Here is a 55,541-nt window from a genome sequence, read left to right as displayed (position 1 = left end):
GGGCGTTACCGTGCCCGCATGCAGAAGAACACTCCGTCACGGAACACGATCCGACTGACGCGCCGGGGCCGACTCGCCCTCGTCGCGACCGGGGCCGTCGTGGCCGGCACCGCCGTGGCGGTGCCCCTGCTGACCCTGGGCGACGACGGCGATCCCCGCCCCACCACCCTGGTGATCCCGAAGGGCCACCGGGCGAGCCAGGTGTACGCGGCTGTCGACAAGGCCCTCCGACTGCCCGCGGGGAGTGCGAAGAAGTCCCTCGCGAAGGCAGCCCTCAAACTGCCGAGCGATGCCGAGGGGAACCCGGAGGGCTATCTCTTCCCGGCGGCCTATCCGCTGAAGGAGGGGACGACACCGGAACAACTGCTGTCGCTGATGGTCGACACCGCCAACAAGAAGTTCAACGGCGCCCCGATCGCCGCCGGTGCGCAGCGCAACGCGATGAACGTCTACCAGGCCGTCACCATCGCGAGCATCGTCCAGGCGGAGGCGTCCACCAAGGCCGACATGGGCAAGGTGGCCCGGGTGATCTTCAACCGGCTGGAGCGTGGGATGCCGCTGCAGATGGACTCGACGGTCAACTACGCCCTGGGCCGTTCGGCACCGCGTACCACCGAGGCGGACACCAAGGCCGACAGCCCCTACAACTCGTATACGCGTATGGGACTGCCGCCCACCCCGATCGGCAACCCCGGCGAGGAGGCGATGCGGGCGGCGATCACCCCGACGCCGGGCGACTGGCTGTACTTCGTCACGGTCACACCGGGCGACACCCGCTTCACCGCCGACTACAAGCAACACCAGGGCGATGTCGCCGAGTTCAACGCGCGGCAGAAGAAGGAGAAGGCGAAGGAGGCGGGGGACGGGGAGGTGAAGGCGGACGAGCGGCCCGAGAAGTGAGCCTACCGGCACCGTCACCGGCCCCACCGTCCGGGAGCGGCGTCAGGCCGCGACGCGTTCCTCCGCCAGCAGGCGCCCGATGTCCCGTACGGCCGCCCGCCCGGCGCGGTTGGCCCCGACGGTACTGGCCGAGGGGCCGTAGCCGACGAGGTGGACGCGGGGATCGGCGACCGCCCGGGTGCCCTCGACGCGGATGCCGCCGCCCGGCTCCCGCAGTCGCAGCGGAGCGAGGTGGTCGATGGCGGGACGGAACCCGGTGGCCCACAGGATGACGTCGGCCGCCACTCGCCGCCTCTCCGTCCACTCCACTCCCTCCGGCGTGATCCGGTCGAACATCGGCTGCCGGTCCAGGACGCCGTCGGCGAGACCCCGGCGGATCGCGTCGTTCAGCGGCAGTCCCGTCACCGAGACGACGCTGCGCGGCGGCAGCCCCTGCCGCACCCGCTCCTCGACCAGTGCCACGGCCGCCCGTCCCGCCTCCTCGTCGAAGGGGCCCTCGTGGAAGACCGGGGGCCGCCGGGTCACCCAGGTGGTGGCCGCCGCGTGGGGGGCGATCTCCAGCAGGTGCTGGGTGGCCGAGGCGCCTCCCCCCACCACGACCACCCGCTGACCGGCGAACGCCTCGGGGCCCGGGTACTGAGCGGTGTGCAACTGCCGTCCCAGGAAGGTCTCCTGGCCTTCGTAGCGCGGCCAGAACGGCCGGTTCCAGGTGCCGGTGGCGTTGATCAGCGTCCGTGTCGACCAGGCGCCCGCCGAGGTCTCCACGAGCAGCCGCCCGCCGGTCCCCTCCCGCACCGCCCGGACCTGCACCGGTCGCCGTACCCGCAGGTCGAACGTCCGCTCGTAGCGGTCGAAGTACTCCGTGATGACCTCGGAGGACGGACGGGCCGGATCGGCGTCCGTGAGTTCCATGCCGGGCAGCGAGTGCATCCCGTGCACCTTGCCGTACGTGAGTGAGGGCCAGCGGTACCGCCAGGCGCCGCCGGGGCCGGGGTTGTGGTCGAGCACCACGAAGTCGCGGTCCGGCTCGAACCCGGTGCGCCGCAGGTGATAGGCGCTGGACAGTCCCGCCTGCCCGGCGCCTATGACGACTGCCTGGACCTCGGCCACCTCGACCTCGCTCATGTAGTTCATATTTCTACTAACGCCGCTAGGGGGACACATCTTCCCGCGAGCCGTTGCCGCCACTCGGAGGCCTCCTTCTTCGAAGACCCCCGGGCCATGGGCCAGGATGGAAACCATGTCAGATGCCTTCACCACCCGGATCCTGAACGTCGCCACCGGCTCCGCGGAGCGGGTCGCCGACATCACCGGCGACTGCGAGTCCTTCCTGCGGGAGGTGGCGGCCGGCCGCGACGGACTGCTCAACCTCTTCGTGCCGCACGCCACCGCCGGCATCGCCCTCATCGAGACCGGCGCCGGCAGCGACGACGACCTCCTGGCCGCCCTGCACACCCTGCTGCCGGCCGACGACCGCTGGCAGCACCGCCACGGCAGCCCCGGCCACGGCCGCGACCACGTCCTGCCCGCCCTCGTCCCGCCGCACGCCACCCTGCCCGTGCTGGGCGGTCGGCTGGAGCTGGGCACCTGGCAGTCCGTGTGCCTGGTCGACACCAACCGCGACAACCCCGACCGCCGAATCCGGCTGAGTTTCCTCGGCGGCCGGTAGGCGCCGAGGGTCCGGCAGGCCGGTGACCGACGGAGCGGGCCCTACGCAGAATCGGCACCGCCCGATTCGACGAACCGGGCCGGATGCGCCGGCGCCCAGCGGGCGCCCGCTTCGTTGTCGGCGGCGGGTACGGCGCCGGGGACGCCCTCGTGGACCACCAGGACGGCGGTGCCACCGTCGTCGGTGTCGGTGAGTGTGGTGGACATGGTCATCGTCCCGCGCAGCGCGGGGTCCTCGGTCTCGAACTCGAGCATCTCCACCACTCGCTCACCCGGCACGAGCCTCGCGAAGTGGCCGTGGTAGGTGTCGGTGCGCTCGGCGGACCTGCCCGGCGCGTCCGGTGCGTCGTACGTGAGCGAGACCCGGAACCGGCCGCCCTCGCGCGCATCGAACTCGTGCACCTCGCCCCGCACACCCGGCGGCACCCGCCACCGCGCGATCGCCTCCGCGCTCACCAGCGCCCGGTGGACCACCGGGCGGGGCGCGTTCACCAGACGGGAGACCCGCGTCGTGTACATGGCCCCATCGTGCCGTCGAGGTGCCCGGACGCCATCACGTCCGACGGCACCGTTCCCGGTCGGTCACTGCTCGCCGCGGACGACGGTGACGGGACAGTCGGCGTGGTAGAGCAGGGCCTGGCTCACCGAGCCCAGCAGCATCCCGGTGAAGCCGCCGTGCCCCCGGGCCCCGGTCACCAGCAACTGGGCCTCCCTGCTGGCGTCCAGCAGTGCGTGGCGCACCCGGGACCGCTCCACGAGCAGTTCCACGGACACCTCCGGATGAGCGGCCCGCCAAGGAGCCAGGGCCTCCTCCAACCGGTGCCGGTGCTTCTCGCGGAGTTGGTCCAGGTCCACCACCACGTTCAGCGGGGCGCCAGGACCCTCGTAGGGTGTCGGCTCGTTCAAGGTGTTCCACACGTGCAGGGCGACCAGCCGGGCCCCGCGCAGCGACGCCTCGGCGAAGGCGAATCCGGCCGCCGCCGCACCGGCCGCCGAGCCGTCCGCGGCGAGGAGCACGGGCCCCCGCGGATCGGGGCGTCCCCGAACCGCCATGACCGGGCAGTGCCCGTGGGCGGCCAACTGCACGACCGTCGAGCCCAGCAGCAGGTCCCCGAACCCGCCGCGGCCCCGTCCGCCGAGCACTGCCAGTACCGCGTGGCGCGACTCGCTCCGCAGCACCGTCAGGGCGCCCCCGGACACCACGGTCCTGGTCACCTCCAGACCCGGCGCCAGGTCGGCGGCCCGCCGTTCCGCCTGCGCCAGGGCGCCGCGGATCATCGGGTCCAGGCCGGAGTGACGACTGAAGGCGTGCACGATCCGCAGCTGTGCGCCGCGCAGCTGGGCTTCACGGGCCGCGACGTCCGCCGCGGCGAGACTGGACGGCGATCCGTCCACTCCGACGATCACCGTGTCATCCACTGCTCACTCCCGTCCGGGCCGGGCCCCCGACGCGGGCGCGTCCCGGTCACGCCCGTGAATACCCGAGTACCCGCGGGCAGGGGGACCGTACCGGCCCGGAGCCCGGCGGCCCGGAAGCCTCGGAAGGGGGAGCGGGCTACGCGTCCCCCTCTCCCTTCTCTCCCCTCTCTCCCCTCTCTCCCTTTTCTCCGCTGTCGCCGCGGACGACGGCCACCGGGCAGTGGGCGTGGTGCAGCATCGCCTGGCTGACCGAGCCGAGCAGCAGCCCGGTGAACCCGCCCCGCCCCCGGGCCCCGACCACCAGCAACCGCGCCGTACGGCTCGCTTCGATGAGTGCTTCGCGGGTGCCGCCGTGCACGAGCTCGTGCCGGACCTTCACACCGGGGTACCGCTCCTGGTGCCCGGCCAGTGCCTCGGACAGCAGACGCTCCTCGCCGGCCCGCAGATCGCCGGACTCGCTCGCGTAGGGGGCCTTCTCGTCCTGCGGGGCCGGGGCCGGCGCGTTCCAGGTGGTCCAGGAGTGCAGCGCGACCAGTTCGGCGCCGCGCAGGGACGCCTCGGCGAAGGCGAAGTCGATCGCCTTCGCGCCCGCCGGGGAACCGTCGACTCCGACCACGACCGGCCCGTCCGCCGCCCCCGGCTCACGCACGACCAGGACCGGGCACCGCCCGTGAGCCGCCAGGTGCACCGCCGTCGACCCCACCAGGAGCCCGACGAAACCCCCCATCCCGCGGGATCCGATGACCACGAGTTCCGCGGAGGCGGACTGCGCCTCCAGCACGGTCAGCGGTTCTCCCGTCACCACGGTGTGCGAGACGTCCACGTCCGGTGCCACCGACCTGGCGTGCTCCACCGCCTCGGCCACCAGCCGATCGGCCACGGCCTGCAGACCGCCCCCGGGCGGACCCAGCGGCGAAGGGCCCAGCGGCACATGCATGGCGGGCCAGAGGAACGCGTGCACCACCCGCAGCTCGGCCTTACGCCGCTGGGCCTCCTCGGCCGCAGCACCCACCGCGGCCAGGCTCGAGGCCGATCCATCGACTCCCACAACGACCAGACGACTCATGACGCCTCCCCAATCGGTATGCCACCACCATGATCCCATTGTGGAACCCCGTGGCCATGGGCCCAACGGGCCACACCTCCGGAGGATCAGGGCCCTCCGGAGGTCCGCCCTCGTGAGGGTCGAGTCCGTCGGGATCGTTTGTCCATCCGTGACACCACCCACCCTCTCGACGACATGGCGGGATGACACCATGTCCCCCACGGGGGCTGACCGTCAGCGGGATGGCGGGACCCCGCCCAGAACGACGGATGACCAGAAGAAACCGGGAAGGGGACGGGCTGTGCCTGCTCCACGGATGAGCACCACGCCACTGCCGGGCATCGGCGTGAAGTACGACCTCACCACGCGTGAGCGCCAGCACCTTTCCGTGATCGCGCACCGGGACGGCGCACGTACGGTCAACATCTACCGATCCGACGACCCGGACGCCTGCGCCCAGTCGCTGCGGCTGAACGTCGCCGAGTCGGCCGCCCTGATCGACGCGCTGATGCCCGCCCACCACAGCTCGAACCTGCTGCACACGACCGATCTGGGCCTGGTCGCGGAGCGCATCGAGCTGTCCGCCGCCTCCCACTGGAACGGCAGGGTGCTGGGCGAGACCAGGATGCGCACCGACACCGGAGCCTCGATCGTGGCCGTGCTGCGGCGGGCCGAGGCGATCCCGTCCCCGACACCGGACTTCCGGCTTGCGGGCGGTGACACACTCATCGTCATCGGCACCCGCGAGGGCATCGAGACCGCCGCCGAGATCCTCGGACGGGAGTGAGCGCGCGCGCTCCTCCGTGAGCTTCCGTCACCGCGCTGACGAAGGCGGCCACCGGCTGGCGGGCCGCTCGACGGGCAGGGCGACTCCAGGCCGTGCCGCCGGTGCGCGGCAAGCGCGGCCGGCCCGGCTCAGCGGGCCCGCAGTCCCGTGCGGTCGTCGCGGAGCGGTGTGGAGGTCAGACCCGCCAGCCCGACGCCGACGAGCGTGACGGCACAGGCGACGAGTACGACTGCGGCACCTTCGAGATCGACGAATGTGCCGAGCACATTGTTCATGAGCAACAAGGCCAGGCTCTGGACGAGCACGAGAACCGCCTGGACGCGGGACAGGTGGCTTTCCGGTGCTGCTGCCAGGACCAACGGCGCGATGTGCGCGGAGAAGACTCCGTTGCCGACACCGATGACCGAGCCGGCGGCCACCGCCCCCGCCGTGCCCGGTGCCAACGCCAGGGCGATTACCCCCGCACCGGCCAGCACGAGCGCGCTCGCCGACAGCAGACCGGGCCGTCCCAGCGGACCGCGCTTCACCACCACCAGGGTGATCGCCACCATGCCCACGCCCTGCGCTCCGATCACGAGCCCCGCGGCCCCCGCGCCCCATTCCCGCTCACGGGCGAGCAGGGGGACCAGGAGCGACAGCACGGGCAACAGGAAGCCGGCCGCGAAACCGGTGAGGCAAAGACCCGGACGCAGCACCGGATGGGCGAAGGCCACGCGCACGCCGTCAACGGCCTCCTTGAGCAGACTGGTTGCTCCGGGGGACCGCGTTGCTTCATACCGCGGGCGGACGATCGCCAGGACGATCAGCGTGAAGGCGAAGGTGACGGCGTTGAACACGGCCGCGCCCGCGAGCCCGGCAAGACCCACCAGGACGCCGCCCAGAGGCCCGCCACCCATGTTGATCACCTGGCCGCCGGCCTGTCGCAGAGACAACGCCCGCGGTAACTGTGCCTCGGCCACCAGCCGACGAGGCATGGACCCCGAGGCGGGCAGATAGAAGGCATCGACGACACCGACCGCAATGCCCGTCGCGATGAGCAACCAGGGCGGAGCTCCCAGGTGATAGGCGAGGACTGCCAGACCGAGCGAGAAGACCAGCATCGCCGCATCACCGGCGATCAGAACGCGACGCGTGCTGACCCGGTCGCTCACCGCGCCCCCGAGGAGAAGGAGCAGAACGCGGGGAAGCGTGATCGCGCTCAGAACCAAGCCCGCGACGCCCCCGCCGTACGCGCCGGCGGCCCAGCCGAGAGCAAAGTAGAAGACCACGTTGCCCACGAGCGAGACCAGGATCCCGACGAGCCACCACAGGTAGGACCGAGGCAGCCGCTCCCGGACCTGCGGGTGCCGCCCGTCACCTTGCGCGGACGGGACGCCACGAGTTGCCCCGGGAGACTCCGCGGTCTCATCGCCGGTCGGCATCAGAACCCCCGACCAATGCCGTACCGGCCTCGGGACGAACGGTCCCAGCCACGCCTCACCCACCCATGTCGAGCCATCAGTTCATTCCGTCAGGGGTTCTCAGCGCCGTAGCACCTTGGCGCTACGGCGCGAGCCCGGTCCCCGCGGCTCAGGCCTGGCTGTCCAGCCGGACCGGCATCAGCAGCGAGAAGGTGTCCTCGTCGTCGGGCCGGCGGATCGCGAGCGGTGCCGTGGAGGCGCCGAACTCCAGGACCAGCCGGTCGCGGGCCCCGGCGTCGAGGGCGTGCAGCAGGAACTCGCGGTTGACGGCGACGCGGTCCTGGCCGTCGTCACCGTCATCGCAGAGGAGCACCGTGCCGTCGTCGGCCACCCCGAGCACGCTGACGTCATAGGGCACCCCGTCCTGCTCGCGCACCTCGCCGGTACGGACGGGACCCGCCTCCACCGCCTCCCGGAAGGCCGCCACGTCGACGAGGGCCCGACGCCCGGCCGACAGGTGGACCAGGCGCCGGTAGTCCGGGAACTCGTGGTCGAGGCACCGGCCGGCCACCTGACGGCCGCTCTCGGTCTCCAGCGTCACCCGGCCACCGTCCACAAAGAGCCGGACGGGTTCGGTGCCGCCGGCCAGCGCCCGCATCGCGTCGACGAGCGGCAGGGGCACGATCACCTGCACCCGGGGCCCGCCGTGCCCGGTGACCGCGGCCTGCGCGACGGCCAGCCGGTACCGGTCGGTCGCCACGAGGCGCAGGGCGTCGCCCTCGATGTCAAACAGGACCCCGCCGAGCATCGGCAGCTCGGGGTCCGTACCGGCGGCGAAACGGACCGCGTCCAACGCGGCGGCCAGCTCGGGCGAGACAAGGGCCGGGCGGGCCGAGGAGGTACGGAGCGAGGTCATGGGTTTCTCCCTGTCGTCGAGTAGGGCTCGGAGCGTGGAGAACTCACCGCGGGCATCGGACAACCCCTGTTCCAGCCGGCGCAGGTGCGCCTCCAGGAGCTGCCGTACGAGATCGGTGTCCGCGCCGGCCCAGCCGGCCAGCACCAGTCGGATGTCGGCCAGCGGCATCCCGGCCCGGCGCAACCGCGCCAGCAGCCTGGCCTCGTCCGACTGCTCGGGTGCGTACCAGCGGTAGCCGCTGACCGGGTCCACCCAGTCGGGGACCAGCACCCCCGCACGGTCGTAGAACCGCAGGGCGCTCACGCTCAGGCCGCTGTCCCGGGCCATCTCACCAATGCTGCGCATCTCGCTCTCCACACCCGAGACCCTGCCGCCTCGACAAGGTCGAGGGTCAACCGGTGGCATGACCAGGGCTCGTCCGCGTCACCTGAAGTGACGCGGACGAGCCCCTTGTCGCGATCAGGAACTTCAGTGCGCTACACGGCCATGAGCGCCACGAATGCAGCCCACTCGTTCCGGTCGACCCGCAGCACGGGCCCGTCGCCCACGGCCTTCGAGTCCCGTACGTACACGGCGTCCGAGCCGGCAGCCACCTCTACGCAGTCGCCGCCGCTCGTTCCGCTGTAGCTGCTCTTGAACCAGGCGAGTTGACTGGACTGCTCGATGCCCTGATCGGTGCTCATAGCTCCCCTGCCATGCGCTCGATGAGACGGGAGGACTCCTCGGTGTTGAGGGCCTGTGTGCGCAGCATTCCATACCGCAGCCAGAACTCGCTGACCTCGTTCCGGTCGGACCTGACGCTTACGACGTCCTGTGCCTCGATGTAGACGAACTGCTTGCGGTCGGTCGACTCGATCACCACCATCGGCCCGTTGAGTCCGCTGTGGGCACCGCGGATCGTGGGCATGATCTGGAGTTCGACGTTGCGCATCTTCGAGCACATCAGCAGATGCTCCAACTGTCCTTGCATGACGGCAGCGCTGCGCACCACTCGCAGGATCGCTGCCTCTTCCACGACGAACACAAAGACCATGGCCGGGCTCTTGCGGCTCAGCAGCGCCTGACGCGCAAGGCGGGCCGCCACCCTTTGCTCGACGATCTCATCGGGCAGAGGCGGAAAGTGCGCTTCAAGCAGCGCCTGTGCGTATGCCTCGGTCTGCAGCAACCCAGGAACCAACAGGGGATCGTAGGAAAACCTACTCACCGCCTCGGCTTCCAGCAGGGCGAAGTCCTGGAAGAAGAAGGGAAGTTTGGCCCGATCCACGTCCTCCTGGAGTACCCGCAGCGCCCCGCCCGCCTCCAGCACCCGCTCCGCGGCCTCCGTGAAGGTTGCCTTCGCCGGTCTCCGTCCCTGCTCGACGGAGGCGACCTGCTCCAGCGAGTACCCGATCGCCTCGGCGAGGGCCTGCTGGGTGAGACCGGCCCGTTCGCGGAAGAGGCGGACGAGCTTGCCGTAGGCGCTCCATGCCGCCGGGCGCTCCTTGTCCGGCCGACGTCGGCCTGTGGTCCCGCATTCCCGCTGGGTCGTCCTGCTCATCGCGCCCCCTGTTATGCGCAGTGGTCCGTTGTGACCGGCAAACGACTGATGAACTGCTCCGGCCACGAGCACGGACCCGTACACCTGCCGTACGAACCCGTACAGCGGCCGTACCACATGACTGGGTACGGAAGCCCGACCTCGTCAGGCTATCTGCGTGATGATGCGGTTACTTCATGAAATCGTCCGAGAGGCCTGAATGGGAGGCACCTGGAGATATGGCCGGGAGAAACGTCCGGCGGTGCAGCCAATGCGGTATCGAGTTGCTGAAGGGTCGGGGCGATCGCTGATCACCTGGGCGGCGTGAACGGGCTCGCAGACACACGGTGCAGCACGGTCATCAGAAGGACGTTCTGATCGAACAGCTTTCGGCAGGTCCAACGGCTGTGCGGTGACGGTTCGTTCCCGATACTGATGTGACATTTCGCCCAGCCTGTTGACCTGTCGTGATACCCCACCACCTCCCCATACTCCAGAACCTGACGAACCGACGGGTGAAGGAGCACGGTGAGCACAGCGGCGGCAGCAGGAACCTGGAAGCTCGGTGATCTGGAGGTGAACCGCGTCGGCTACGGCGCGATGCGGCTGACCGGCAACGGCATGATGGGAAACTCCGACGGTACGCCCATCGACCGCGATGTCGCCGTCCGACTGCTGCACAGTGCGTTCGAGCAGGGCGTCAACCACATCGACACGGCAGCCTTTTACTTCTCGCCACTGCGTTCCGCGAACGAGCTCATCAACCGGGCCCTCTTGTCCTGGCCGGACGGCGTGGTCGTGGTGACCAAAGTCGGCCCGGGGCGAGATCCCTCCGGTGAGTGGTTCACCATGGCCCGCCCCGACCAACTGCGCGGCCAGGTCGAGGAGAACCTGCGCCAGCTCGGCCGCGACCACCTGGACGTGGTCAACCTGCGCCGCAATGGCCTCGACATGGCCTCGATTGCCGAGCACTTCGGCGCCCTCGCCGAACTGCGCGAAGCGGGCCTGATCCGGCACCTCGGCCTCTCCAACGTGCACCCGGAGCACGTGGCCGAAGCCCAGGCGATCGCGCCCGTGGTCTGCGTGCAGAACTCCTACAGCGTGGACTGGCGCCGTGCCGACGAGAGCGGAATGGTGGGCTTGTGCCGGGAGCAGGGCATCGCCTTCGTCTCGTACTTTGCCGTCTCCGGCCTGCGGCGCGAGGCAGCAGCGGCCCAGGAGCGGCACACGCGCGTCCACACGGTCGCCCGCGCTCACGGCACGACGCCGGCGCAGGTACGGCTCGCTTGGACACTGCATCGTGGCCCGCACATGCTGGCTATCCCCGGTACCACCAATCCGGTGCACCTAGCCGAGAACATCGCCGCCGGCGCCCTTCGCCTGACCGAGGAGGAGCTGGCCCTCCTTGACGAACCGGGCGAGACCGACGCGTGAGCGCGCCTGTGTCCAGACCTCGGCCGGGGTTACGTGATACCGAGATCCGGTGATCGTCACATCGTGGCAAGGAGGAGACGCACGGTGCCGTCATGGCCGCGGACCCTTGGCGCCGGGCGTCGCCAGGCTTGAGCAGGCTGGTGAGTTCGGCGATCGTCTCGGGGGACGGCTTGAAGCAGCGGCGGACGTGCTCCGGCTTCTTGTGTCCCGGCCGGGGAGGATCGCCTCGGCGAGGGTCTCACCAGCCGCCCGGATCCGCCGGTTCCGTGCCGGTGGGGGTCAGGACGGCGAGGGTGCCGGTGGCTGTACGCAGGGCCTGTTCGAGGGTGGTGGGGCAGTGCAGGGTGCCGGTGCCGTCCGGGGGGACGAGCCATTCCAGGCGGCCGGTGGGGCGGTACGGCGGGGGTACCGCCACCCAGGAGCCACGGCTGACGTGCCGCACGCCGAACCCGATCCACTCGCCGGCCGGATCGGGCGGCAGGAAGAACCCGACTCTGCGTGCTGTGACATCCACCAGGGTGGGTCCGGGCGCCTTCAGTGGATCGCTCCACAGGAGGTCCAGGGCGAGCAGTCCGAGCCGGTCGGGAACGCTCAGCACGTCCCAGTACCGTCCTGCGGCGAGCAGCGCCGTCCCCGTGCCGTGGTCCCATTCCCGTTTGCACTGCCGGGGGTCCCTGGCCGCCGCGGCCAGCCATTCGACGGCTTGTTTCCATCTGGCGCTCTGCATGTCCCACCCCGCGCACGGTCGGCTGCGCCGCTGGGGGCGCGTGCTGGTCACGGGCCGACGGCCGCACGGTCGTCCGCGCGCCGACCCGGCGTGCAGCCATGGTCGTAGATATTTCTATGTGCCGGAAGGGGTAGGGCAGGCTCGCGTTCCGTCGATATCGCGTCACGCGGGGTCGCGTGCGTACGAGAACACCCCCGCGGGGAAAGCCCGTGCGGGGGTGTTCGGGGTCGTTCGAGGGCGTTCGGTGGTGAGGAAGGCGCGGTGGGGATCGGCCGATCAGCCGTTGCGCTTCGCGCGCTCCTCGTTCCGCTGCCGGATGCGCTCCGCCTCCTTGCGGACCTCCGCCTGCGTGGCCTGCTCCCGCTCCAGCCACTCGGGACGCTCCTCCCGGAGAGCCTTGATCTGCTCCGTGGTGAGGGGCTCGGTGATCCCGCCGCGGGCGAGACCCGAGATGGAGATGCCCAGCCTGGCCGCGACCACCGGGCGGGGGTGCGGGCCGTTGCGCCGCAGGTCCTGCAGCCACTGGGGCGGGTTCGCCTGGAGTGCGTTCAGCTCGGCGCGTGAGACGACACCCTCCCGGAATTCGGCGGGGGTGGCCTCGAGGTACACACCCAGCTTCTTCGCCGCGGTCGCGGGCTTCATCGTCTGGGTGCTCTGGTGCGACGTCATGGTGTCCAGGGTATCGACCGTGTGCGCGACCGCTGACCACGATCGGTGGGCGAGGCCGGTAGCCTGGCCGGGTGACAGGCTCGGATGTGTCCCCATCGTTCCGGCTCGTGTACGCACCCGGGGTGATGCCCGGCAAGTGGGCACGCGTCTGGAACGAGCGACTGCCCGGTGTCCCGCTGACCCTCACCCAGGTGCCCGCCGCGGAAGCGGCTGACCTGCTGCTGAACGGGGACGCCGACGCGGGCCTCGTCCGGCTGCCCGTCGACCGGACGGTGTTCAGCGCGATTCCCCTCTACACCGAGCAGACGGTCGTCGTGGTTCCCAAGGACCACCTCGTGACGGCGGTCGACGAGGTGGCCCCCGAGGACCTGGACGACGAGATCGTGCTGCACCCCCTCGACGACGTCCTCGGGTGGGAGACCCTGCCCGGGAGGCCCGCCCTCGAACGGCCCGCGACCACGGCCGACGCCATTCAGCTCGTCGCGGCCGGGATCGGCGTGCTCGTCGTGCCGCTGTCCCTGGCGCGGCTGCACCACCGCAAGGACCTCACCCACCGGCCGCTCAAGGACGCCCCCGAGTCGAGCGTGGCGCTGGCGTGGCCCGAGGCCGCGACCACCGACTCGGTGGAGGACTTCATCGGGATCGTCCGCGGCCGGACCGTGAACAGCACCCGGGGCCGCACCCGGCCCCAGCCTTCCGTCCAGGAGAAGCAGGAGAAGCCCAGGCGGGCCGCCGAGAAGGGCGGTGCCCGCCGGCAGCAGGCGGCGGGCGGATCGGCCGGCCGCGGGCGACGGAAGGGTACCGGCGGCACACCGAAGAACCCGCGCCGGGGCACACCCCGCCGCGGGTCCTGACGTCCGTCCCCCGGGCCCCGGGGTGCCTACTTCACCGTCGCACCAGGGGTCGGCGCCGGGGAGACCGTGTTGAGGTCCTTCAGCTCCTCGGGGATCTCGAGCACCAGCACCGGGGCGCCCGCCTGCGGGGCCGGCGGCGTCACCTGCTCCCGGGGCAGCTTGGGCGGGCTGGTCTGCTGGAAGTTGACCTGCTCGTGATTGACCAGTCCGGTCTTCTCCAGGACCGTGATGTGGTCGAGCACGGTGTCGTTGGCCTGGTCCGCCAGCTGCCGCACCAGGGTGTTCCTGGTGTTGGCCCGGACCTTGGCGATCACCGAGAAGATCTGGCCGTGCGTCACCCGCATGATGTTCACGGCCGTGGTGTCGAACTCCTTGTCGGTGGTGGCCTTGATGGTCTCCACGAACTGCTCCTGCTGGGGCGAGGCCTGGTTGGGCAGAGTGATGCCCAGCTCGAGGGAGATCCTGCGGCAGCTCTCGTCGAGCCGTCCGTGCCCCACGACCAGGTGTTCTCCCACCTCCTTCATCTCCGGCGTCGTACCCCGCTCCATCGACAGCAGGCCCAGGGGGTGCTCCCACAGTCCGGCGGCACGCACCTTGACCACGAAGTCGCGGTCGGCCTCGGTCAGTTGGCCGTACTGCGTGTTGGCGACGACCCGGTCCTGGGTGGTCGATGTGTTCTGCACGCCCAGCATGGTGGGGTAGGCGAGCGCGGAGAGGGTGAGAACCATGGCTCCGCCCACGAACGCGGTTCCTGCCGTGCTGCGCGAGATGCGCATCGTGCCTCCTGGTGTATCAACAGCCCAACGCCAGGGAGTACGGATGGCAGGGGCGAAACAATCACCGTTCCGGAAGGAATCTTCTGTCGCCGACACCCGGTGACGACGACCGGCGCGGTGGTGCGGCACCGGGTGCCTCGACTTGTGAACCCATACCCCGTACGACGCATTCTGTGTGGTACAGGCCGCTTTATCGCCATCCGCTCCGCTCGCAGGGCAGTCGGCACCCGGGCGGCAGCGGCGGCTCGCACCCGTGTGACCAGGGCGTTCTTGTCGCCGAAGGGCGTTTCCGTCCAGATCCCGTCCAGCAGGGTGACGCCGTCGCCGCTTCGGGAGGGGCGGGAGACGTCGGAGTTGGAAGTGCCGAAGATCACGCGCGGCTCCGAGCGTCGGAAGCGGGCGCGCGCCGCTCCCTCGCTCTCCAGCCGGTCGAGACGGGACCGGAGGGTGCGGCGCGCGGTGCCTGAGCGGACGAACTGAGAGCTTTGGTCTAGACCTGAAGGGGTCGGCTGCTAGCGTCGCTCCGGTCGGTACGAAGCCGGTCGGAGACCGGCGGAGACCGGCAGGGGCAGCCGCGGACGGCAGGGAACCGGAGGGGATCAGGCGTGACGGACGGCAGACGGCAGGCGTTCATCGGATCGTTCACGGCGGCGGGAGGCCCGGGCATCGTCACCGTCTCTGTCGCCCCCGACGACGGCGCACTGACCGTCCTGGGCACCCTGAACGATCTGCCCGACCCCTCCTGCCTGACGCTCTCGCCCGACGGGAGGACGCTTTACGCGGTCAGTGAGACGGCCGAAGGGGCCGTGGCCGCATACCGGGTGCCCGGTGCCGGTGCCGGAGACGTACCGGAGCCGGTCGGTTCCCCGGTGACGGTCCATGGGGACGGGCCGACCCACCTCTGCGTCTTCGCCGGACACGTCCTCACCGCCAACTACGGTTCCGGCAGCGTCACCGCCGTCCCCGTCCGCACCGACGGCGGCCTGGGGCGGTCCGCGTCCGGGGTGTTCCGGCACACCGGCTCGGGCCCCCACCCGCAGCGCCAGCAGGGGCCGCACGCCCACCAGGTACTGCCCGACCCGAGTGGCCGCTGGGCGGTCGGCGTCGACCTCGGCACGGACTCGGTGCGGGTGTACACCCTGGCCGACGGTGCTCCAGCGCAGCACCGGGAGGTCGCGCTGCGCCCCGGCTCCGGCCCCCGTCACCTGGCCTTCCACCCGGACGGCGCACGCGCGTACGTCCTCAACGAGCTCAGCCCCACCCTGGTCGTCTGCCACTGGGACGCCGCCGAGGGCGCGCTCCGGCCGCTCACCGAGATCCCGGTCCTGCCCGGCCCCCCGGCGGGCGACGCCTACCCGTCGGGCGTCGCCGTCTCGCCCGACGGGCGCTTCGTGTGGACCGCGACCCGAGGCGAGGACGTGCTGTCGGTTCTCGCGGTCGAGGGAAACACAGACAGAACGGCCGGGGCGGCCGGAATGGCCGGGACGGCCGGGTTGCGGCTGACCGCCACCGTGCCCTGCGGCGGTCACTGGCCCCGCGCGCTCACCGAGTCCCGCGGCTTCCTGTACGTCGCGAACGAGCGCTCCGGGGACGTGACCTGGTTCGCGGTCGACCCGGACACGGGCGTACCCCGGCGCGGCGGTGCGATCCCGGTGGCAGCGGCGTCCTGTGTGGTCGTCGACTGAGAGCTGCCCACCCCGGCGGACACAGGCCGAAAGGCCCGCTCCGATGGTCGGAGCGGGCCTTTCGGTGTCGTACGAGCGGATGAGCCGCCCCGGTCAGTGCGCCGGAGTGCTCTGCGCCTGCTGCGGGGCGATGCCCAGCGCGGACGTGTACTTGGCAAGGGCGAGCTTGCCGATCGCCGGGTAGGGGCCCAGCGCCTCGGAGGCGGCGCAGCCGACCTCCTTCGCGGCCTCCTCGACCAGGCTCGCGTCGATCTCGGGACCGATCAGGTACGGCGCGAGAGCCAGCTGCTGCGAACCGGAGTTGCGCAGCTGCTCGGCCACCGACGCGATCGAACCCTCCTCGTCCAGGGCCGCCGCCATCACCGGCACGGCGAGACGCGCGGCGAGCAGCATGCCGGTGATCCCGGCCGCCTGCACGGCCTCGTCACCGCCCACGGAGGCGAGGATGATGCCGTCCGCGGCGGTCGCCACGGTGAACAGCCGGGCCCGGTCGGCGCGGGCCAGACCGGCCTCGGACAGCCGCACGTGCAGAGCCTCCGCGAGCAGCGGGTGCGGACCGAGCACATCGGTCAGCTCGGCGGCGACACGGCTGTCCATCAGCGCCTGACGGACCTGGCGCAGCAGCGAGCTGTCCGGACCGGCGAGCAGCGGCACGACGACGGCGACGGGGCCGTCCGGTTCCTTGACGTCCATGCCGGCGGCGCGAGCCTGCTCGAAGCGGGCGGTGCGCTCCTCGGCGGCGTGCGCGAGTACCGCCTGCAGCGTGGGAAACTCCTCGTCGTCTCCGTCGAGGTAACCGATCCGAGCGTCCAGACCGGGGAGCTCGGAACGGGCGATGCTCACGACCTCGTCCGCGAGGGACCGGGTGGCGCTGCTCGGAGTACCCGGCACGGCGAGGACGAGCGCGGGCGCGCCCTCGGGAGCCACCAGAGGCTCGGGACGGCGGTGCCGTCCGGGCTGGCGGGGGCGCGGCATTCGTACTGGCAGGCCGGACGCGGGCCCAGTGGGGGTGCTCATGGAGCGGAATGTTAGTGGTTTCCTGGGCTCCTCTGTTCGGGGAGGGTACGTCTGCGAGACATCCATCCGGATATGTCTGATGTGCTATGTGCCGACATCGGGTGCGGCGATGCCCCCTCCACCTGCCGGACTCGTCACGCACAGCATCTTCTCGTCACTCGGAAGGGTGAACGAACCGGTCGCGAGGTCGGTGGCGATACGCACCGCCCCGTGCAGCGGATTGCCCTCGGCCGTCACCCGCCGAGCCCTCGGCAGCCGTTTCGCCAACTCCTCGCCCAGGGGTACGAGAAGCGGGTCGCCCATGTTGAACAGGCCACCGGTGAGCGCCACCAGAGGCTCGACCGAACCCGAACCTGCGCCGGCACCCGAACCCGGACCCGTCTCCGGGCAGACGGCCGCCGCCGAGTCGACCATGTGCCGGGCGGCCGCCCGCAGGATGTCCGCGGCGACGGCGTCATCGGCGGCGCACTCCGCCACCCGGGGTGCGAAGGAGGCGAGGACCGCCGGCCGGTCGGTGCGCGGATACAGGTGGCCGGGCAGCGCGGCCGCCGGGCCGAACATCTCCTCGGCGCACTCCAGCAGCCGGCTGGAGCCGCCGTCCCGTCCGTCATGGGCGCGCAGCGCCGCCTCCAGGCCCGCCCGCCCGATCCACGCGCCGCCGCCGCAGTCGCCGAGCAGATGCCCCCAGCCGTCCGCCCGGCGCCACCCGGTCAGATCGGTGCCGACGGCGATCAGGCCCGTACCGGCGGCGATCACGGCACCCGGCCGGGACCCCAGAGCGCCGACGTAGGCGGTGACGGCGTCGGCGGCCAGTGCCACACGCCGTACCCCCAGCTCCCGGGTCAGCGCCCCCGGCAGCTCGGCGCGCAGCGCGTCCCCGAGGCTGGCCAGTCCGGCCGCACCGACGGCCGCCGTGTCCAGCCGCCCGATTCCGGCCTCGGCGGCCAGCCCCCGTGCCATGGGCACGAGTTGCTCCATGAGATGCCCCGGGTCGATCCCCCGGGCACCGGTCCGCACCGGTTCACCGGAAGCACCCCGGGCGAGCGGACCGCGCCCGACGGCACCGACGACGACACGCAGCCCGGAGCCCCCGGAATCCACGGCGACGAATCCGGGCCCGGCGGACGAAGACACCGCGTTCCCCACCTCCTCGACGACCATGACGCGGAGGAACACTAGCGCCCGGACGCCTTCCCGGCGTAGGGGCCGGGCCGCTTGGTACGGGGTGTCGGTGTGAGCCACTAGAGTGATCCGGCGTGGCACCACGACCCTTGCATGAACTTGTTGAGCCCGGCTGGGCGAAGGCCCTGGAACCGGTGGCCGGACGCATCGCGGCCATGGGGGACTTCCTGCGCGCCGAGGTGGCGGCCGGCCGGACGTACCTCCCGGCGGGAGCGAACGTGCTGCGGGCGTTCCAGCAGCCCTTCGACGACGTACGCGTCCTGATCGTCGGTCAGGATCCCTATCCCACACCGGGAATGGCGATCGGCCTGAGTTTCGCGGTCTCGCCGGACGTGCGGTCGCTGCCCGGCAGCCTGGAGAACATCTACCGGGAACTGAACGCGGACCTGGGCCTGCCCAGGCCCGCCAACGGCGATCTGACCCCGTGGACCGAGCAGGGGGTCCTGCTGCTCAACAGGGCGCTCACCACCGCCCCGCGCAAGCCGGCCGCCCACCGGGGCAAGGGCTGGGAGGAGGTCACGGAGCAGGCGATCCGCGCCCTCGCCGCGCGGGGCGGCCCGTTGGTGTCGATCCTGTGGGGCCGGGACGCGCGCAATCTGCGCCCACTGCTCGGGGACTATCCCGCCATCGAGTCGGCTCACCCCTCGCCGATGTCGGCGGACCGGGGCTTCTTCGGCTCGCGCCCGTTCAGCCGGGCCAACGACTTCCTGGTCCGGCAGGGCGCCGCCCCCGTCGACTGGCGGCTGCCGTCGGCCCAGGAGACGAACACGGCGGTTCAGCAGGGCCGTTGACGCGGATTCCCGGGCCCGCCAGGAGGACGAACCCGACGATCCGAGTCCAGCGGTGCGCATCTGACCGGTCCGCACCGCGGGGCCTCGGATCTCTCCGGCCCTCAACTCCCCAGTCACCTCAGCCCCCTTAGCCCCCTCAACCCCTTCAGACAACCGCGGCCCGCACGCACAACACGTCCGGCAGATGCGCCGCGAGCTGTTGCCAGCTGTCGCCGTCGTCGGCCGACGCGTACACCTCACCGTTACGGTTGCCGAAGTACACGCCCGCGGGGTCGGCGCCGTCGTGGCACATCGCGTCGCGTAGCACCGTGCCGTAGTGGTCGCCCTGCGGCAGGCCCGCGGTGAGCGGCTCCCAGCTCCTGCCCGCGTCCGTGGTGCGGAAGACGCGGCAGCGCCGGTCGGCCGGGACTCGGTCGGAGTCGGCGTTGATCGGGAACACGTACGCCGTGTCACCTCGATGCGGATGCGCCACCACCGCGAAGCCGAACGTCGACGGCAGACCCTCGCCGATGTCCGTCCACCGCGCGCCCGCGTCGTCGCTGCGGTAGACGCCCCAGTGGTTCTGCAGATACAGCCGGTCCGGTGTCGCCGCGTCCCGGGCGACCTTGTGCACGCACTGCCCGAACTCCGGGTTCGGATCCGGCAGGAACACCGCGGAGACCCCGGAGTTGGAGGGGTCCCAGCTGACGCCGCCGTCGCGGGTGCGGAACACGCCCGCCGTGGACACGGCCACCGTCACCGCACGAGGATCCCGCTCGTCGGTCAGCACGGTGTGCAGACCCTCGCCGCCACCGCCCGGCACCCACTTGGAGCGGGTCGGATGCTCCCACAGCGGACGGACCAGATCGAAGGTCTCCCCGCGGTCCTCCGACCGGTAGAGCGCGGCCGGCTCGGTGCCCGCGTACACCACGTCCGGCTCCGCCACGGCCGGATGAAGCTGCCAGACCCGCTCCAGCGACGCCCCCGTGTCCTTGGGGAACCTGACGGCGGGCCGCGCCGGTTCGGTCCAGGTGCGGCCCAGGTCGTCGGAGTGGAACACGGACGGGCCCCAGTGCGCGCTGTCCCCGCCGACCAGCAGCCGGGGGACCGCGCCCCGGGTGTCGACGGCGATCGAGTACACCGCCTGGGCGTTGAAGTAGGGGCGGTCGTCGAACTCCCAGGCGCCACCCCGCCGGCGCCCGATGAACAGGCCTTTGCGGGTGCCCACGGCGAGCAGTACCTCGGTCATGCCGATCACCTCCGCGACGTCGCCGACGCCTTCGTCGACGCATCCGTTCCAGACAACGGCCAGTCTGCACCCCACCACTGACAGTCACTTTCGGATCAGGCGTCGTCGCAGGTCGGACCGGTGCGGCGGCCTACAGGGCCGGAAGCGCGCGGTTCACGATCGAGCCCAGGTCGGCCCCGTCGGGCAGCGTGCCGAACGAGTGCCCCCAGTCACCGCCGAGCCGCGTCGCGCAGAAGGCGTCGGCGACCGCTGAGGGGGCGTGCCGGACGAGGAGGGAACCCTGGAGGACCAGGGCCAGCTGCTCGACCAGCCGCCGGGCCCCCGCCTGTGTGCCCTCCGCCAGCCGGCCCTCGAGCCGGCTCACGGCCGTGTCCAGCCGGGCGTCCGCCCCCCGGCTGAGCGCGAGTTCGGCGAACAGGGCCTGCGCCGTGGCCGTGTCCCGGCCCAGCGCCCGCAGCACATCGAGGGCGTTGACGTTGCCCGAGCCCTCCCAGATCGACAGCAGCGGGGCCTCACGGTAGTGCCGGGGCATGCCCGACTCCTCGACGTAGCCGTTGCCGCCCAGGCACTCCAGGGCCTCGGCGGTGAAGGCCGGGCCCCGTTTGGTGACCCAGTACTTGCCGACGGCGGTCGCGATCCGGCGGAACGCGGCCTCCTGCGCGTCCCCGCGCACCGCGCGGTCGGCCGCCCCGGCGAGTCGCAGGGTCAGCGCTGTCGCGGCCTCCGACTCCAGGGCGAGATCGGCCAGCACGTTGAGCATCAGCGGCTGGTCGATCAGCCGGGCCCCGAAGGCACTGCGGTGGCGCACATGGTGCCCTGCCTCGACGAGCGTCTTGCGCATCAGCGCCGCCGACATCATCACGCAGTCCAGCCGGGTGCAGTTGACCATCTCGATGATGGTCTTCACGCCCTGCCCCTCCGGGCCGACCAGCCAGGCGACGGTCCCGTCGAACTCCGGCTCGGAGGACGCGTTGGACCGGTTGCCCAGCTTGTCCTTCAGCCGCTGGATGCGGAACGTGTTGCGCGTGCCGTCCGGCAGCACGCGCGGCAGCAGGAAGCACGACAGGCCCCCCGGAGCCTGCGCCAGCACCAGGAACACGTCGCACATCGGTGCCGACGTGAACCACTTGTGTCCGTGCAGCGTGTACACACCGGGCTCCGCGGTCGGCGTCGCCTTCGTGGTGTTGGTCCGGACGTCGGAGCCGCCCTGCTTCTCCGTCATCCCCATGCCGGCCAGCAGCCCGCGCTTCTCGCCCGGCACCCGCAGGCCCGGCTCGTACTCCCGGCTGGTCAGCAAGGGCTCGTACACCCGAGCCAGCTCCGGCTGCCGGCGCAGGGCGGGTACCGCCGCGTACGTCATGGAGGTCGGGCAGCCGTGCCCCGCGTCCGTGTGCCCCCACACGAGTCCGCCGGCGGTGCGCGCGACATGGGCGCCGGGCCGGTCGTCCGCCCAGGGCGCGCCGGCCAGTCCTTCGGTGACGGCCGTGCGCATCAGGTGGTGCCAGCTCGGATGGAACTCGACCTCGTCGATCCGGTTCCCGTACCGGTCGTGCGTGCGCAGTTCGGGCTCGTGGCGGTTGGCCTGTTCGCTCCACTCCTGCACCCGGGCACTGCCGGCCAGCCGGCCGAGCCGCCGCAGATCCTCCTCCGCCCAACCGGCGCCCTCGCGCCGCACCCCCTCCAGGAGGGCGGTGTCGTCGGAGGCGTCGTAGGGGGCCAGGGGAGCGGGCTGATTCAGGACGTCGTGCGTGGCGTACCCGCGGGGTGCCGCGAGTGCCTCCGGTGCCGCGTGTCCCTCGGGGGAGACGGCGAGTCCGCCGTGCTGCTCGTGCGCGATTGTCGTGGCCATACGCCGAGTGTTGCATCATCTCTACAGCTGTAGCAATGATGCAACACATGTCGTCCGGCAGTGCGCCGCAGGGCGAGAAGCGCGCCGTACAGTACGCATTCATGCGGATGAACGACCCGGAGCGAACCGGTGACCTGCGACTGCGTCCCCTGTCCGCGCGGTCGGTCGTGCTGAGCCTGCTGCTCGGCACGCACCCGCCACAGCTTCCGGCGCGGGAACTGGGGCGGCTCGTGGAGCGCTTCGGCGTCGGCGGGTCCACGCTGCGGGCCGCCCTCAGCCGGATGGTGGCCGCCGGTGATCTGTTGCGCACCGAAACCGGTGCCGGCTACCGCCTCAGTGACCGGTTGCTCGACCGCCAGACCCGCCAGGACGAGGCCGTACGGCCGAGCACGCGCGCGTGGGACGGCGACTGGGAGATGGTGGTGATCACCGCGACGGGACGCGGTCCCGCCGAGCGGGCGGATCTGCGCACCCGGCTGGCCGCCCTCAGGCTCGCCGAACTCCGCGAGGGCGTGTGGCTCCGGCCCGCCAACCTGGACCGCCCGCTGTCCGTGCCTCTCGACCAGGTGGCCCAGCACTACACGGCCCGCCCCGACAGGCCCGCCGCCGACCTGGCCGGGAGTCTGTGGCCGCTGGACGCCTGGGCGGGCACGGCCCGCGCGCTCCTCGCGCACATCGACGGCGCCGACCGCCCCGCCGACCGGCTCGCCGTCTTCGCGGCCGTCGTACGCCACCTGCTCACCGACCCCGTCCTGCCTGCGGCCCTCCTCCCCGCCGACTGGCCGGGCGACGCGCTGCGGGCCGCGTACACCGACTACCGGCGTGAACTCATCGGCGAGATCCGCGCGAGCGTGGGCGGGCCCGGTGGGCCCGGCGAGATCAGGGGAACCAGTGGAACCAGCGGGCGCACCGGGAACAGCGGACCGGGCGGGCGGAGGTAGCGCGGAGGAGGCAGGCGGTGCGCGGGGCACGAGGCGGCGGCCGTACGGAGCACCGCGCGGGGCGCTCCGTACGTCCGCCGCCTCACCGTGGGGGGCCGTTGTGCGAGGAAGGGCTACCTGTAGGTGATGTCGGACGACCCGTACTTGCAGTACGTGCCGTCGGCGTCCGAGCCGTTGGTGCTGGGCTCCTTGCCGGTGTTGTTGCCGATGTACTTCTGGCAGGGGATGATCTTCTTGCTGCTGTCCCCGATGACCGTGATGTTGCGCAGGGTCACGCTGTCGCCGTAGTTGGTGTTGATCCCGGCGATCCTGCCGCCCTTCCAGTTCACCTCGATCGTGTTGAGGTTGATCGTGCGTTTGTACTGCGTGGAGCAGTTGCCGCAGGAGCGCACGAAGGTGCCGAAATTCTTGACCGCGAAGTTCGACACGTTCAGCGTTCCGGCGCCGTTGAACTGGAACACCTTGTCGCTGGCTTCCTTCGCCCCGCCGCCGCTGACGGTGTAGACCGATGACGACGACTTGCCCTTGAAGGTCGCCGCGTCCTCGCCGACGTCCTCCCACCACACGTTCTGCAGCGTGCAGGACCCCTTGCAGTGAGCCTCCGCCAACTTGAAGTAGCAGGTCAAAGGGCTCGTGTGACTGGTGTTGCGGGTACTCATGCTGGTCGTGGGCGGAAGTCCACGGTGAAGATCATCCGTCAGCGGTTGATTTCGAGGTTCGTCAGGACGAGCAGAGCTCGCAGGAGTTGGGTGGCGCGGGCGGGGTCGGTGCGGAGTTTGGTGAGGATCCTCCAGTTCTTGAGGTGGGCGAAGCCGTGTTCGACCGGAGCGCGTCCGAAGGCGAGTACGCGGTTGGCCTCCTTCTCGCCCGGGGTGAGCTTGTGGGTGCGGCTGGCCGCGTAGCCGGTGACGATCACGGGGTTGAGGATGTCGTTGTCCAGGCCGCGGAAGCCGAGGTCGGCCAAGGCTCCGAGGCCGGCGGCGCGCAGGTGGGTCAGGATGTGGTCGTGGCGGGCGGCGGTGTTGTCGTGGGTGCGGCCGGGCCGGGCGGCTGATATCCAGATCAGGCGGCCGTTCTCGTCGGTCAGGGCGAGGAAGTGCAGGCCGTGACGCCGTTGCTTTCCGGAGTAGTTGCGCCGGTCAGCTTTGCCGGTGCGGCGCTGGGTCGGGACGAGGGTGCCGTCGATCAGGACGACTTCCCCGCCCTGCCTGGCGATCTTCCTCAGGGTTCGGTCCAGGCGCGGCGCTTGGGCGGCGAGTAGTGCGATGAGTTCGTCGCGCCAGCGGCGGACGGTGGACTCGGAGACGTTGTTGCCGCCGGCCATGTCAGCCAGGCGTTGGTCATGGCGCAGTATGCCCAGGACGATCACCGCGATTTTCCCGGGTGGCATGATCCGCCAGCGTGACCGTATCGCTTTCAGGTGGCGGCGTAGCAGGTCGGCGAGGTGGTTGACGGTGCGCGTGGACAGCGGCAGGCGGCACTGGTAGACAAGCGGGCAGGTGTCCTCGGCGTGCTCTTTGGTTTTCGTCACACAACTCCAACGGTCGCCGGGGACACCCTGGTTACGGCTCTGCCGCCACTGGACCCGTCATGCTGGAGAAGATCACAGGCGGGTGGTGAACCGGCCGTCGGGCTGCTTTCGCAGCCAGCCGCGGTCGGTCAGTCTGATCAGTTTGCCGCGCAGCGGCTCCAGCTTGGACTTCACGCTGACGTCCACTCCCAGCGTCTCGCCAACTTGCCGGGCCGTGACCGGTCCGCCGGCTTGGCGCACGACGGTGAGGATGCGCTGGTAGTCCGGCGGGAGCATAATTTCCTGCGTTTCCGGGCCGCGGTGCGGAACGAGCATCACTGCCCGCCCGGCCACCTGGCCGGGCGCCGGGGCGACCGAGGCACGCTCACCCGCGATCTCTTCGCTCACGCGCTCAAGGACTCTTTCAGCGACGGCGAGTTCGTCCCTCTCGGATCGCACCCTGGCCAGCTGCCCGACCAGCTGTGCTTCGAGGTCGTCGAGTTCCGCGCGTCGCGCGGTGATCCGTTCCAGCAGTTCGGGATCCAGCATGCACTGGATCGTAGAAGACCATCGAACCACGACGGGCAGGAACTGACTGCGGGCGGCCGAAGCCGACCACTGATCCGTTGCTGGGGATCGCTGGGATAGCGGCGGAGGGCAGGGCCCACCGGGACAACCGAGGGAGGTATTCAACGCTCAAGTCTGCCCGTTCGGGCACTCCCGCCGTCATGCGCTTGTCGATTATCGATATCTTCCGCTAGCGTGCACATATCGATAATCGATAAGGAGAGATATGAGGAACACGCGACTCACGCAGGCCCTGGCCTCGCTCACCCTTGCGCTGGCGGTGCTCTGCGCCCTCGCATTCGTCGGCACGGCGGTCACGCACATACTCGACGACGGGGCGGTCTGTGCGAAGACGGACTTCTGGCACAACGCCACGCTGGAAGGCGGCGTCCCCGTGGGCGCGGACGTGAAGGCGTCCAGCAGTACCACACGCCTGTGCCAGGACAGCCCCTCCGCGGGTCAGCGTGCCGCCGACCTCGGGAACCTGCTGCCATGGTGGCTCTTCGGATCCGTGGCACTGCTTCTCTTCTCCCGGCTGCTCGCGGCCGTTGTGCGGGAGGGACCGTTCACCGCCCCCGTGGCATCCCGGATCTCCTCTCTGGGGTGGTTCCTCACCGTCGGAACGCCGGTAGCTGGCCTCGTCGTCGGCTGGTCGCAGTCCTGGCTCGTGGGCAGCATGGCGCCGATGATTGGCTCCGGACCGGCAATCTCCGGATCCATGGTTCTCGTCCTCGTTGGCCTCGCCACGGTGATCATGGGGAAGATCATGCGCGAGGGCGTGCACATGCGAGAGGACCTCGAAGGGACCATTTGATGCCCGACGATGAGGAGCCTCACTCGATCCGGATCCACCTCGACCGCTTTCTCGCCGAGCGCGGCATGACGCTCACCGAGCTGTCCTCGCAGGTCGGCATCACCGTCGTCAACCTGTCCGTGCTGAAAAACGGCCGGGCCAAGGCCGTCCGCTTTTCAACCCTGTCGAGGATCTGCGAGGTCTTGCGGTGCCAGCCGGGAGACCTGATCACCTACGAACCCACCAAGCCCGGTCCATAGCCGACCGATCCGGCAGACGATCTACTCCACAGACTCCCGCCGACGACCAGCGCGACTGCGCCTTCAGACCGGCACGCCAGCCCTTTGACCAGCAACTTCAAGTTGGCGAAGGCTCAGTCCCCTTCAGGCAACCACTGTGGCTCTGCGGGGTTGGCGGGTGGAGGGGCGGGGCACAGGGGTTGGGTAGGCACGGGCAGGGCATGGACGATCCAGAGACCAGGGTGACCCTGATGATCACGGTGATTGCCGGCGCCGCAGCCGTCCGTTCCGCAACGGCCGTTGCCGACGCACGCGATACGGCACGGGCCTTCCTCGAAGGTTTGCGGCAGCCGGCCGTGGCCCCTGACGCAGCGGACACTGTTGTCTTGGTCGTGTCCGAGCTCGTCCCCCATGCCCTGCGCCACGGCGGGGGCCGCTGCACACTGGAACTGACTGCGCACCCCGACGCCATCGAGGTGGCCGTCCACGACGGCAGTCGGCATCCGCCGCGCATGCGCACCCCTGACCTGAACGGCGGCACCGGGGGCTTCGGCTGGCCCATGGTCAACCGCCTCGCCCACACCACGACGGTCACCCGCCGGGCCTCCGGCGGCAAGACCGTGAGCGCCTGCCTTGCCCGGTAGCGTCACCGCTCAAGCAGCCGGATGGCCGGCGAACATGGTCCGCCTCATGTCGCAGCCTGACGAGCTGCTCGTTGACGTCGCCGCCCTGGTGGAGTCCGACCAGAGCAATCAGAGTCCCTGACCGTGGTCACCGGTGGCGCTGTCATCACCGGTCGACTGGCTCTCGCAGCCACGTGGAGGCAGAGGGTGTCGGATGTGCTGACGGATTCCGCCCGCCTGGGCGAGTTCGCCGCCGTCTTCGACTCCCCCGCGAAGAAGGACGGGCCGCCCACGCATCTGCACTTCCATGGCGCCCGGATCCTGCAGGGCGTCCTGGGGATCCCGGAGACGGGTGGGATGTACCGGGTTGCGATCGAGGACGTCAGCGCCTGGACCGTGGGCGACTTCAGCTGTTCCGACCACTGAGCGACGGCGACGGGAACATGCTGCACGCAGTGTGGGCCCGACCGGCGTACCGGTCGGGCCCACACTGCTGGTCAGATGTCGGCTCGTGCCTGTTTACCCGGTCAGACCGTCCCGGGGGTGCCGAGCATCGCGGAGGCGTGCTGCAGCGAGCCGGGGATGCCCAGAGGCGCGGCCTCGGGGAGGGCGCGGCAGGTGAAGCCGAGCTGAGTCATGGCCCGGAGGACTTCGGCGGCACTGAAGTCACGGCGGTCCTGGCGGGTGATGACTTGGCCGACTTGCTTGACGGGGTAGTGGCGGCGGCCGATGATCACCGATTCTCCGGCGACCGGTTCGGGCTTGATGCCCTTCATCGCTTCCAGCACTCCGCCCTTGGTGAGCTCGAAGGGGAAGCGGGCGATGACGCAGCGCATGTGGCCTCACAGAGAGAAGGGAAGAACGGTCCGACCAGGGGCGAGACGTTTCAACGGGAGAGGGCGAGGCTGCCCGGGGCGCTGCCTTGCTCGTCGACGACCCGCAGAACACCGAGCCGACGGGAGCACATCGCGTGCTCGGCTTCGCCCCTCGTGGTCACGGGTGAGGTGAACGATCCGTGGTCGCCGAGGATGTCGCGCAGGCGGACGCGATCCGTATGAGCGCCGCTGTCGCGGACGGCGGTGAGGTCGGTTCGGGTCACCGGGCCGATGCGCTGGTCGTCCTGGTCGCAGACGACCAGTCGGCCCGTGCGGGCGGCGGCCATGACGGCCAGCGCCACCTCGACGCTCATGTCGTCACAGACCTGCGGTCCGGCCGCGTCGATGAACTCAACCACCGTCCTGTGCACGGGGTTGGCGTCCGCAGAGCGGGGCTGCATCTGGACCAGCGTCAAGAGGTGCCTCCTGCAGAGATGGGTCAGCTTCCTGATCACGAAGGTTCTAGGCCACCGCGCCGAGGACGGGCTGGCGTACGGGAGCCCGCCGGGTCGTCGAGGAGGGGCGGCGCCGACCGCGGGAGGAGGCGCTGCGCTTGGGGCGGTCGACCACCGGTGCGGTGATGACGACCGGGATGCCGGACGGGGCCTGGGCTCCGGTGATCCGGCTCAGGGCCTCGTCTCCCGAGCGGATCTGGGTGGTCTGCGGCCGGATTCCGGCGTCCGACATGAGGCGGACCATGCCGCGGCGCTGGTTCGGGGTGACCAGCGTGACGACGCTGCCGGACTCGCCGGCGCGGGCGGTACGGCCGCCACGGTGGAGGTAGTCCTTGTGGTCGGTCGGCGGATCCACGTTGACGACCAGGTCGAGGTTGTCGACGTGGATGCCGCGCGCCGCGACGTTGGTTGCCACCAGCACGGTGACGTGCCCCATCTTGAACTGCGCCAGCGTGCGGGTGCGTTGCGGCTGCGACTTGCCGCCGTGCAGCGCGGCAGCGCGTACCCCGCTGTTGAGCAGGTCCTGGGTCAGCCGGTCGACGGCGTGCTTGGTGTCCAGGAACATGATCACGCGGCCGTCGCGGGCGGCGATCTCCGTCGTGGCGGCGTGCTTGTCGGCGCCGTGGACGTGCAGGACGTGGTGCTCCATCGTCGTGACCGCACCGGCCGACGGGTCGACCGAATGCACGACGGGGTCCGTCAGATAGCGGCGCACCAGCAGGTCGACGTTGCGGTCCAGGGTGGCGGAGAACAGCATCCGCTGCCCCTCCGGACGCACCTGGTCGAGCAACGCGGTGACCTGCGGCATGAAACCCATGTCGGCCATCTGGTCGGCCTCGTCCAGCACCGTGATGCCTACGTGGTTCAGCCGGCAGTCGCCACGGTCGATGAGGTCCTTGAGCCGTCCGGGCGTCGCGACGACGACCTCGGCCCCGCCGCGCAGCGCGCCGGCCTGCCGGCCGATCGACATCCCGCCCACCACCGTGGCCAGCCGCAGCCGGACGGAGCGGGCGTACGGGGTGAGCGCGTCGGTGACCTGCTGCGCCAGCTCACGCGTCGGTACGAGGATCAGCCCCAGCGGCTGGCGGGGCTCAGCACGCTGTCCAGCGGTACGGGCGAGTAGGGCGAGGCCGAAGGCGAGGGTCTTGCCGGAACCGGTGCGCCCGCGGCCCAAAACGTCACGGCCCGCCAGGGAGTTGGGCAGCGTCGCGCCCTGGATCGGGAACGGCGCGGTCACCCCCTGCTTGCCGAGTTCGGCCAGCAGCTGCTCGGGCATGTCGAGATCGGCGAACGCCTCAACGGCGGGCAATGCGGGGGTGATCGTCCTGGGCAGTGCGAACTCACCCTGCACTGCGGCGGGCCGGCGGCCGTAACCACCGGACCGGGCAGGCCCGCCCGAACGGGGCTGTGCCTGCGAGCCGAAGCGGCTGCCGTCCCTTCCTGCGTCGGCACTGCCATTACGGGCGCGGGCGGAACGATCGTTCGTACGTGTGCGGTTCATGCGGAACCTTCCTCGATGTGGCACATATCAAGGAATTCCCGCAGCAATGAGCGACATGGAGAATTACAAGTATGGACCGGTGGCAAAAGAAAACAGCTTTGGGCCGGCGGAAATATCCGGGGCACAGGTGCTGAAATGGGTGACGCGATGGGGACGTAAGATCCGAGCGTCGGCTGTGGCGCAGCTCTTCAGGACGCTCGTGCATCACTGAAGGAGGAGCCGCGCGTGGTGGGACTGCGGATTCCTCCGAGTCGTCCCGCGAGTGAAACCGCTGCGGGAGATGCATGCAGCTGGGGCCCGCACCCCGAAGGATGCGGGCCCCAGCTACAGATGGTGCGTGAGCGTCAGGCCGGAACGATGTTCTCGGCCGTCGGGCCCTTCTGGCCCTGTGCGATGTCGAAGTTGACCTTCTGACCTTCGAGCAGCTCACGGAAGCCCTGCGCGGCGATGTTCGAGTAGTGGGCGAACACGTCAGCGCCGCCACCGTCCTGCTCGATGAAGCCGAAGCCCTTTTCCGCGTTGAACCACTTCACGGTACCAGCAGCCATGTCATATCTCCTTTGGGGCAGTACATCGGAATCCGCACCGTACGGACACCGTGTCGCCGCGATGATTACCCCGCCCGGAAAATGACCGGATTTACAAAAGTGCTCCCGACCGACAGAAGCCGGGTCGGGGGCACTTGAAGTTTTGGGAACCACAACTGCAACTGAGATCGACAGTAGCACACTGGAACGGCCCGTGCGCATTACGCAATTCCGCTCTGCTCATTGCGGCAAAAACTCTCACTACGCGGTCCGTCAAAGCCTCACTTCGCGAGCACAGATATTGATCCACTCGGAGTGCTACGTTTCAGGAAGAGCGGTCTCACAAAGTGCAACCCTGACCGCCAGGGGGCAACGACGTACGCGGCTGTCCGTAAGACGTCTTCGAAAGGCGTCCAGCAGCACCCTCGCCTCGCTCCTGATGCGGGCGTGACATTCGAAGACAACTCCTAGTGTCATGAGTCTTTGATTCGATTCAGATATCCGGCGAGGCGTTCGAGGATCTCGTCGGCGGTCTTGGTCCAGACGAAGGGCCGGGGGTTGTCGTTCCAGTCGGTGATCCAGGCCCGGATGTCTTTCTCCAGGGCCTGGACGTTCTTGTGAACCCCGCGTCGTATCTGCTTGTCCGTCAGGAGACCGAACCAGCGCTCGACCTGGTTCAGCCAGGAAGAGCTGGTCGGGGTGAAGTGCAGGTGGAAGCGAGGGTGGGCCAGCAGCCACTTCTGGATCGCGGGGGTCTTGTGGGTGGCGTAGTTGTCGCAGATCAGGTGCACATCGAGGTCGGCAGGGACCTCCTTGTCCAGCTTGGCCAGGAACTTCTTGAACTCCACCGCCCGGTGCCGGCGGTGGAGTGAGGAGATGACCTCGCCGGTGGCCGTGTTCAGGGCGGCGAACAGGGTGGTCACGCCGCCGCGCAGGTAGTCGTGGGTGCGGCGCTCGGGCATGCCGGGCATCATCGGCAGCACCGGCGCGGACCGGTCCAGTGCCTGTATCTGCGACTTCTCGTCCACGCAGAGGACGATCGCCCGCTCCGGCGGATCCAGGTACAGGCCGACGACGTCACGGACCTTCTCGATGAACTGTGGGTCCCTGGACAGCTTGAAGGTGTCCACCAGGTGCGGCTTGAGGCCGAAGGTCCGCCAGATCCGCGAGATGGTGGACTGGCTCAGCCCGCTGGCCGCCGCCATCTCCCGGGTCGACCAGTGCGTGGCGTTCTTCGGGGTGGTCTCCAGCGTGCGCACCACCACCTCCTCGACCTTCTCGTCGTCCACCGTGCGCGGCGGACCGGGCCGCGGCTCGTCGGACAGGCCCTCAAGCCGGCCGGCCGCGAACCGCTTGCGCCATTTGGCCACCGTGACCGGATGGACCCCAAGTTCCTTGCCCACGGCGGTGTTCGAGCCGCCGTCCGCGCACGCGAGCACGATCCGGCAGCGCAGTGCCAGCGCCTGCGAGGAGGTCGCCCGTCGTGACCAGCGCAGCAGCGTCTCTCGCTCCTCGTCCGTCAGAACCACCTCGACCGTCGGCCGACCCATGCGTGCCATGCCCACAGCCTATTTCTATAGCGAACTGAAGACTCACGACACTAGTCCGGAGCCTCCCACCGATCCGCTCCACCGCGGGCCACACCGACGTCGGCCGGCCACGCTCCACGGGGCAAGGGCTGTGACTACTTCCACTTGCGCTGATGGCTGCGCTGGCAAGGCATCACCCCGTACAGCGCTGACGGTGGACTGTGGCCACTTCGTCTCGCAGATCAGGGTTGTGTGAAACTACGTATTTACAGCGGCCGACCTCGATCGTGTGTGGAGCGAGCTGAGGTGTGCGCTATTTCGATGGCTCTGGGAGTGCCGGAGGTGAGGGAGTCGCCGGGAGAGGCCGCCGGCGCAGGCGATCCCCCCGCCAGGGCAGAGACGACGGCACACACGGAGCGCGCGGCGTCCAGCGGCTCCTGCATGCCGGCCACCATGCAGGCGAAGCCGGTGCCCTGCGAACCGGCACACCGCGTCATTCCGAAGGAATGCGAAACTCGAATTCGGGACGGTCCCACAGCACGGCGGGCGGGTTCGCGAGCGCGGTCCCGATCCGCACTGCACCGACGCGGTGGTAGAAGTCCTCGGCGGGAAGATGCGACACGACCTTGACACGGTCGAGCCCGGCGGCACGGGCCTCGGACTGCATGTGTGCGACGAGCAGTCGTCCAATACCCCGTCCTTGCGCTTCGTCGGCGACGAACAGCAGGTCGAGCTCCGGTGGAGCGAGGACGAGCGAGTAGAACCCGAGGACCCGGCCTCCATGCTCGTCGGCGCCGACGGCTACGAAAGCGCGGTGGGCCTCGATGTAATCAGGACCGACCCGGTAGCCCGCGACTGCGGCTGCGTACTTACCCTCGTAAGCGTCTGAGCCACGCACGAGCCGCGTGAGCCGTTTGGCATCCCGCGCGACGGCCCTCCGTATCGTGATCGGCTGACTGATCGGGGAAGTGCGTGAACTCATCGGGAGAGTATTTCGCACCGGGGGGTGCCTTCGTGCGGCGGGTCGGCTGCTCGGGCAGGCGTTCCTGCACCGCTCCCGGGAACCACTCGCCCAGGCCCCGATCGACCACGTCACTGCCACCGTCGCCCGCCAGCAGCAACTGGACGCCCGAACCGCTGCGGAGGAACTGGAGAACGGGGTGGTCGACGGCTGCTTCCCCTGGGCCTGCCGCAGCGAAAGCCAGCCTGTGCAGGACGATTTCGGGCTGGCCTCGTGAGGCGGATCATCCTCGACCTGTTCGCCGGCCCCGGCGGCTGGAGCCACGCCCTCACCGTCCTCGGAGCCCGGGACGTCGGCCCGGAGCCGCGCACGGGATCTCCATGCGCCCTTCCCCGCGCTCCGCGCAGCCCCGAGGGGACAGTCAGTGTCGCAATCGCCTTCACAGGCGTTGGACTTTGCGAGAGCGAAAGAAACGACCTGGTTGGTCGCGAAGAGTTCCCGGGTCGCATGCTGCGCATCGGCCGTAAGACGGGTGTCGCCCCCGCGTCCTTGCTTAGGGTGCCCGAGAGAGGAGGGCCCGAGTGCAACGGCGCCCCCGGACACTGCAACCCACCCACTCGGAAGCCTCGCCGGGCCGCACCTTAGGGGCTCCTCGTCGAACGCCGCTCTCACAGCCGCTCTCACACTGCCCCTATGACAAGGATTGTGGCTGTGTGGGTCTGACCAGGTGAAAGACCTCTCGGGCAGCGTAGCGTTTGAGGCTTCGAACTATCTCACGCCGTGTTTTGCCCTCCTTGCTGCGGCGTTCGTAGTAGTCCTGGGTACGCGGGTCGACGCGCAGGCGAGTCTGCACGATCCGGTGCAGGGCGGCGTTGGCCTGCCGATCGCCACCACGGTTGAGACGCCGGTACTGCCGACTGCCCGAGGAACGCTCCACCGGGCTGGCCCCGCACAGCGCGGCGAAGGACGCCTCACTGCCCAGGCGTTCCGGGTTGTCCCCCACCGTGATCAGCAACGTGACCGCCGTGTCCGGACCGATGCCCACCACCGCGAGCAGATCCGGGGCATGGCGGTTCACGAGCCGGGTCAGGCGGTCTTCCAGGTCCTTGATCTGCTCGGTGAGCTGCCCGATGCGCCGAGCCAGCAGACACAGCGTGACACGGGTGGCGTGGAGCACCGCTTCCTCGCCGTCCCCCTCCTCCAGGCCGTCCTCGGCGAACCCTGCGCAGGTACGGAAGAGTTCCGCGTTGGGCAGCCCCGCCAGTTCCTCCCGCAGGCGCGGGTCGGCRCTGATGAGGACGGCCTTGAGCTGGTTGATGGCCTGGGTGCGGGCCTTGACCGCCGAGTCCTTGGCGAGCTTGTACATCCGGGCGRTCTCTACTGGTCCATCGCCCGACTTGGCCTGAGCGCGCGCCCGCCCGCTCAGCACCGCCCGGGCCGCGTTCTCGGCATCCAGCGGGTCCGACTTGCCGCGCCGGCGACGGTCGGCCCGGTCGGACCGGTTCACATCGAACACGTCCACGCCCTGACCCAGCAGGTAGCGGGACAGGGCCGCCCCGAAGGAACCGGTGCCCTCGACTCCCGCCCGCCGCACCGTGCCCAGCCCTCTGGCCCACTCCAGCAAGTCGCGGTACCCGGCCGCGGTGGCGGGAAACGCCTCCGTGCCGAGCACTCTTCCCACCAGCGAGAGCACAGCCGCCACATGGGCATCCCGATGCGTGTCCACCCCGAGAACCACTTCCCCCGTTGGCCGGCGTCGGCGGCCACGCGGAGGACGGGACGTTCCGGTCATGCTCGGTCACCTCCCGACTCGACGGCCAATCGCGTAGCCGGCACCGGACCGTGCGGACGGTCAGAATCGTGATGACGCCTGGTCGGCAAGCCCCTATCGAGACACACCCGGTCGGCCCGATGCCAGCAACGCACCACCCCCGGCCGGCGGTCGACACAGTGTGAGCAAGACACCCCGGTCAACGCTGTCAGGAGTCAGACCTCCGCCGCAGGACAGCACCCACCAATTCTCCCCACACTCGAAGCCCTCGACCCCAACTCCGCAGGACATGCCCAATACGTATTCCGTGAATGCAGAATCTGACTCTGGCTCGACTACAACAGACCGCAAAGGCCAACATCGAGTTCAGCCCTGAAGGGTGGGGAGTGTCATGAATCAGGCTCTGTTACGTAGTCGGTGGTAACGCTGCGTCCTCGTTATGGGAGGAGGATGCGGTGACGGAGGAGGTCGAATCCGGCACGACCGTGCATCTGGCGCATGATCTTCTTGGTGCGGGTGTTGACGCCCTCGGTGCGGCCGTTGTGATGGGGCAGAGTGAGGCCGGCGTTCACGGCGGCGCGGTCGAGTTCGAGGCCGTTGCAGAAGCTCTGCAGGTGAGGCAGGTCAGCGGCGCGGACTGCGTTGACCCACTCGGTGAGCCGGGCGTCGTTGCCCGCGGTAGGGGTCAGCAGCTCGACGAAGTCGCGGACGAGTTGGGCGAGTTTGGTCATCTCGGGGCATGCGGCGGTAAGGGCTACCAGGAGGGCGGTCTCCTTGGTGCGCAGATGGTCGGGGTGGGTGAGCAGGAGCCGGGTGGCGCGGCGTGGGGTGGTCACCGGGCGGTCGCCTTCGGCGCGCCCTGGTTGAGGTAGCGGTAGAGCAGGTTGAGGCTTCCGGTGTAGCCCTGTTACTTGATCTCGCGGAACAGGAGGAGGACGGGCACGCCGGGATCGGCYGCGCGCCTTGTGCGCAGGTGGCCGCGGTAGGGATCGACCAGGGTGGGTCGGTACTGGGGGGGCGATGCGCAGCATGGTCGGCTCGGGGATGCGGGCGTAGCGTTTGACGGTGTTCAGGGCCAGGCCCAGGCGGCGGGAGCAGTCGAGCAGGCCGACGCCCTGGCCGAGCAGGTCGTGGATCTTGTGCCAGCGGTCGCGGGTGGTCTGCTCGCGGACGCCGCCGGGGCGTGGTGGGTTGACAGTGGCCCAGCAGCCGGCGTGGGTACGGACCTTGAGCTGCTCCTGCTTTCGTGGAGTCCCTGAAGCCTGGGTTACGATCCAGGCGTAAGGAGAACCACCAGCAGTGCCAGCACCCCGTAAGTACCCCGATGAACTCCGCGAGCGCGCCGTCCGCGAGGTCCGCTCGACCGGCCGGCCCGTGGCGCACGTCGCCCGCGATCTCGGCATCCACAAGGAGGCCCTGCGGTCCTGGGTCCGCCAGGCCGAGGCCGACGACGGTGAGCGCGACGACCGCCTCACCACCGCCGAACGCGACGAGCTGAAAGAACTCCGCAAGGAGAATGCCGAGTTGAGGCGGGCCAACGAGATCCTCAAAGCGGCCGGCGGACATGCTTCCAGGCAGCGCAACATCATCGCTGCCGCTTGCGGCGATGACTTTTCAAGCGGCACAGGGCCTGGCAGTGCGGGCCAGGTAACTACTCACCGGGCCCGCCCCCGGTTCACGCCGGAGGTGGTCACCAGTCGTCGCACGGTGAGGGCGACCTCTCCCACCTGCAAGCCGGTCAGCTGAGCCACCCGCTCGGCGACGTCCTGCCGGATCCGCTCGCAGACCTGGGGGAAGTCGGAGGGGGAGGGCAGCTCCATGGTCCGGTGCAGGCGCACCGATCCGGTACGGACGGCAGTGGAGGCGCTGGGCGCCGCCGGTCCGCTCGGGGCGGGCGGGAGGGCGGCGCGCCGGGACTGGGCCGTGCGTGCGGCCCGGGCGGCGATACGGGCGACCACCCTGTCCGGGATGACGGTGGCGCCCCGCTCGGCCGGCAGCGGCAGACCGGCGGCCCGCCCCGGTGGGCCGGACCCTTYRCCGGGAGGTGGGGAACCGGGCCGGGTCCTCACCGCTGCCTCCGTCCGCGGACGTCGAGGTCGCCCTGCACGACGAGGCCGACGATCAGCCCCGCCGCCCCCAGGACCAGAACCAGCAGAAATGCCCAGAAGCCGCCGAAGTAACCGGCGAAGCCCAGGGCCATGCCGGCCGCGAGGCCCGTCGTCGCTGTGTYCATCATGCACTCACCCGTCTCGCGAGCGTCGTCCGCGTGATCAGCCGCTYACGCCGGGACGCGGCGGCGGCGGTGGTCACGGCGGATCACCGCACGCGGCCCTCGTCCGGTTCGGCCCCTTCCTCCTCGTCGGGCAGGTGGACGTCGTCGACGGCGATGTTCACCTCGACGACCTCCAGGCCCGTCATCCGCTCCACCGCGCTGATCACGTTGSTGCGCACGTCGCCGGCGACGTCGACGATGGAGACGCCGTACTCGACGACGACGTCCAGGTCCACGGCGGCCTGGCGCTCGCCGACCTCGACCTTCACTCCTTGTGTGACGCCGCCGCCTCCGCCGGGGACGTGTTCCCGCATGGCGCCGAAGGCGCGGGCCATGCCCGCCCCGAGGTTGTAAATGCCCGGTACCTCGCGGGCGGCCATGCCCGCGATCTTGGCCACCACGCCGTCCGCGATGGTGGTCTTCCCCCGGGTCTCGGCCGGAGTCCCGGCTCCGGTACGGCCCTTCAGGGCGCTCACGCCCGCCTCGGACCGGCTGTCCGCGCCGACGCCGGTGATGTTGTCCGTCATGGCGGTCGCCTCGATCGGTCGGCCGGGCACCGGTGTGGTGCCCGACGAAAGGTTGGACATGCGGGGCGGATTTCTCACACACATGAAGTGTGACGTGCGGCACGCATTTGTGCAGGGGTACGCGCTCGTTCCGAGCCCGCGCGGGAGTGTCATGATCGAACGCACTGCTTCCCCCCAGCTGGGATGCGACCTGCCGGACCGCCCGCTGCCCCACCGGCTCCGTCAGGTGCGCCGATCGGTCCTCGACTCGGCCGGACAGGACCTGGGGCTTGCCGTGACGGCCGCCGACCTCACCGTGATCGACGTCTTGGAGCCGGAGCCGCCCCTCGGCTCCGGCCTTTCGACCGGCGGTGGTACGTGATGACCGCCATCCGCACGACCACGCTCCTCGGCGTCGCGGCCGAGGCAGCCCTCGCGGTCCCTGGCGTGGCGGGCCTGCACCCCCGCCTCGCGGCAGCCGCCGCGCCCACTCGGACGGACACCACCCCTCACCGCACGTCGCCCGAGGCAGGTATCCGCGCCGACCGGGCGCCGGACGGTYCGGGAGGGCACATCGAGGTGCGCTGCGTCCTGGCCGAGGGCCGGCGGGCGCTGGACATCGCCCGGAACGTCCACGACCGGGTGGGGGCCGCCGCCATCTCCCACCCCGCCGCCCTCGGTGCCGCGGAGCGGGTCACCGTCGAGGTCCCGGTGACCCGTATCGCCGCCCGGCACGGCGCGGCATGAGTTCCGAGGGCGCTGTCACGTTGTGGAGGGTGTGAGTGCCCGACGGGGTGGCGGGTGTGATGGGGCCGGGTTCCGGCTTTCGTGCTCAGGCCGCGGCGGGCCGGCCGCGACGCCGGTGACCTGATCCCAGAGGGCGAAGCGGAGGGTCGTCTCGGTGCGGTAGTGGGCGGCGGTCATCGGGTGGCGGCGGGGCCGGACGTGGGGTGAGATGCCGCTGAACGCGGCCAGGGACCGCTGCGCCCCGCCGGCGGAGCGGAAGCCCTGCATGGCGCGTTCGCGCCGACGGGTGGGCTGGTGGCTGTTCTCGGCCCGGTGGTTCCGGCCCTGGTGACAGCGGTGCCCGGCGGAGGGCATGACCTCGCGGTGGGCCGCGCCGCAGGAGCGCAGCTGGTCGGTGACCACCATCCGCGGCACCGAGCAGGTTCTCTGGAGCAGTGTGCGGAAAACCCGCCGGGCCGCGGCGGTGGCCCTTCGGCCCCGGCCAGGAGGCCGGGCACGGTGCCGGCGGCGTCGACGGCCCGCCACCGGTACTGCCGCACACCGTTGATCCTCACGAAGACCTCGTCCAGATGCCATGTGTCGCCCAGCCGCCCACGCCGCCGGCACAGGCCGTCGGCGTAGCCCTGCCCGAACGTCGCGCACCAGCGCCGGACCGTCTCGTGCGAGACGAGCACGCCGCGCCCGGGCAGCAGCTCCCCGGCCTCGCGAAAGCCGAGCGGAAAGCGGACGGACCGCCCCACGCAGTGGGAGATCACCTCGATCGGGTACCGGTGCCCCTGCTACGACGGCGGCGCGGACGACACGAGCGATCCCCCTGTCCGGCACGATCAACTCCAAGATCATCCCAGGCCGGTCAGCCCACGTGACAACGCCCGCCGAGGTCCTACCGGATGTCGATCGCTGCATCCCAGCGAAGCCGCCGCTCGCCTGGCCGCATCGATCGACTGATAGACAGCCGGCCGCGACATCCGCGCTGCCTGGGCCATGAGATCCATGGAGCTGCGCCGGTATCCGTACCCGCCGAAGACCCTGAACGCTGCCGAGAGGATGAAGCAGCCGCCGTGGACGGCGTTCGGATCCCCCGACGTTCGGGGCAGGGGRCGTGTCATGCCATCGCTGGCTGCGCGGGCCCCCCGGGCTCTGTCCGCTCGGTGGCGACCTGCCGGCCCTGGTCGCGTGCGGCGCGGTCCCGCTCGATGTGCTGGTGTTCGGCGCGCTGGCGTGCGGCCTGCTCGCGGGTGATCACTTCGGTGGCGGCGCCGACGGCGACCGCGATCGGCCACTCGACGGCCTCGACCACGGCCATGGCGCCGAGGAGGCCGTAGAAGGCCAGCTTGCGGGGCGAGGGGAGCAGGGATGTGGCCGTGGACGCGGGCGCGGTCTTGMGGGGTTTGGAGAACATGTCCCCCGGGGTCACGTAGGGGATCGGAACCCGGGCGTGGGCCGTGTGCAGGTGCAGCAGCTTGCCGCCCGTCCGCTTCTCCTCCGGGCGCTCCGTCGGGGCCTGCTGTTGCGGTGGCTGGGTCTGTGCTTCTGGGGAAGTCATCTCCGTCCTCTCCTGCCGTGCGGCGTGAGTGGCGAGGGSTCTTCCTGGCCGCCTTCCATCAATGCACGCGAATAAACCCGTCTGAACGGAYAATTCGGKCAGGCTGGTTCGGGGRTCACTCGGGCGCGTGCGGCCGCTCAGGCGTGTGCGGCCGCCGGGTGCCCGCTCGTGCCGAAGGTCTTCCAGAGCTGGACGGCCASTCGGACCACGGCGGCCTCGAGCAGGGCGACCGCCACCTGGGTCAGGATCGTGGTGAAGATGTGCGGCATGGTCCGCCGCCTTTCGTGTGTGTCGTGCCGGGKACGACTCCTTTGTCGGCCCTCATGTCATCCAGCAGGCTGCACMCAGGTGTKCTGCAGGTGAACTTTTTTCAGCGTSCCGGCGGCGCCCCGGACCGCGAGGGGCACCAGCACCGAGCCCGCCGCCGACGCCAGCGCGATCGTCCAGGCCGCGGGGCCCAGGGGCCGGCTGCCGAAGAAGTGGCTGAGCCCCGGCACGCTCACCACCACGCCCAGCACCACCAGGGACCCCACCGCGGCCGCGGCCGTRSYRMCGGYGSCGGCCGCGGCCGGATGTGGCGGATCAGGGCCTTGCCGAGCGAGGCCTCCGGGCCCTCCGCGAGCAGCCGGTCGGCGGGCGGCCGGGCGGCGATGGCCATGGCGGGCAGCAYSCCTGTGGGTGCTGTCACGGTGGCTGACCGGGTGGGATGATCTTCGGGTTGGTCATGGTGGAGGGGGACCGTCCGTGGACAGCGCGCCGCCGCCGTACAGGGGGCATCGGTACCCGGTCGAGGTCATCTCTCCCTGCGTGGGGCGGTACGTCCGCTTCCCGCTCGGCTTCCGCGAGGCCGGGGAGCTGCTGCTCGCCCGTGGCGTGATCGGGTCCTACGAGAGCGTCCGGTGGTGTCTGAAGTTCGGGCAGGCCTGCGCCGCCGACGTGCGAGGCCGGGCGACAGGTGGCACCTGGACGAGGTCTTCGTCAGGATCAACGGGAAGCTGACGTACCTGGGGCGGGCCGTGGACGCCGACGGCGCCGTGCTCGACATCCTCGTGCAGAACCGCCGGGACAAGCCGCGGCCAGGCGGTTCTTCCGCCACCTGATGAAGAAGACGCGTGCGGTCCCGCGGGTAGTTGCCACCGATAAGCCCCGCTCCTACGGCGTCGCTCACCGCGAGGTCATGCCCTCCGTCGCGCACCGTTCGCACCAGGGCCTGAACAACCGGGCCGAGAACAGCCACCAGCCCAATGCGAACGCGCGATGAAAGGCTTCCGCAGTACCGGCGGGGCGCAGCGGTTCCTGTCCGCCTTCAGCGGTATCTCACCCCACGTCCGGCCCCGCCGCCACCGGATGAGCGCGCACAGTTACCGAGCCGAGATGACCATCCGCTTCGCCATCTGGGCCCAGATCACCGGCGCCGCCGGCCCAGCACCCCCTGAACACGCGGCCGGAACCTGGCCCCGCCACGCCCCAACGCACCTCCTCACTCAACAACGTGACAGCGCCATCCGGCGAGTTCGCCGTGCCCCTCGGTTCCCCGGCACGGGGCCTGACCGGGCACCTCGTCACCCTCGGCCTGTGTGCCTGTGGAGGGGCCTGATGGTTCTTCAGGATTCCTGAAGAACCATCAGGATCTAGGTGGATCCATCGCTCCCGTCTGCCGGGCTGACCTGCGGCAACGGAAGATGACAGCCAGGACGAACCCGCGGGATATCGCATATTCACCCGCCGCGCGCTGTTCGGCGTTCTGGAGTGTCCTGCGGGCCGCGGCTCCGGCCCCGGGGCGCTGCGCCCACGCCCCCCTTCCGAGGAAACACGGTCCCCCGCAGGGCGCAGCGCGGGGAGAGCGTCAGCTGCTGGGACGCACCCAGAACTCCCAGATGGAGTAACCCCACTTGGTGGCCCGGGTCACTCCATGCATGCGGACGTAACGGAACTCGCCCGCGCCGCTGACAGCGAACTCGTCGACCGAGTCATCGCTCTTGCCGCGAACGGAGCGTACCGTGGTCCAGCTCTCCCCGTCGGGGGAGACGAGGAGGTCGTAGTCCCGTGCGTAGGCACCCTGCCAGTGCAGTTCGACCCGTCCTGAGGTGATCGGGCGGGCGAGCTCGACCTGGATCCATTCGTCGTCGGTGTAGGCGGCGGCCCACCGGGTGTTCTTCGATCCGTCGACCACCAGATGCGGGGCGTAGGCCGGGGAGTACTGGCTGGACGCGGTCGCCGCCACGACGAAGGCGCCGGCCGTGGTCACCGAAGCGAGCGGCGCCGTGTCGATGCTGCCGATATTGCCCGCGGCGTCCACGGCCACGACACGGTAGTGCCAGGTCTGCGCTTGGGGGCCGAGCCCCGTGTGGGTGAAGTCGCTGGTCGGCGCCTTCGTGAGCAGGGTGCCGGCATCGGCGGTGAACCCCTGCTCCTGGGACCCGTGGACGAGGTAGTGGTCGATGACCCGCCCGCCCGCGGGCGGGTCCCATTCCAGCTGCACGGACTGCAGCGCGGGCGTGGCCGTGGTCTCCGCCCGCAGCTCGCAGACCGGCCCGACCGGCTTGCGGTAGTTGGCCTTGCCGTGCGGAGCGGCGGCTGCCGGAGCCGCGGACGCGGGGGCGGCGCCGAACGCCACCGCGGCGCCGGCGGAGGCTGCGACGGCGGTGACCGCCCGCTTGGAGAAGAGTCTGCGGGTGGTGCCCTCGTCGCGGGGCGCCTGCTGAGGTGTCTCCATCTGGATCGCTTTCCTTCCTTGACCGGGCACTGCTAGGCGAGTTCGGCGCCCGGCCGGCCGTCTTCGATGACATAGGTGGCGCGGGTCGTGACGGGGGCGTCCGGCGTGGTCACGCTCGGGAGGACCTTGAAGTCGCTGCGCCACGATTGGGCGTCCAGACGGCAGGACACGTAACCCCGCTGGATGTTGTAGAACTTGACGTGCGGATTGACCGCCAGCCCGGCCCGGCCCAGGTTGTCGATGTCCTGGCCGTTGCCACCGGAGCTGATCGACGTGCCGACGAGTTCACTGGCGATCGTCCGTGAATTCGGGTCGCGGTAGTCGGCCTTGATGTCGGCGACCAGGTTGCGGTGCCAGTCGCCGGTGAGCACCACCGGGTTGCTCACACCGCGCTCTGCGATGCCGCCGAAGATCCTGTCGCGGGAGGCCACGTAGCCGTCCCAGCTGTCCATGCCGAAGCCCTCCCAGCCGTCCTTCGGCAGCGCCGGGTCGGTCTCCGAGCCGTGGTCGAACTGCGCCACGCGGATCTGCTGGGCGAGCACGTTCCAGCGGGAGCGCGAGGCGGTCATGCCGTCGAGCAGCCACTTCTCCTGCTGTCCGCCGGTCAGCGTGCGCGCGGGATCGAACCTCTCGTCGGTGTCCGGGGCCGCCATCGGGGACCGGTACTGGCGGGTGTCGAGGACGTTGAACTCGGCGAGGTCACCGAAGGTGAAGCGCCGGTAGAGCCGCATGTCGGGGCCGGTCGGCACGGAGGTGCTGCGCAGGGGCAGGTTCTCGTAGTAGGCGCGGAATGCGGACGTCCGGCGTTCCAGGAACTGATCCGGCCGGGGCGTCGGCGTGTTTCCCTCCGGGGTCTGACCCGACCAGTTGTTCTCGACCTCGTGGTCGTCGAGCGTGACGATCCACGGGAAGGCCGCGTGCGCCGCCTGCAGGTCGGGGTCAGTTTTGTAGAGCGCGTACTGCGTCCGGTAGCGGGCGAGGCTCACCGTCTCCGTGGCGAAGTGGTCGGGCACAGTCTGCTTGCGCGCACCGCCGTTCGCCGGGATTCCGTACTCGTAGATGTAGTCGCCTAGGTGCACCACGATGTCGAGGTCCTCGGCGGCCATGTGCCGGTAGGCCGTGAAGAAACCGTCCGGCCACGCCTGGCACGACGCGAAAGCCAACGCCATTGAGGCAAGGGGGGTATGCCGGGCCGGGGCGGTCTTCGTCCGGCCGACCGGGCTGTCCGCGTCGCCGGTCCGGAACCGGTAGAAGTACTCCCGTCTCGGTCGCAGGCCGCCCACCTCCGCGTGGACCGAGTGGCCCAGTTCGGGGGTGGCGACGATGTTTCCACGCCGCACGACCCGCCGGAACGCCTCGTCCTCGGCCACCTCGTACTGCACCGGGACCGGCCGCAACGGCATCCCGCCGTGGCCGTCCTCGGCCAGGGGGTCGGGCGCCAGCCGGGTCCACAGGACGACGCCGTCGGGAAGGGGGTCGCCGGACGCGACGCCCAGACTGAAGGGATTGTTCTGGTACTTCGGCGCCGCGTATGCCTGTTCTGCGGGGAGAACTCCCGTTCCCAGTGCCAGGGCCGCGGCGCTGACGCCTCCCAGTTGGAGTATGCGCCGACGGCCCATTCGTCCACCGAAATCGCCGAACTCGTGTGTGCTCACTATGTCCTCCTCCGACACTTTGGCCGAAAGTGAACGTTTCTTCAGTGCTGTGGCCGGGCAGGGTCAGGTCCCTCACTTGCATGTGAAAGCCCGGTGAACCGTTGGGCGTTGAACTCCACGCCCGAAACCTTGCAAGTGACGGCCGGTCCTCGACGGCTGGACGGGGAGGCAAGGACGCGTGTCAGCGCATGCGGCAGGGCACCGTGTACGCGCCAGCGTCATCGGGCCCAGGCCCGTGCGCCCGGCGAGCACCGCAAATGGTCTGAAGTTGCCCCGGTTTGATGGACAACCTTTCGCTTCGGGGCACTGAGTCCCGCAAGGAGGAGTCCATCGCGCCAAGGACGCGTCCTGCCTGCCGGGGTTCGGGGAGTGTCCGAGCAGGGATGACCGCTCCGGCGTTCGGTTTCCTGAACGCGTGGTGGTGGTGTCGGTGGGGTGGGTGGGGAAGTTCCGCCGGAAGCTTCGGGTGTTGGCGCGGGTGCGGCGGGCAGCGTGGCGGTGGGAGCAGACCGAGCGGGAACGCCGGGGGGGGGCGCCGGCCTTTGCCCGGGAGGAGAAGGTTTCGGTGCGCAAGGTTACCGAGGCGGCGGGGCTGCCGCCGACGCGGGTGCATCAGCTGCCCAAGGACGCCGGCCCGGATGCCCTGGAGGCCGCGCTCGGGCTGCTGCGTGCCGCGGGCCGGCCGGCCCCGGAGACCCGGGCGGTAGCGACGATGAGGAGCTGTCCGGCCGTGCGAGCATCGCCGAGGGCTTACGGGACGAGGTCGGCCGGATCCGCCGGTGCGCCGACTGGCTTGATCACCTGGACGGGAAGCCGTCCCTGCTGGCTGCCGACATCCGCCCCGAGGGTGACTTCCCCGACATCTGCGCCGTGCCGATCCGGCTGTCCAAGGTGGCAGAGGTGCTGCGGCGCATCGCTTTTGCCATCGACGAGTTGGCCCGTGCCCGGCGTGTGGACGACCTCCAGGCGGCCAAGGCCGCCGACGGCCCGCGTGCCGAGCACCGTGGGCGGTCGGCCGAACCGGACCTGGAGTACGCCGAGTTCTGCGACCGTACCCAAACACCCTGGCGTTCCACGGTGCAGGGTGACCTCGCCTGGACCGCGTGCCAGGCCGAACGGCGTCGGCGCACAGAGACCGACGAAGACCCCTTCGAGGCGTACCACCCATTCCGCCAGGGCCGCTGACCGGGGCACCGAAGCGTTCAGGAAACCGAACGCCGGAGCGGTCATCCCTGCTCGGGCACTTCCCGAACCCCTGCCCGAATACGGCCGCCGTACGAACGCCCCCGCCGCCCACCGCGCCGGTGGCGTTCGCATGCGTTCCGGAATCAGCACACGCCCCGCACGCGTCCCATACGGGACAGCAGCCACACCCGTGGGAGACCCGTGAACCGCACCACCGTCGCCTTCCTCACCATGCTCACCGCATGCAGCATCAGCGACAACAGCGAGCCCGACGCCAAACCGGTCACAGCAGCGAAGGTGCCGGCCTACGAGATCACCCAGGGGTGAGCATGTCCAGAGCCAGTCGCCACTTCTCGCGGTGCGTGACCTCGGGCGGAATGCGGGTGAGGGCCCGGCGTTCGGTGTCCGCCGCCCATTCCTTGGGCAAGAACAGCCTGTGGGGCTCGGAAAGTCCCGCTGCAGGCCAGGGCGGCAATGCGGCGTCGGCCGACACCATCTCTGCGTGATCGTATCGCTGGTGTACCGGGTGGCCCGGAGGCTGCTGTCCGCCCCGGTGGTGCTGCCGCGCCGCGCCACCGCCAAGGACGCCGGGCTGCTCGTGCCGCGGCACGAGAACGCCGTCCCGCGCCGGCAACCGGCCGGCCCGGTCCGCTCCGGGCCGGCCGACCGGTTCCGGTGCGCCGCCCCGCCCGTGCCGATACCCCGGCGACACCGGCGCGAAATCTTCTCGGTCGCCCCGCCACCCTGCTCGCCCGGCACCGCGGGTTCGTCGCCGCCCCGTGGGATCACACCGCGCGCCGACGCACGGACGCCCACCCGCCCCAGCGGCGATCAGGACGCTCGTGCTGCGGCCGACCCGGGACGATCCGCGGTGGGGACACCGGCGCACTCCAGGGGGAGTCGGCCCGACTCGGGCATCGGATCGCCGCCCCGACAGCCCGGGAGACCTCCACGCCGCGGGCACCGGCCCGGCGCCGCGTCGTGTCGGCCCGACCCGGCGCGCGTTCCCGGCCGCCCGGGCCGGGGCATCATCGCGGCGGCCTTCCTCCGCTCCGGCACCGCGCTCGGCCCGGGGCGGTACACACCGGTGTTCCCGGGCACGGCCCGAGACGCCTGCGCCGCACCGAAAGGCACCGCCCGCCTTACCCGGGAGCGGGCGGTGCAGCAGACGCGGAATCTCACCGCCGCCCCGGGCCGGCGCAGAAAGTCTCTGCGGTTCCTGCCGCGGGACCGCGACGGCAGGTATGGTGCGACGCGGTCTTCGCGGCCGGGGAGTCGGCGGCGCTCTTGAGTGCCCCGCGGGCTCCTGGGATGAACGCCCCCCCCCCGCGAGAGGAGCATCGGCGGCATCCGGCGCGGGATGCTCGACCGCGTCCTGATCGTGGGCGAGGCTCACGCCCGCCACGTCCGGGCCGCCTGCCCACGGCACGACAGCGCCCGCCGCCCTCACCGGGCCGGTCGCCGACTACCGCCTGCCGCCGAGGAACGGTGTGACGTCGCAGGGCACGCCCGCGAGGTCCGCCGGGTGCTGCGGACCCGGCTCCCGGGCGGCGTGATCAGCGCGTACCGCTGCACCGCTTGACCGGCGCCGACGACTTTTCGAGCAGCACACCCTCTCGTATGAACAGGGTCAGCGGCCCGAAGTCTTCGACTCGGGCGCCGGAGCGGGGAACCGCGTCGTAGTACTGCTCAAGTCGGTCCAGCAGCTCACGGCGATCAGCAAGGTCCACAGACGTCACGCCGAGCATCCAGGCAGGAGCTCGGGAACGACTGCCACCGCATTACGTCCGGTCACGGCCGGCTCCTGGAGGAAGCGGTGCTCAACTGCCGACAGCGGTATCGCGAACCAGGTCGTTAGGGCTCGCAGAAAATCAAGCTGTTGCTTCCGTGGATCTGGCTCGTTGACGTGGTATGGGCATATCGCAGGAGGTTCGTGACCAACTCGCCGTGAGATTGACGGTGTTGTTCCCGCACCTGGACGAGCGCCAGCGCCGTCTGCTGATGGGGGCCGAGGCCCGGATCCTGGGGCACGGCGGGATCCGGGCTGTTGCGCGGGCGGCCGAGGTCAGCGAGACCACCGTCCGCAACGGCGTCGACGAGCTGGAAGCGGGGGCGGAGCCGCTGGGTCGGGTCCGCCGCCCCGACGTCGGCCGCAAGAGGGCCGCCGAGGTGGATCCGGGGCTGCGTCCGGCGCTGTTGGCGCTGGTCGAGCCGGACATGCGCGGGGACCCGATGTCGCCGCTGCGCTGGACGACAAAGTCCACGCGCAAGCTCGCCGCCGAACTCACCCGGCAAGGCCACCGCGTCTGTGCGGACACCGTCGGTGACCTGCTGCGCGAGAAGGGTTTCAGCCTGCAGGCCAACGCCAAGACGATCGAGGGCACGCAGCACCCGGACCGCGACGCCCAGTTCCGCTACATCAACGAACAAGCCCGCGATCACCGGGACGCCGGGGAACCGGTGATCAGCGTGGACACCAAGAAGAAAGAGCTGGTCGGCCAGTACAAGAACGGCGGCCGTGAGTGGCTGCCGAAGGGGGAACCGGCCAAGGTCAAAACGCACGACTTCCTGGACCGGCAGGGGCCGGGCAAGACCATCCCCTACGGGCTCTGTGACATCGCGGCGAACACCGGCTGGGTCAGCGTCGGCACCGACCACGACACCGCCGCGTTCGCGGTCGCCTCGATCCGCCGCTGGTGGCAGGCGGTTGGCCGGCGCGACTACCCGCAGGCCAACCGGCTGTTGATCACCGCCGACGCGGGTGGCTCCAACGGCTACCGCACCCGGGCCTGGAAGAGTGAACTCGCCGCCCTGGCTGTCGAGACGGGCCTGGAGATCACCGTCTGTCACCTGCCGCCCGGGACGCAATGCCGTTGTTTGACTACTGAACTATCGTCGCCTGCAGTGTGATGGTCCTGGCGGGCACGTGGCGTGGTAGGGCTTTCGGTTTGCCCTTCGGTCGGTAGGAGTACAGCGAGTTGGGCCGTTTCAGGAAGCGGTCTGCCTCTCGCAGTCGGCGGGTGCCGCTGTCGAGTTTCCGGCGGACCTTCGCCGCCAGCGCGGTCAGGAATCTGCGGATCTTCGGTGGGGTGTCGGCGAGCTGGCGGACCACGCTGCGTCGGGTGTGCTTGAGGACCTTGACGAACGAGATGCGGTCCGGGTCGATGCCGTTGCTGTCGGCGAGTTGCATGATGATGCCGGTCAGGCAGTGGTGCACGACCAGGTGCGCCCACACTTCCTGGCGCACCAGCTGCGGGTCGGTGGATCGCAGAACTTCCTGCCGGCCCCGCTGGAAGGTCTTGATCTGCCGATAGGCCGATTCCACCTCCCATCTTTCGTGATACAAGACCGCCAACTCCCTTGCTGAGTAGGCGTCGTGATCGAAGAGGTCGGTCAGCAACCTGATCACTTCGCCCCCGTCGACGCGGTACTCGATCACGCGCACCAGCACACCGCCCGGATGGGCACCCTTCTGCCCCGCGAGGTTCATGCGCGCCAGATAGGTGCCGTCGGGCAGGTGTCGTACCGGGCGGCGTGCCACACACGAGCGGGCCCGCAGCAGCAGGTGGGCACCGGCGCCGGTATACGCCTTCCACAACTCCACCCCGGGGAACCCCCGGTCCATGATCACGAGCATCCCGGAGGCCGAGGCGGCCATTGCCACGGCTGGGTCGCGTTCACCGCTGTTGTAGCCGCCCACCCGGGCGTCGATGGAAGAGTGCGTGCCGGTCTCGGTCAGCGTCACGACTCTCACCTGCGGAAACCCGCCCGGTTTCCCGCTGGAGTCTTTCGGGCCGCCGAAGGCGAGTCGGTTGGCCTCGTTGTCCGGCACGTCCAGCAGGAACCCGTCGACCGCAGCGAGACGCATCCCCCGGTAGAAGGCCCCGGCCAGCCCCGCAGGGGCCCGCGGACCGGCCAGGCGGTGGAAGATCCGCTCGACGACCTCCGGTCCCAGGCGCTCCCGAGCCCGGGTGAAAGACGCCTTGTGCGGGATGCACTCGCTCAACTCCTTTATTCCACCTACCAGTTGTTCTGCCACATCGTCGTAGGAGTCCTGATGGAAGAGCGCAAGCGCGAGTGTGAAGTAGACCATGAACCCCGTCGGCAACGCTCCCGGCCGACGGTCCCGTTTGCGACACTCCGACAGGACCTCGTCCACCAACTCGGGCGTCACCCACTGTGTGATCAAGCCCAGCCGCACTCGCTCAGATACCCCGCTCCACGGATGCACACCCCGCATAACGGCGCGACGCTCAGTCCGTCACCACCAACTCAATGAACCTTCAAACAACGGCATTGCGCCGGAAGCAGGAAGTGATGCACAGCCCCGTCCGGCAGACCGGCCTCCGCCTCCGTCAACGGGAACCGCTCGGGCGTCGCCCCCAGCCAGCCGCCCTTCTTCAGCCGCTCCGCCGAGTACACCTCCCGCCGGCCGCCGATCAGCGAGTTGCCCCGCCGCAGGTGCAGCCCGAACCAGGGCGCCTCCATGCCGGGGTGCATGGTGTTGAGCCACAGCGACACCTCCGCCAGCTCCACGGCCGTGGAGTTGAGGTCGACGCCGTAGGAGTTGTGCAGCGCGATGTACGCCTTGGCCTTCTGGAGCTCGACCGCGTACTTCTCCGTGTCGATGGCGACGCCCAGCTCGTCCTGCCGCCGCCGCAGGTACTCCGCCGCCACCTGGTTGATGGCCTCGTTGAGGAACGCCCCCGACCCCAGCGCGGGCTCGCAGATCTTCCAGTCCAGCAGCTCCCGCGCCTCGGTCGTCGTCCCGTCCTGGTCCATCCGGTGCTGCAGGGCGAGCTGGACGGTCACCTTGGTCAGCGACTCGGGCGTGTAGTAGGACGCGGAGGTCTGCCGGTCGCGCCCGGACAGCCGGTACACGAACGAGCCGGGCCGGTAGCGGACCCGTACCTCCTCACCGGTCTCCTCGTCCTTCCGGCACACGAAGACGGAGTCGGCGTACTCGTCCGCCCGGGAGGCCGGGACCAGCCAGGAGCCGTCCTTGGGGTCGCCGCCCTTGGCGACCTCGTACAGCTCCTCGCCGGCCACGAAGCCGGAGTACGACATCAGGCCCTCGTAGACGGCGCCGAGCTGGTTGATACCGAGCTGGGCGTAGGAGATGAACCCGCCGCGCTCGCCCTTGCGGCCCCGGGTGAGCATCAGCAGCCGCAGGACGCGGTACAGGGTGGCGTTGCGCAGCCGGGTGTCGAGGTAGGCGGGCTCGCCGGTCTCGTCCTCGTCGACGCGCGGGTCGACGACCGAGCGGGCGCCGATCAGCTCGATCGAGGCGGGCTCGAACAGCTTGGAGTGCAGCGGCTCGAACCGCAGCCCGATGTCCTCCGACACCGGCTCGGCCTCGGACGCGGGCCCGCCGTGGGTGCGGCGCGAGCGGTAGCCCTCCTGCACCTTGCGGAAGAGCAGGTCCAGGGACTCGTAGAGGTAGAAGCCCTCGCGGGCCTTCTCGCCGACCAGGTCGCGTTCGGCGACCAGTTCGCCGAGCCGGCCGAGGCCGTAGCCCTGGTGGTACTCGGGGTAGTCGGAGGGCAGGATGCCCAGCTCGGGGCGGGCCTCCGCGTACAGCAGGAACAGGATCCGGTACAGGTAGCGCAGCGACTCGCGGGTCAACTGCTTCGACAGTTCGGGCAGTTCCCTGACCTCGTCGGGGCGTACCCCGGCCGCCCGTACCCGCTCCAGGACCTCGTTGGCGATCAATTCCACCGACAGCCGCAGCCCGTCCCGCAGGTCCGACGACACCCCCACCGCGTGCTTCGTCGACTTGTCGACCAGCCCGGCCAGCGGGCTCTCCCCGCCCTCCTCCGGCGTGCGCAGCGAGTCCGCGCCGAACAGTCCGGCCAGCGTGTCGAGTTCACCGCCGGCCTTGCCGTCGTTGCGCTCCAGGGCCGCGTCGAGGGAGGCGGCGAGGTAGCGGCCCTCGCCCCAGGCCGCCCGGTCGGCGAGCACGACCACGCCGCCGACCAGCAGCAGCACGTAGCGGGGCGCGTCCTCGCAGGCGAACAGGAACGACGCCAGCTTGGAGCCGGTGGCCAGCTCGGCGGAGCCCTCCAGCGGGACCGGGTGCAGCAGCCGCCCGGAGCCGTCGGCGTCGAGGGCCGCGTCCGGTTCCGCCGCCCAGCCGCAGTCCAGGGCGATCAGGCCGGGCTCGGCGTGGGCGACGTGGACCTCGTAGGAGTGGTCGGCGCGCTGCACGGTCACCGTCCGCGGCTTGGCGTCGTAGCCGAGGGCGCGCAGCACCGAGGCGTTCAGCTCGGCGGCCCGCTCCTGCCAGGCGGGGGAGCCGTACGTCGTGACGTCGTCCGGTTCGGCCGCCGCCTCCGCGAACCCGGCCCGCGCCCGGAAGTAGGGGCGGCGCAGCTCGCGCAGACCCACGCGCGGGGTCACCGGCAGGGCGTCCGGATCGGCCACCTGCGTGTCCCGCGCGGCCTCCTCGCGCTCCTTCCAGGCCGTCAGCAGGCCCGACTTGAGATCCTTCGGGAACACCTCGGCGAGGTAGTGCGCGGAGAAGTAGTCGCCGCGGTTGACGAGGGAGTCGTACGTCATCGTGGAGAACCTTCGGGACGGGTCAGACGGCGGCGGGGTCGAGGACGGCGAGGACCCGCAGCAGCGGGCGGCCGGTGGTCAGCAGGGAGTCGGCCAGGTCGGCGAGCTGGGACTTGGTGTGCCCGCCCGCCAGCGTGGGCTGCTCCCAGTCGCCGAGGCGCTCCTTGTACTCCTCGATGGGGCCCAGCAACGCTCGGTCCCAGGCGTCGCGGTGGCGGCGCAGGAAGTCCTCGGCGGCCCGGAGCGCGCCGGGGATGCCCGCGCCCAGCGCGTCGAGGTCGTGCGGGTGGAGCGAGTTGGCCATGGTCGGGCCGACGCCCGCGCGGCGCAGCACGCCCACCATGTCGTCGGTGACCCCGCCGTCCCGTACGGCCATCCACTTCACCACGGTCGGCCGGCCCAGCGCGTTGGAGTAGATGCCCTGGACCAGATAGGTGGGGCCGTCCACGTCGGCCGTGACGACCGGGGCCTCCTGGCGGCCGAGCCGGACCAGCACCTTGTCCGTCAGCCACTCCACCACCGGATGGAGGTCCGTGAGCAGGGAGATCTCCGGCTAGCTCGACGCCGACGACTCCCGGGCCCGCACCAGCGACCGGTCGGCCAGCCTGCGGTTCATGGTGACCAGCAGCCGCTCGTGCAGGCGCTGTTCACGGCGGTAGTCGGGCGGGAGCGCCTTCATGCGGTGCAGCAGGTCCGACGGCGGCTTGAAGGAGATCAGACCGCTCTCCTGGTCCCGGTCCAGCTCCAACTGGCGCTGCGCGTCCGGGAACACCTCGCGCAGTGCCTCGTCCAGGAACTCACGGGTGCCGGAGAACAGGCGCGGCACGTCCGCCGGGGCGGGCGGGGCGTCACCGGCCGGCTCGTCGGGGTCGTCGCCGACCGCGCCGAAGAAGTCCGCGAGGAAGTCGCCGCCCGCGTCCTCGGCCTCGGCGGCCTCCTTCGTGGCGTCCAGGGACTCGTCGACCGTACGGCCGCGCAGCAGATCCTGGATGAGGGACTTCTCCTCCGCGTCCGCCCGGTACAGACCCGATACCGCCTCCGCCGTGCCCAGACTGCGGTGCGCCTCGTCCTCCCGCTCCAGCAGCCGCTCGGCCACCGTGCGGTCGTCCTTCGCGCCGTCGGTCCCGCTGGTGAGCAGCAGCGCGCGGAACTCGGGCGGATGAGACTGGCCGTAGCGGTCGATGCGGCCGTTGCGCTGCTCGATGCGGATCAGCGACCAGGGCACGTCGTAGTGCACGAGCTGACGGCACTGGCGGTGCAGGTTGACGCCCTCGGAGGCCACGTCACCGGTGAACAGCATCCGCACCGGGGTGTCCGCCAGGCCGAAGTCCTCCACGCACTGCATCTGCTGCTCGTCCGACAGCCCGCCGTGCATCACCCGGGCGGCCTCCTGCGCCGCTCTCCCCTTGAAGCCCAGCGCCGCCGGGACCACCCCGCGCAGCCACTCCAGCGTCTGGACGCGCTCGGAGAAGACGACGACCCGGGTGTCGCTCTTCGGGCCGACGCCGATCTCCCTCAACTGCTCCACCAGGGCACGGAACTTCGCCGAGTCCGCCTCCGTCATGCCGAAGGCGAGATCGTCGAGGCGCTGGAGCGCGGCCAGTTCGGCCTCCGCCGCCGCGCCCTCCTTCTCCTTCACCGTGCGCATCCGGTTGTCGACCGTCGCCGCCAGCGCCGTGTGCGAGGAGAGGAAGGACTTCAGCAGGGTGTAGGGGAACAGGCGGCTCTCGCTCACCGACGGGCGGCCGTCCCCGGGCAGCCACACCTCGGCCAGCTCCTCGAAGATCCGCTCCTCGGCGCCGGTGGCCGGACAGTGCACCGACGTGGAGGGGCCCCGGTCCGCCCACTGGCCCTTCATCTGCTCGCGGACCTCGGGACTGACCTTGGTACGGCGGATGAAGAGGTGCTCGATGTCCTTGGCGTCGTAGCGCTCCGGGTCGCGGATCGCGGCCGGGTCGAGGAGCGAGATCAGCTCGGCGAAGGAGCGGGCGTCCCCGTTGTGCGGGGTCGCCGAGGCCAGGATCAGGGCGTCGGTCTGCGGGGCGAGCAGGCGGGCGAGCTGGTTGCGCAGGGAGCCGCGGTTGATCAGGTTGTGCGATTCGTCGATGACCACCGCGTCCCAGCGGATGCGCTCCAGGTGATGCTTGTACTGGTCGGTGTTCTTCAGCGTGTCGATGGAGACGATGACCCGCTTGAAGTAGGTGAACGGGTTGCGGCCCGCGGGGATCTCCCGCTGGATGCGCTCGATGCCCACCGAGTCCAGGCGGATCAGGGGGATGGCGAAACGCGTCCACAGCTCGTGCTGGAACTGCTCCAGGACGTGCTGCGGGGTCACCACCAGGATGCGCTCGCCCCGGCCCCGGCGGATCAGCTCCGCCAGCGTCAGCCCGATCTCCAGCGTCTTGCCGAGACCCACCACGTCCGCGATGAGCATGCGCGGACGCAGGTTCCGGCCCGACAGCGCGAGCTGGGCCGGGCGGTGCTGGTAGGGGAGCGGGTCGAGCAGGAAACCGTCGGCGAGGGCCAGACCGCGCTCGGACTGCGGGAGCGGGGTCTTGCGCAGCACGGCCTCCAGGAACAGGCGGCTGCGGCGGAACGTGGGGGAGTCGTCGGAGATCAGCGTGGTGCGGCGCGGATCCATCAACTGCACGTCGTCCAGGGCCGTGAAGAACACCGCCTCCTGGTCCCGCACGAACTCCGAGACACCCACCGCCTCGATCCGGTCGCCGTCGTGCGCCGTGCGCGTCACGTTCCGGACCAGCCACTCCTCGTCGCGGACCTCGATCTGCGAACCGGGCGGGTACTTGGCCGTCTCCGGCACGCTGTCCGGCCGGGCCTCCTGGACGACACCGGTCTGCTCGACGGTCACGCGCGCTGCCTCCTGTACTGCTACGACTGTGCTGCTGCGGTTCGCGGGGTGCGGGGACGTACCCGGGTGTCCTCGTGGCGGCCGAGTACGCCGGGCGGGAAGGCGGCGGGTCAGAACCTCGCGCGCCGGGCGTAGGCCTCGCGCACCTGCTCGGCGACCCGTCTGGCGTGTGCCGAGGTGCGCAACCGCCCGGGAACCGCGCGCCGGCGTCCCGGCCGCACCGGGGAGGCGGGGCCGGGCGGCGCCGGACGGTCCGGATGCCGGTCACGGGCCCCGGCCACCGGCCGGTCCTGTGCCGCCGTGGCCGCCGGCCCGGCCGCCGGTTCCGCCGTGACCGCCGGTGGACGGGCGGAGCCGTCCGGCGCGAGCGGGACCGGGACCGCGGGCGCGGTCGGGCCGTCGGGCAGGGACGCCCGCGCGGTCGGCGGGCTCGCGAACGGGTCCGTGCCGGCGTGCGCCGTACCGCGCACGGCGGGGGCCGCGGTGTGCGTGGTGAGGCGGCGCCGGGCCTGGGCGACCTTGAGCCCCTGGCCCTCGATCACCGCCCGGCAGGCCGTGACGACCTCCGGCAGGGCGGGCCGCAGTCCCGGGTCGCGGGAGAGCATCGAGGCGAGCAGCGGGACCAGCTCCTCGGGCACACCCGTCAGGTCCGGCTGCTGGTCCGCCGCGGTGAGCAGGTGGAAGAGGGCGTAGACGCTGTCGGCCCGGAACGGGTAGTGGCCGCTCACCGCGTACAACAGGACCGCGCCGAGGGCGTACACGTCGACGGGCGCCGTGAGCGGCCGGACCCCGGCCGCCTGCTCGGGCGCCATGCACGTGGGCGTGCCGAGCACCGTGTGGGGGGCGGTCAGCGAGGAACCGGACTCGGTGAACACCGCCAGCCCGAAGTCGATGATCTTCGGGCCGTTCGGGCCCAGGATGATGTTGGCCGGCTTGAGGTCCCGGTGGAGCAGGCCCTGCTTGTGGACCCCGGCGAGCCCCTCCGCCAGCAGGGCCCCCAGGGACGCGGCCAGCACCGCGGGCAGCGGGCCGTGGGTCCGTACGTGCCCGCGCAGGTCCGGACCGTCGACGTACTCCGTCGCCAGCCACGGCTGGCCGGCGTCCGCGTCGGCGTCGAGGAAGGCGGCGACGCGGGCACCCGAGACCGTCTTCAGCACCTCGATCTCCTGCGCGAACCGCAGCCGGGTCTCCGAGTCGACCACCGACGCCTTGACCACCTTCACCGCCGCGGGCTCCCCGCCCGGCGACTCCCCGAGGTAGACCAGGCCCATCCCACCGTGGCCGATGCGGCCGAGCAGCTCGAACCCGCCGAGTTCGGCCGSRTCSGCCACG

The 55,541-nt window shown here is 70.6% G+C and carries 53 protein-coding genes and 9 pseudogenes; 21 read left to right on the top strand and 41 right to left on the bottom strand.

Annotated elements, in window-relative coordinates; genetic code table 11:
- The first annotated feature begins 18 nt into the window (after positions 1-18).
- Positions 19-900: an endolytic transglycosylase MltG gene (mltG, locus tag DIZ27_RS25010; protein WP_109380697.1), complete on the top strand. Its 882-nt coding sequence runs from the start codon at positions 19-21 to the stop codon at positions 898-900.
- A 42-nt stretch (positions 901-942) separates the two neighbouring features.
- Here the strand turns inward: mltG and DIZ27_RS25005 are convergent, their stop codons facing one another.
- On the bottom strand, positions 943-2,034 hold the full coding sequence (locus tag DIZ27_RS25005; RefSeq protein WP_181383679.1) for an NAD(P)-binding domain-containing protein: 1,092 nt from the start codon (positions 2,032-2,034) through the stop codon (positions 943-945).
- A 106-nt stretch (positions 2,035-2,140) separates the two neighbouring features.
- Between DIZ27_RS25005 and DIZ27_RS25000 the strand changes: the two genes are divergently transcribed.
- The gene (locus tag DIZ27_RS25000; protein WP_109380696.1) at positions 2,141-2,569 is read left to right on the top strand and encodes a YjbQ family protein; all 429 of its coding nucleotides are present in this window, start codon (positions 2,141-2,143) and stop codon (positions 2,567-2,569) included.
- Between the two features lie 41 nt (positions 2,570-2,610).
- Here the strand turns inward: DIZ27_RS25000 and DIZ27_RS24995 are convergent, their stop codons facing one another.
- The 3 genes from DIZ27_RS24995 to DIZ27_RS24985 form a co-directional block, all read right to left on the bottom strand.
- Complete coding sequence (locus DIZ27_RS24995; protein WP_109380695.1) at positions 2,611-3,087, bottom strand: SRPBCC domain-containing protein; 477 nt, start codon at positions 3,085-3,087, stop codon at positions 2,611-2,613.
- A gap of 63 nt (positions 3,088-3,150) precedes the next feature.
- Positions 3,151-3,987: a universal stress protein gene (locus tag DIZ27_RS24990; protein ID WP_181383678.1), complete on the bottom strand. Its 837-nt coding sequence runs from the start codon at positions 3,985-3,987 to the stop codon at positions 3,151-3,153.
- Between the two features lie 136 nt (positions 3,988-4,123).
- On the bottom strand, positions 4,124-5,053 hold the full coding sequence (locus DIZ27_RS24985; protein ID WP_109380694.1) for a universal stress protein: 930 nt from the start codon (positions 5,051-5,053) through the stop codon (positions 4,124-4,126).
- Between the two features lie 295 nt (positions 5,054-5,348).
- On the opposite strand from DIZ27_RS24985, the gene DIZ27_RS24980 reads away from it, so the two are divergent.
- Positions 5,349-5,819 carry a cation:proton antiporter regulatory subunit gene (locus DIZ27_RS24980; RefSeq protein ID WP_109380693.1) on the top strand — a complete coding sequence of 157 codons (471 nt, stop codon included), beginning with the start codon at positions 5,349-5,351 and terminating at the stop codon, positions 5,817-5,819.
- 128 nt (positions 5,820-5,947) lie between these two features.
- Here the strand turns inward: DIZ27_RS24980 and DIZ27_RS24975 are convergent, their stop codons facing one another.
- The 4 genes from DIZ27_RS24975 to DIZ27_RS24960 all read right to left on the bottom strand — a co-directional run bounded on the left by DIZ27_RS24975 (position 5,948) and on the right by DIZ27_RS24960 (position 9,672).
- A complete protein-coding gene (locus DIZ27_RS24975) occupies positions 5,948-7,240 on the bottom strand; it encodes an MFS transporter (RefSeq protein ID WP_109380692.1) in 1,293 nt (430 codons plus the stop codon).
- 148 nt (positions 7,241-7,388) lie between these two features.
- Positions 7,389-8,480: a MerR family transcriptional regulator gene (locus DIZ27_RS24970; RefSeq protein WP_109380691.1), complete on the bottom strand. Its 1,092-nt coding sequence runs from the start codon at positions 8,478-8,480 to the stop codon at positions 7,389-7,391.
- 131 nt (positions 8,481-8,611) lie between these two features.
- Complete coding sequence (locus DIZ27_RS24965; protein WP_109380690.1) at positions 8,612-8,818, bottom strand: DUF397 domain-containing protein; 207 nt, start codon at positions 8,816-8,818, stop codon at positions 8,612-8,614.
- Positions 8,815-9,672, bottom strand: coding sequence for a helix-turn-helix transcriptional regulator (locus DIZ27_RS24960; RefSeq protein WP_109380689.1), 858 nt, complete (start codon positions 9,670-9,672; stop codon positions 8,815-8,817). Before DIZ27_RS24960 ends, DIZ27_RS24965 begins: the two co-directional genes overlap by 4 nt.
- Before the next feature lie 507 nt (positions 9,673-10,179).
- Between DIZ27_RS24960 and DIZ27_RS24955 the strand changes: the two genes are divergently transcribed.
- A complete protein-coding gene (locus DIZ27_RS24955) occupies positions 10,180-11,085 on the top strand; it encodes an aldo/keto reductase (RefSeq protein ID WP_109380688.1) in 906 nt (301 codons plus the stop codon).
- Between the two features lie 109 nt (positions 11,086-11,194).
- Here the strand turns inward: DIZ27_RS24955 and DIZ27_RS47355 are convergent.
- The 3 genes and pseudogenes from DIZ27_RS47355 to DIZ27_RS24940 all read right to left on the bottom strand — a co-directional run.
- A pseudogene (locus DIZ27_RS47355) lies at positions 11,195-11,290 on the bottom strand (site-specific integrase); the annotation flags it as partial.
- A gap of 33 nt (positions 11,291-11,323) precedes the next feature.
- Positions 11,324-11,812, bottom strand: coding sequence for a hypothetical protein (locus DIZ27_RS24945; protein WP_109380687.1), 489 nt, complete (start codon positions 11,810-11,812; stop codon positions 11,324-11,326).
- Positions 11,813-12,088: 276 nt separating this feature from the next.
- Positions 12,089-12,481: a DUF5997 family protein gene (locus DIZ27_RS24940; protein WP_109380686.1), complete on the bottom strand. Its 393-nt coding sequence runs from the start codon at positions 12,479-12,481 to the stop codon at positions 12,089-12,091.
- Between the two features lie 71 nt (positions 12,482-12,552).
- Here DIZ27_RS24940 and DIZ27_RS24935 point away from each other — a divergent pair, with 71 nt between their 5' ends.
- A complete protein-coding gene (locus DIZ27_RS24935; RefSeq protein WP_109380685.1) occupies positions 12,553-13,335 on the top strand; it encodes a LysR family transcriptional regulator substrate-binding protein in 783 nt (260 codons plus the stop codon).
- A 26-nt stretch (positions 13,336-13,361) separates the two neighbouring features.
- Here DIZ27_RS24935 and DIZ27_RS24930 read toward each other — a convergent pair whose 3' ends face one another.
- Positions 13,362-14,111 (bottom strand): DUF4142 domain-containing protein, encoded by a 750-nt coding sequence (locus DIZ27_RS24930; protein WP_109380684.1) that lies wholly within the window; start codon positions 14,109-14,111, stop codon positions 13,362-13,364.
- A 605-nt stretch (positions 14,112-14,716) separates the two neighbouring features.
- Here DIZ27_RS24930 and DIZ27_RS24925 point away from each other — a divergent pair.
- Complete coding sequence (locus DIZ27_RS24925; protein ID WP_109380683.1) at positions 14,717-15,796, top strand: lactonase family protein; 1,080 nt, start codon at positions 14,717-14,719, stop codon at positions 15,794-15,796.
- A gap of 93 nt (positions 15,797-15,889) precedes the next feature.
- Here DIZ27_RS24925 and DIZ27_RS24920 read toward each other — a convergent pair whose 3' ends face one another.
- Both DIZ27_RS24920 and DIZ27_RS24915 read right to left on the bottom strand, forming a co-directional pair.
- Positions 15,890-16,813 (bottom strand): sirohydrochlorin chelatase, encoded by a 924-nt coding sequence (locus DIZ27_RS24920; protein ID WP_109380682.1) that lies wholly within the window; start codon positions 16,811-16,813, stop codon positions 15,890-15,892.
- An 84-nt stretch (positions 16,814-16,897) separates the two neighbouring features.
- On the bottom strand, positions 16,898-17,947 hold the full coding sequence (locus tag DIZ27_RS24915; RefSeq protein ID WP_375232003.1) for an N-acetylglucosamine kinase: 1,050 nt from the start codon (positions 17,945-17,947) through the stop codon (positions 16,898-16,900).
- A 122-nt stretch (positions 17,948-18,069) separates the two neighbouring features.
- Between DIZ27_RS24915 and DIZ27_RS24910 the strand changes: the two genes are divergently transcribed.
- Positions 18,070-18,786 (top strand): uracil-DNA glycosylase, encoded by a 717-nt coding sequence (locus DIZ27_RS24910; protein ID WP_109380681.1) that lies wholly within the window; start codon positions 18,070-18,072, stop codon positions 18,784-18,786.
- A 145-nt stretch (positions 18,787-18,931) separates the two neighbouring features.
- Here DIZ27_RS24910 and DIZ27_RS24905 read toward each other — a convergent pair whose 3' ends face one another.
- Both DIZ27_RS24905 and DIZ27_RS24900 read right to left on the bottom strand, forming a co-directional pair.
- Positions 18,932-20,092: a sialidase family protein gene (locus tag DIZ27_RS24905; protein WP_109380680.1), complete on the bottom strand. Its 1,161-nt coding sequence runs from the start codon at positions 20,090-20,092 to the stop codon at positions 18,932-18,934.
- 52 nt (positions 20,093-20,144) lie between these two features.
- Positions 20,145-21,863: a DNA alkylation response protein gene (locus tag DIZ27_RS24900; protein WP_258308531.1), complete on the bottom strand. Its 1,719-nt coding sequence runs from the start codon at positions 21,861-21,863 to the stop codon at positions 20,145-20,147.
- A 101-nt stretch (positions 21,864-21,964) separates the two neighbouring features.
- On the opposite strand from DIZ27_RS24900, the gene DIZ27_RS24895 reads away from it, so the two are divergent.
- Positions 21,965-22,804, top strand: a complete 840-nt coding sequence (locus tag DIZ27_RS24895; protein ID WP_109380771.1) for a PaaX family transcriptional regulator C-terminal domain-containing protein — start codon at positions 21,965-21,967, stop codon at positions 22,802-22,804.
- Between the two features lie 113 nt (positions 22,805-22,917).
- Here the strand turns inward: DIZ27_RS24895 and DIZ27_RS24890 are convergent.
- From DIZ27_RS24890 to DIZ27_RS45905, 3 genes and pseudogenes are all read right to left on the bottom strand, one after another.
- Positions 22,918-23,400: pseudogene (locus tag DIZ27_RS24890) on the bottom strand (pectate lyase); the annotation flags it as partial.
- 101 nt (positions 23,401-23,501) lie between these two features.
- Positions 23,502-24,335 (bottom strand): transposase family protein, encoded by an 834-nt coding sequence (locus DIZ27_RS24885; RefSeq protein WP_181383610.1) that lies wholly within the window; start codon positions 24,333-24,335, stop codon positions 23,502-23,504.
- A 72-nt stretch (positions 24,336-24,407) separates the two neighbouring features.
- Complete coding sequence (locus DIZ27_RS45905; protein ID WP_181383677.1) at positions 24,408-24,863, bottom strand: hypothetical protein; 456 nt, start codon at positions 24,861-24,863, stop codon at positions 24,408-24,410.
- Positions 24,864-25,107: 244 nt separating this feature from the next.
- Here DIZ27_RS45905 and DIZ27_RS24875 point away from each other — a divergent pair, with 244 nt between their 5' ends.
- The 4 genes and pseudogenes from DIZ27_RS24875 (at position 25,108) to DIZ27_RS24860 (ending at position 26,962) form a co-directional block, all read left to right on the top strand.
- Positions 25,108-25,695, top strand: a complete 588-nt coding sequence (locus DIZ27_RS24875) for a DUF2975 domain-containing protein (protein ID WP_109380679.1) — start codon at positions 25,108-25,110, stop codon at positions 25,693-25,695.
- On the top strand, positions 25,695-25,934 hold the full coding sequence (locus DIZ27_RS24870) for a helix-turn-helix transcriptional regulator (RefSeq protein WP_109380678.1): 240 nt from the start codon (positions 25,695-25,697) through the stop codon (positions 25,932-25,934). Before DIZ27_RS24875 ends, DIZ27_RS24870 begins: the two co-directional genes overlap by 1 nt.
- 230 nt (positions 25,935-26,164) lie before the next feature.
- The gene (locus tag DIZ27_RS24865) at positions 26,165-26,557 is read left to right on the top strand and encodes an ATP-binding protein (RefSeq protein ID WP_109380769.1); all 393 of its coding nucleotides are present in this window, start codon (positions 26,165-26,167) and stop codon (positions 26,555-26,557) included.
- 46 nt (positions 26,558-26,603) lie between these two features.
- A pseudogene (locus DIZ27_RS24860) lies at positions 26,604-26,962 on the top strand (hypothetical protein).
- A 101-nt stretch (positions 26,963-27,063) separates the two neighbouring features.
- Here DIZ27_RS24860 and DIZ27_RS24855 read toward each other — a convergent pair.
- From DIZ27_RS24855 to DIZ27_RS24845, 3 genes are read right to left on the bottom strand one after another with little or no spacing between them, the layout of a single operon-like run.
- Positions 27,064-27,372: an SCO5918 family protein gene (locus DIZ27_RS24855; RefSeq protein ID WP_109380677.1), complete on the bottom strand. Its 309-nt coding sequence runs from the start codon at positions 27,370-27,372 to the stop codon at positions 27,064-27,066.
- Positions 27,373-27,422: 50 nt separating this feature from the next.
- The gene (locus DIZ27_RS24850) at positions 27,423-27,827 is read right to left on the bottom strand and encodes a CBS domain-containing protein (protein WP_109380676.1); all 405 of its coding nucleotides are present in this window, start codon (positions 27,825-27,827) and stop codon (positions 27,423-27,425) included.
- Positions 27,828-27,873: 46 nt separating this feature from the next.
- Complete coding sequence (locus tag DIZ27_RS24845) at positions 27,874-29,367, bottom strand: DEAD/DEAH box helicase (protein WP_109380675.1); 1,494 nt, start codon at positions 29,365-29,367, stop codon at positions 27,874-27,876.
- 46 nt (positions 29,368-29,413) lie between these two features.
- On the opposite strand from DIZ27_RS24845, the gene DIZ27_RS45900 reads away from it, so the two are divergent.
- A complete protein-coding gene (locus DIZ27_RS45900; protein ID WP_181383676.1) occupies positions 29,414-29,578 on the top strand; it encodes a hypothetical protein in 165 nt (54 codons plus the stop codon).
- 133 nt (positions 29,579-29,711) lie between these two features.
- On the opposite strand, the gene DIZ27_RS24840 is transcribed toward DIZ27_RS45900, so the two are convergent.
- The 3 genes from DIZ27_RS24840 to DIZ27_RS24830 all read right to left on the bottom strand — a co-directional run bounded on the left by DIZ27_RS24840 (position 29,712) and on the right by DIZ27_RS24830 (position 32,405).
- Positions 29,712-29,915 carry a cold-shock protein gene (locus DIZ27_RS24840; protein WP_003973099.1) on the bottom strand — a complete coding sequence of 68 codons (204 nt, stop codon included), beginning with the start codon at positions 29,913-29,915 and terminating at the stop codon, positions 29,712-29,714.
- Positions 29,916-30,367: 452 nt separating this feature from the next.
- Positions 30,368-31,453, bottom strand: coding sequence for an IS630 family transposase (locus DIZ27_RS24835; protein ID WP_109380768.1), 1,086 nt, complete (start codon positions 31,451-31,453; stop codon positions 30,368-30,370).
- 463 nt (positions 31,454-31,916) lie between these two features.
- Positions 31,917-32,405: a GNAT family N-acetyltransferase gene (locus DIZ27_RS24830; RefSeq protein WP_181383675.1), complete on the bottom strand. Its 489-nt coding sequence runs from the start codon at positions 32,403-32,405 to the stop codon at positions 31,917-31,919.
- Between DIZ27_RS24830 and DIZ27_RS24825 the strand changes: the two genes are divergently transcribed.
- A complete protein-coding gene (locus DIZ27_RS24825) occupies positions 32,392-32,661 on the top strand; it encodes a hypothetical protein (protein ID WP_258308530.1) in 270 nt (89 codons plus the stop codon). The two genes, DIZ27_RS24830 and DIZ27_RS24825, sit on opposite strands and share 14 nt — an antisense overlap.
- A 414-nt stretch (positions 32,662-33,075) precedes the next feature.
- Here the strand turns inward: DIZ27_RS24825 and DIZ27_RS24815 are convergent, their stop codons facing one another.
- The gene (locus tag DIZ27_RS24815) at positions 33,076-34,176 is read right to left on the bottom strand and encodes an IS110 family transposase (RefSeq protein WP_109380673.1); all 1,101 of its coding nucleotides are present in this window, start codon (positions 34,174-34,176) and stop codon (positions 33,076-33,078) included.
- Positions 34,177-34,592: 416 nt separating this feature from the next.
- A pseudogene (locus DIZ27_RS24810) lies at positions 34,593-35,384 on the bottom strand (transposase); the annotation flags it as partial.
- A gap of 70 nt (positions 35,385-35,454) precedes the next feature.
- On the opposite strand from DIZ27_RS24810, the gene DIZ27_RS48810 reads away from it, so the two are divergent.
- Complete coding sequence (locus DIZ27_RS48810; RefSeq protein WP_109380672.1) at positions 35,455-35,901, top strand: transposase; 447 nt, start codon at positions 35,455-35,457, stop codon at positions 35,899-35,901.
- Positions 35,902-36,220: 319 nt separating this feature from the next.
- On the opposite strand, the gene DIZ27_RS45895 is transcribed toward DIZ27_RS48810, so the two are convergent.
- Together DIZ27_RS45895 and DIZ27_RS24795 are read right to left on the bottom strand one after the other, a co-directional pair.
- Entirely contained in the window at positions 36,221-36,391 is a 171-nt protein-coding gene (locus DIZ27_RS45895; protein WP_181383688.1) for a hypothetical protein, read from the bottom strand.
- Between the two features lie 80 nt (positions 36,392-36,471).
- Positions 36,472-36,954 (bottom strand): Asp23/Gls24 family envelope stress response protein, encoded by a 483-nt coding sequence (locus tag DIZ27_RS24795; RefSeq protein WP_109380766.1) that lies wholly within the window; start codon positions 36,952-36,954, stop codon positions 36,472-36,474.
- Positions 36,955-37,105: 151 nt separating this feature from the next.
- Here DIZ27_RS24795 and DIZ27_RS24790 point away from each other — a divergent pair, with 151 nt between their 5' ends.
- A complete protein-coding gene (locus DIZ27_RS24790; RefSeq protein ID WP_109380670.1) occupies positions 37,106-37,315 on the top strand; it encodes a hypothetical protein in 210 nt (69 codons plus the stop codon).
- Complete coding sequence (locus DIZ27_RS24785) at positions 37,315-37,680, top strand: hypothetical protein (protein WP_109380669.1); 366 nt, start codon at positions 37,315-37,317, stop codon at positions 37,678-37,680. Before DIZ27_RS24790 ends, DIZ27_RS24785 begins: the two co-directional genes overlap by 1 nt.
- A gap of 96 nt (positions 37,681-37,776) precedes the next feature.
- Here DIZ27_RS24785 and DIZ27_RS24780 read toward each other — a convergent pair.
- From DIZ27_RS24780 to DIZ27_RS47345, 4 genes and pseudogenes are all read right to left on the bottom strand, one after another.
- Positions 37,777-38,441: pseudogene (locus tag DIZ27_RS24780) on the bottom strand (IS6 family transposase); the annotation flags it as partial.
- 78 nt (positions 38,442-38,519) lie between these two features.
- Positions 38,520-38,789 carry a helix-turn-helix domain-containing protein gene (locus DIZ27_RS48805; protein WP_109380668.1) on the bottom strand — a complete coding sequence of 90 codons (270 nt, stop codon included), beginning with the start codon at positions 38,787-38,789 and terminating at the stop codon, positions 38,520-38,522.
- Positions 38,786-39,226: a hypothetical protein gene (locus tag DIZ27_RS24770; protein ID WP_109380667.1), complete on the bottom strand. Its 441-nt coding sequence runs from the start codon at positions 39,224-39,226 to the stop codon at positions 38,786-38,788. Before DIZ27_RS24770 ends, DIZ27_RS48805 begins: the two co-directional genes overlap by 4 nt.
- A gap of 137 nt (positions 39,227-39,363) precedes the next feature.
- Positions 39,364-39,495, bottom strand: a complete 132-nt coding sequence (locus DIZ27_RS47345) for a hypothetical protein (protein WP_258308529.1) — start codon at positions 39,493-39,495, stop codon at positions 39,364-39,366.
- A gap of 475 nt (positions 39,496-39,970) precedes the next feature.
- On the opposite strand from DIZ27_RS47345, the pseudogene DIZ27_RS24760 reads away from it, so the two are divergent.
- A pseudogene (locus DIZ27_RS24760) lies at positions 39,971-40,624 on the top strand (IS6 family transposase); the annotation flags it as partial.
- Positions 40,625-41,072: 448 nt separating this feature from the next.
- Here DIZ27_RS24760 and DIZ27_RS24755 read toward each other — a convergent pair.
- Together DIZ27_RS24755 and DIZ27_RS24750 are read right to left on the bottom strand one after the other, a co-directional pair.
- Complete coding sequence (locus tag DIZ27_RS24755; RefSeq protein WP_109380666.1) at positions 41,073-41,942, bottom strand: discoidin domain-containing protein; 870 nt, start codon at positions 41,940-41,942, stop codon at positions 41,073-41,075.
- Between the two features lie 32 nt (positions 41,943-41,974).
- Positions 41,975-43,561 (bottom strand): alkaline phosphatase, encoded by a 1,587-nt coding sequence (locus DIZ27_RS24750; protein WP_109380665.1) that lies wholly within the window; start codon positions 43,559-43,561, stop codon positions 41,975-41,977.
- 906 nt (positions 43,562-44,467) lie between these two features.
- Here DIZ27_RS24750 and DIZ27_RS24745 point away from each other — a divergent pair.
- Together DIZ27_RS24745 and DIZ27_RS47340 are read left to right on the top strand one after the other, a co-directional pair.
- Positions 44,468-44,782 carry a hypothetical protein gene (locus DIZ27_RS24745; RefSeq protein WP_109380664.1) on the top strand — a complete coding sequence of 105 codons (315 nt, stop codon included), beginning with the start codon at positions 44,468-44,470 and terminating at the stop codon, positions 44,780-44,782.
- A gap of 201 nt (positions 44,783-44,983) precedes the next feature.
- Complete coding sequence (locus DIZ27_RS47340; protein WP_258308528.1) at positions 44,984-45,109, top strand: hypothetical protein; 126 nt, start codon at positions 44,984-44,986, stop codon at positions 45,107-45,109.
- A gap of 1 nt (position 45,110) precedes the next feature.
- Here DIZ27_RS47340 and DIZ27_RS24740 read toward each other — a convergent pair.
- Together DIZ27_RS24740 and DIZ27_RS24730 are read right to left on the bottom strand one after the other, a co-directional pair.
- Positions 45,111-45,218, bottom strand: a pseudogene (locus tag DIZ27_RS24740) (transposase); the annotation flags it as partial.
- A gap of 1,120 nt (positions 45,219-46,338) precedes the next feature.
- A complete protein-coding gene (locus DIZ27_RS24730) occupies positions 46,339-46,521 on the bottom strand; it encodes a hypothetical protein (protein ID WP_181383687.1) in 183 nt (60 codons plus the stop codon).
- A 172-nt stretch (positions 46,522-46,693) separates the two neighbouring features.
- Here DIZ27_RS24730 and DIZ27_RS24725 point away from each other — a divergent pair.
- Positions 46,694-47,647: pseudogene (locus DIZ27_RS24725) on the top strand (ISAzo13 family transposase); the annotation flags it as partial.
- Positions 47,648-47,663: 16 nt separating this feature from the next.
- On the opposite strand, the gene DIZ27_RS24720 reads toward DIZ27_RS24725, so the two are convergent.
- From DIZ27_RS24720 to DIZ27_RS24705, 4 genes and pseudogenes are all read right to left on the bottom strand, one after another.
- Positions 47,664-49,022 (bottom strand): IS4 family transposase, encoded by a 1,359-nt coding sequence (locus DIZ27_RS24720; RefSeq protein ID WP_109380662.1) that lies wholly within the window; start codon positions 49,020-49,022, stop codon positions 47,664-47,666.
- 32 nt (positions 49,023-49,054) lie between these two features.
- On the bottom strand, positions 49,055-51,340 hold the full coding sequence (locus DIZ27_RS24715; RefSeq protein WP_258308527.1) for a hypothetical protein: 2,286 nt from the start codon (positions 51,338-51,340) through the stop codon (positions 49,055-49,057).
- 22 nt (positions 51,341-51,362) lie between these two features.
- A pseudogene (locus DIZ27_RS24710) lies at positions 51,363-54,161 on the bottom strand (DEAD/DEAH box helicase).
- Between the two features lie 158 nt (positions 54,162-54,319).
- Positions 54,320-55,541: protein kinase (locus DIZ27_RS24705; protein WP_309074901.1), on the bottom strand; the 1,222-nt coding region annotated here is incomplete at its 5' end.

It is taken from the genome of Streptomyces sp. NWU339 (assembly GCF_003143855.1).
GTDB lineage: Bacteria > Actinomycetota > Actinomycetes > Streptomycetales > Streptomycetaceae > Streptomyces.
This window is presented reverse-complemented; position numbering and strand designations above follow the sequence as displayed.

Bases quoted from the DNA above. Each gene is read 5' to 3' on its own strand.
- mltG (WP_109380697.1), top strand. From the start codon at position 19: ATGCAGAAGAACACTCCGTCACGGAACACGATCCGACTGACGCGCCGG.
- DIZ27_RS25005 (WP_181383679.1), bottom strand. From the start codon at position 2,034: ATGAACTACATGAGCGAGGTCGAGGTGGCCGAGGTCCAGGCAGTCGTC.
- DIZ27_RS25000 (WP_109380696.1), top strand. From the start codon at position 2,141: ATGTCAGATGCCTTCACCACCCGGATCCTGAACGTCGCCACCGGCTCC.
- DIZ27_RS24995 (WP_109380695.1), bottom strand. From the start codon at position 3,087: ATGTACACGACGCGGGTCTCCCGTCTGGTGAACGCGCCCCGCCCGGTG.
- DIZ27_RS24985 (WP_109380694.1), bottom strand. From the start codon at position 5,053: ATGAGTCGTCTGGTCGTTGTGGGAGTCGATGGATCGGCCTCGAGCCTG.
- DIZ27_RS24980 (WP_109380693.1), top strand. From the start codon at position 5,349: ATGAGCACCACGCCACTGCCGGGCATCGGCGTGAAGTACGACCTCACC.
- DIZ27_RS24975 (WP_109380692.1), bottom strand. From the start codon at position 7,240: ATGCCGACCGGCGATGAGACCGCGGAGTCTCCCGGGGCAACTCGTGGC.
- DIZ27_RS24970 (WP_109380691.1), bottom strand. From the start codon at position 8,480: ATGCGCAGCATTGGTGAGATGGCCCGGGACAGCGGCCTGAGCGTGAGC.
- DIZ27_RS24965 (WP_109380690.1), bottom strand. From the start codon at position 8,818: ATGAGCACCGATCAGGGCATCGAGCAGTCCAGTCAACTCGCCTGGTTC.
- DIZ27_RS24960 (WP_109380689.1), bottom strand. From the start codon at position 9,672: ATGAGCAGGACGACCCAGCGGGAATGCGGGACCACAGGCCGACGTCGG.
- DIZ27_RS24945 (WP_109380687.1), bottom strand. From the start codon at position 11,812: ATGCAGAGCGCCAGATGGAAACAAGCCGTCGAATGGCTGGCCGCGGCG.
- DIZ27_RS24940 (WP_109380686.1), bottom strand. From the start codon at position 12,481: ATGACGTCGCACCAGAGCACCCAGACGATGAAGCCCGCGACCGCGGCG.
- DIZ27_RS24930 (WP_109380684.1), bottom strand. From the start codon at position 14,111: ATGCGCATCTCGCGCAGCACGGCAGGAACCGCGTTCGTGGGCGGAGCC.
- DIZ27_RS24920 (WP_109380682.1), bottom strand. From the start codon at position 16,813: ATGAGCACCCCCACTGGGCCCGCGTCCGGCCTGCCAGTACGAATGCCG.
- DIZ27_RS24900 (WP_258308531.1), bottom strand. From the start codon at position 21,863: ATGGCCACGACAATCGCGCACGAGCAGCACGGCGGACTCGCCGTCTCC.
- DIZ27_RS24895 (WP_109380771.1), top strand. From the start codon at position 21,965: ATGCGGATGAACGACCCGGAGCGAACCGGTGACCTGCGACTGCGTCCC.
- DIZ27_RS45905 (WP_181383677.1), bottom strand. From the start codon at position 24,863: ATGCTGGATCCCGAACTGCTGGAACGGATCACCGCGCGACGCGCGGAA.
- DIZ27_RS24875 (WP_109380679.1), top strand. From the start codon at position 25,108: ATGAGGAACACGCGACTCACGCAGGCCCTGGCCTCGCTCACCCTTGCG.
- DIZ27_RS24870 (WP_109380678.1), top strand. From the start codon at position 25,695: ATGCCCGACGATGAGGAGCCTCACTCGATCCGGATCCACCTCGACCGC.
- DIZ27_RS24865 (WP_109380769.1), top strand. From the start codon at position 26,165: ATGATCACGGTGATTGCCGGCGCCGCAGCCGTCCGTTCCGCAACGGCC.
- DIZ27_RS24855 (WP_109380677.1), bottom strand. From the start codon at position 27,372: ATGCGCTGCGTCATCGCCCGCTTCCCCTTCGAGCTCACCAAGGGCGGA.
- DIZ27_RS24845 (WP_109380675.1), bottom strand. From the start codon at position 29,367: ATGAACCGCACACGTACGAACGATCGTTCCGCCCGCGCCCGTAATGGC.
- DIZ27_RS45900 (WP_181383676.1), top strand. From the start codon at position 29,414: ATGAGCGACATGGAGAATTACAAGTATGGACCGGTGGCAAAAGAAAAC.
- DIZ27_RS24840 (WP_003973099.1), bottom strand. From the start codon at position 29,915: ATGGCTGCTGGTACCGTGAAGTGGTTCAACGCGGAAAAGGGCTTCGGC.
- DIZ27_RS24835 (WP_109380768.1), bottom strand. From the start codon at position 31,453: ATGGCACGCATGGGTCGGCCGACGGTCGAGGTGGTTCTGACGGACGAG.
- DIZ27_RS24830 (WP_181383675.1), bottom strand. From the start codon at position 32,405: ATGAGTTCACGCACTTCCCCGATCAGTCAGCCGATCACGATACGGAGG.
- DIZ27_RS24790 (WP_109380670.1), top strand. From the start codon at position 37,106: ATGATCGAACGCACTGCTTCCCCCCAGCTGGGATGCGACCTGCCGGAC.
- DIZ27_RS24755 (WP_109380666.1), bottom strand. From the start codon at position 41,942: ATGGAGACACCTCAGCAGGCGCCCCGCGACGAGGGCACCACCCGCAGA.
- DIZ27_RS24750 (WP_109380665.1), bottom strand. From the start codon at position 43,561: ATGGGCCGTCGGCGCATACTCCAACTGGGAGGCGTCAGCGCCGCGGCC.
- DIZ27_RS24720 (WP_109380662.1), bottom strand. From the start codon at position 49,022: ATGCGGGGTGTGCATCCGTGGAGCGGGGTATCTGAGCGAGTGCGGCTG.
- DIZ27_RS24715 (WP_258308527.1), bottom strand. From the start codon at position 51,340: ATGACGTACGACTCCCTCGTCAACCGCGGCGACTACTTCTCCGCGCAC.